Origin of the sequence: Metapseudomonas phytobenefica (assembly GCF_043392685.1) — a bacterium.
Classification (GTDB): Bacteria; Pseudomonadota; Gammaproteobacteria; order Pseudomonadales; family Pseudomonadaceae; genus Metapseudomonas.
This window is the reverse complement of the sequence record NZ_JBHZGM010000018.1, coordinates 55,900-105,927: the sequence shown is the minus strand read 5'-3', so window position 1 is coordinate 105,927 and position 50,028 is coordinate 55,900. Positions and strand designations below refer to the sequence as shown.

The following is a 50,028-nucleotide window of genomic DNA, read 5'->3' as shown; positions in this document are numbered from 1 at the left end:
ATGTCGCTGGCCTGCCCCGGTGACAGCATGAAGCGAAGAGGTATCCCATTGGCATCGCAGATCAGGTGAATCTTGGTGGTCAGGCCGCCTCGACTACGTCCCAATGCATGGTCTACCGGTTCTTCTGCCCCCCCTTTTTCCCGGCGCCAGAAGAGGCTCGGGTTGCGCGCACCGCAGTGGAGTCGATCATCCACGACTCCAGGTCAATCAGGCCTTCCTGATTCAGCCGGACGTGCAATCGCTCAAGTACTCGGTCAAACGTGCCGTCGTCTCGCCAGTCACGGAACCGTTGATACACCGTCGACCACGGGCCGAAACGCTCCGGCAGATCACGCCAGGCGGCTCCGGAGCAGAGGATCCAGAAGATGCCGTTCAGCACCAACCGATCATCACTTCGAGGTCGGCCCAGCTTCTGTTCCGGGGAAACCAGATCCTTGATCAACTCCCAGCCCGCATCCGGGAGTTCGTAGCGCCTTGCCATGTGGGCCTCCAGCCAATCATGGCGGCAATTCTACCTGCACCGACTTTTCGTACAGAACCTAGGTAGGGAGCTGCCTTCCAGTAAACCATTGGGTCTCGCTCGCCTACTGCGCGGAACACTGCATCTGCCGCCAGATACTGGCGGACATCCTCAGGCTGCACATTTAGAGTATTGCTGGGTTCAATCAGCATGCCGTCATGCTCTTCCGTAGCGGCCACTCGTTCAGTGCGAGCCATCACTTCTCGCAAGCAGAGCTCGAGTTCCTGCTTGGCTGGCAGAACCTGATCCATTTCTCCTCCAGCGGCACGGCGTAACCCGCGACCATATTCAGTAATCGCGGATTTCAGACGGCCAACGCGCTTTTCGTCATGCCCCAGCAGAAACGCAGTAGTCGCAATGAAATCCTTGTAGTGGTCCTCCTGCTCGATCTCCGCGTCGGTGGTGAACAGCTTGTACGGAGTGGCGGAGAGCAGCAGCACCCTCGCTGGGTCTCCTGCCGATGATTTGGCGCTGAAAAGTGCCTGTGCGATCTCTGCCGCAGGATCAGATTCGGCTTGCGCGGGGTCCAGAAGTGTTTTGAATCGCTGGAACTCATCTACCACTATCAAATCTGGCTCCAGGGCTTCGACGCAAACCTCAGCCAGCAGTTGGCGTAGCTCCCCGATCAAACGTCGGCGTAAGTGACCGGCATCCGTCGGATAGCACTCCCGGTAACGCGCGAAGTATCCGGTCACGGCTTGAGAGACTTCGTGTTGCAGACCCCCACTATCCTCGAATCGCTCACGGAAACGCGCAGCAATGCCCTTCTCCAGCGGCATTGGCCAGTCATTAAGCTGCTGACGCCAGCGATCACGGTCCCTGACCGCCCCCTGGAGAAAGTTCATCAGGCCAACTCTCGGCATAACTACGCCATCGAGGAGGTGAAACAACAACCGGCGCTCATTCTGCATGCCGGTCGATCGCCCCATGTTAAAAGAGGTGCCCGGGGTAAAACTGACGAAGTTCAGCTTGCTGTCAGCCAATCCCCGCTGGCCCTCACGGGGAGCAAGCTCGGTGGCAAGCATTGTCAAGCGAGATGCAAGGGAAAAACTAACCTGGTTGTTACCGGTGATCCGTAGCTTAGGTAGATTGGAGCGGGCAATACTCTGATTGCTGCAGATATAGATCACATCAATCCGATCGACATCTTGCCAGAGTCGGTCTATCGCCCTAGCAATCACACCTCGGGCGACCAGCGTCTTGCCAAGTCCTACCTCATCAGCAACCAAGAAGCGGCCAGTACTGTCATCAACATCAAACATGCGAAAGAAAGCATGTTCCACTGTGCGCCTCTGGAACGTCTTCAGAGGTGCTAGAACGCTATCGACATCCGGTCGTTTCATTGAGCTTCCTTGTCAGCCAGCACAGAATCAACTGCTTGCCAGACGGCATAAAGCTCATCCGGCACGATCTTTCGTCCCTCTTCCGATTGACGCAAATCAGCAATCAACCGCCGTACCGGGATCAACCGCTGCGGATCACGCGAGGCCGCACGTAGCATATCTTCCAGTAATGGTTCCCCACGGAGCCCCTGACCTCCGGCAAAATTCCAAGGCTGCCCGGATCTTTCTCCAATGAGCCCAGCAATCTCCTCCAAGCCACCAAGCAGAGCCCGCAGGAACTGCAGAAATCGCTCCGGGCTATCGATCAGCGTGCGCAGCACATGATGGATCCGTTCCTCCGGCATCCCTTCCACAGGCAGCTTGATGGCAAGACGAAGCTCCTCGTCATGACCATCTACTGCAATGCTGAAAGCTACAAATGCTGTCAGCCTGGCAATTGGCAGATTCCAGCTCACACCGTCCTGCCACGTCTTGGCCTGATGCCCTTCAACCGATAAGGGCCAGGTGGTTAGGGTAACGCCTTGAGGCAAGACAATCCCCCCATGCACTGCCATTTGCCAATCGCCTTCTGCCGGTCGACAACTGACATACAACTCCGCCCCCAGCAACGCCTCACGAGACAGTTTGAGCTTGTTTGCCGCATCTCTGGCGCTTTCTTCGTCGGGTGTGAACTCAGCAAAATCGTAGTCTTCACACAGCCTCCGAAAGCCCGACTCCAGAAAAAGGTTGATGCCGACGCCTTTGCCTCCCGGACGTCCTTTAGGACCGGAAGCGGACACCATCACCTCGACGTTATTCCCGGTAAAGGCTGCATCAGTCAGATTGGCAGAGCCGATAAACCAGGTGGCACGGTGCCCCTGCTCAAAGACCATCAGCTTGGCATGTAGTCCTGAAGGACGTGCCTGAGAACCATCCTCGGCCTCCCCATCTGCTGTTGAACTCAGCACTTCTACGCGACTCCATGCCCCCAACAGATCTACGTCAAGTTGCGAGAGCTGATCAGCACGACTGACCAACAAAGATTCACCTGACGCCAGGCTGGCAACTTTATGCAGCGCCTTGTCTGATACAAAGGGGGCAATAGCCAGTACCCGAGTTACCTGTTCAACTGGGCACCAATGGCCTCTTTGCTTGCCAAGACCCAAGACATGGAACTCAAGATCGCTATCGAAGCCCTCCGGCGCCGGAAAAACCGTTCGTTGTATTTCATGCGCCAGTTGCTCAATACCGGCAGTAACGGCGTCATCCAGCGCTTCATTGCCTAGTCCTGGTAATCGACGCAACATGTCAGCCAGCGGCTTAATGGCGGAAACCGTTCTTTTGCCGGGCAAAGCCTCCGACGTCAGAGCAATATCCCAAGACCTGTCAAAGGTTAGATTGCGAGAAGCCACCGATACTCGGATCAGCGGTGATTGATCTTCGGACAGGAAACGAGCGACCCAGACCTTGGGGTGGAAGGCTCCACCGTTCGGCGCTTTTACCGGATGGACGCTGGACTCCAACGCCCCATATAGAGTCCGGCCATTAGCAGGTACGGCAATGCCGGCCTCATCGACAAAAACCTGTATGCGTTCGCCAGCCTCACGAATCGCCTCCAGCAACACCAGCGGATCCTGTAGAAGCTGCTCAACTCCGGCATCTGTCTGAGCTAATACCGCTAGCGGCAAGGCCAGCAGCACCTCCAAATCCAGGCTGTAGGTAGTCAATACGGTTCGATCTAGCCGGTAACCTGGTGGCGGTTTGAGCAAATCCATGGCCACGGCACGGGAATCAGGAGACAACATCAGCGTGACAACCCCTCATGTAGATCCATCAGCAGCCGACGCACTTGGCTCCAGCGAAATTCCATTCGCCCAACGCCTACACGACCACTCCAGTCTGCCAACCGGCCAGCATTAGCGAGTCGCGCCCGCGTGGGTCCTTTGAGCTGTCGCTCTCGCGTCTCAATCAGGGACCGTAACTCGCGATCATCAAGCGCTCGCTCAGCATCGCCATGACTGACACGCTGCAACCAGCGTTCGACAAAACGGCGCTGAAGCTCTGGGCTTCGCACCTGCTGACCCGCCACGAAAGCCCACAATCCCTCCGGCTGGAATGTCTGCAGGTCTGTCCTGGCCCTCTCCATCCACTCGGAAAATTCCCGGCGGTAAGAGTCCGCGGTTACTAGATCACCTTCCGACTGATTGGCCTTGCCTCGCTTCTCCGCCAACATCAGGTTGTAAAGGAGCGGCGCCCCTTCAATGACCAATGAAAACTGCCGAGCCAATTCGAGTGTGGTAACGATCTGAGTGGGCGCGTCCGATCCCAGGCGAATCTGCCAAAGCTCTTTGGACTGACTGGCAAGATCATGATCAGCCAACCAACCCAGCAATGAGCCATTACAGTTGGCACGAATCTGCGCCTGTACGAACTCAGCCTCCTCTCGACTCAGAGAAAACCCTGCCGCCTCAGAGAGTCCCGCGAACAAAGATGGCAATCTCGGGTGCCAGGTATAGCGGCCAGATAAAAGCACACCAGGATCGTCAGCCGAAGCCTCTGGTCGACGAGCCTCGCGGCGTAGATCATCAAAATGGGCGTGATACCAGCTGAGACTTTGTCGAGGCACGAAAATACCCCAACGAGACAGTGCAGCCCAATACACGCTGCTTGGCAGACGAGCAAGAGACTCCCGTGCCTGGATACCGATCACACCATCATTGCCTTGGTCTGCAAGATAGGAGATCAACTCCACCTCTTTAGCGCGCGCAGCTCTGGCGATATCCCCTCCCGCCCCCATTTGCTCGAGACGTGTGTAAATCCACGGGATAAGCAGCACATAGCGCAAGCGCGTATGCAGTACTGAAGTCCCTGGGAACAGTGCGTCAGACAAGGCATCGCGGAGGCTGCCCAGGCCGAGCTCGTCGACAGTACCCTGCTCCTTAAATAGATCAAGAATTTGGCGGACCTTATCGCGGTCGGCTGAGGTCAGGTCCAGCCAGGTTAAAGATGCGGTCAAATTTCTCGCTTCCCTTCAAAAATAGGTTCCTGGTCTGTCCCGGACTGAGTGGACACTGACTTAAGGTGGATGCCCGTGCTCCACTATTACCTAAAGTGCTCGCGAAAGCTGGCCCTGAAATCCAGCGGCGTCAGATAGAGCTGGTCCAACAGATCTCCACGCAGGATAAAGAGTTTCGGGTCACTACTGAGCTGGAACACCCGATAGAGGTAAAACTGGTCGTCTGTCTCTCTGGAGAATTCCAACTCGTTGTGGCTGACGATGAACGAAGTCGCGATACCTCCATTTGTGGCTTTCACCTCGATGTAACGATGTAGCACCTCATTCTCGAACGAGAGGATGTCGTAGCCGGCGCCATCTCCTCGAGTTTCCGAGACCCAGTCCAACTGCTGGAATAGCTCAGGATGGCCCATTTCCGTCAACCGGTGCTGCTCGTAGCCAATTACCCAATGCTCTCCTGACCGTCCTAACTTGCGGTTCGCTTCGTCCCGAGCGGCGTAGTCGAGCTTGCGCGGCAGGCGCTGTCGAACAGGCGCCGGCACAACAAGCTTCTTTCGCTCTTCCTTGGCAGGAGAATCAACCAATACAGCCGAATAAGATTTCTCCGCCGGGGTTTTCACCTCCTCCAACGCATCGACGATCTTGCCCACTGCTACCGAATGTTGGATGACGTACTCCTGCACAGCCTTGCGCAATAGCAACTGGCTGTTGCCGCGTGGCTTGTAGCCTTGGATGAAAGGCAACCCCAGACCAGCGAGGACGGAGCTGATGTTCTGATGCTTCAGCTCAACAGATGCCTTGCTGCGCCCATTGAGTTGCCTGCGCAGCACCTCATTGTGCTCAGACTTGTTGTAGGCCAAACCATCAGCTTCTAATCGCAGCATTTCGAAATAGTCTGCGACCGTCGACTGGACCTCGTCTTCTGACCAGCCCTCCCCGATGCGGTGAAGTTCGAAGCCCATTGACTGAAGAAGAGGCACCACGGTCGCTTCGCCGCCGGAGAAATCCTCCGCCCCCAGGACACCTTGATTAGGGAATTGCTTGCCGAAGGCAACACCTACGATCGCCTTGGAATCGCAGAGCTCCCCCGTCCGAGGGTTGCGTACCAAGTAATCCCTGGATTTGCCGAAGCCGTAGCGCTTGAGAAACGCCACCCGCCCCAGTTGCGAAAACTCGTCCATTGCGGCCTGTACGGCGGCCGGGCTTTTCAGGAGGGAAAGCTGGGGCACTGGCTATGCGTCCTTGCAGTAAAATTTCCGAGCAACTGTCAGCTTTGTCCTACACAAAATCAAGACTTGTAAGAGCCTGACCAACGTCCGAAGCGAGCGGTTACGCCTAGATGGAACGTCCTATATCAATGACTTCACACTCGACAGTGGCCTTCTGGCATGTAAACCGCTTCTTACGATTGGTGAGAAAGTCCTACAGGCTTTTTCACTTCGTCTGAAGGACGTATGGTGTCGAGCTGAAGCCATACAGGCACAACGCTGGCCCCTTACCTCCGCTGCCTGATCAGGACATCACAGGACATCCACGTGACGAACGCATCCACTACGCCCTCCCCTCTGGTCGACGTATCCCAGCTCGCCAAAAAGCTTGAGCAATTCGCCAATGATCGAAATTGGGCTCAGTTCCACTCTCCCAAGAATCTGGCGATGGCCCTGGGTGGAGAGGTGGGTGAACTCACCGAGATCTTCCAGTGGATGACTGAGGACGCCTCTAAGGAAGCAGCCCGAAATCCGGAAACGGCCCAGGCTGTGAAGGACGAATTGGCCGACGTGCTGATGTACGTCGTGCGGCTGGCCTCGGTGCTGGGCGTCGACCTTAGCGCCGCAGTGCAACAGAAATTGAAGCTGAACGGCGAGAAATACCCGGTCGAGAAGGCCTGGAACACGAGCAAGAAGTACAACCAGATCTGAGTTAAGGCGCCTGCCAAGGAAGACTGAAGTTGATCGTTTACGAAGCCACCAAGAAGCAGTTCCTCCACGATCACGATAATGACGACATCGAGGATGTGATCCTTCAAAGCTTCAAGACCGCAACCGGAAAAAAGGTCGCAGAGTCGGAGGTCAATTCCTGGAAAGGATCTCTTGGCTACATGGCCAAGGTGCTACGGGATGAAGAAGTCCCCAACGACGCCGGCTTGGCAATCGAGCTGCATATCCCACAAACCTCGAAGCGTATCGACGTTACCCTTACCGGGCACGATGCGTCGGGCGCAAAGAACGCCGTGCTCGTCGAACTGAAGCAGTGGCACAAGATCACGGCTACCAGCAAAGACGCCATCGTGAAAACTGCGTTGGGCAAAGGGCTGCGCGAGGTAGTGCACCCCTCGTACCAAGCTTGGTCCTATGCGTCGCTGCTGGAGGGATTCAATGAGGCCGTCTACGAAGACAGCATCTCCGTGCGCCCCTGCGCTTACCTGCACAACTATGTGCGGGACGGTGTGATCGACTCGCCCCACTACCAGGCCTATTTGGAGAAGGCTCCTCTATTCCTAAAAGGCAAAGAGGAACTGGAGCGCCTGCGCGCCTTCATCAAGAAGCACATCAAATGTGGTGATTCCAAGAAGGTGCTCTACGAGCTGGCGAATGGGAAAATTCGCCCCTCTAAAGCACTCGCCGACTCATTGAAGGGACTCCTCGCTGCTCAGCCAGAGTTCGTGCTGATCGATGACCAAAAAGAGGTCTACGAATCGGCGATAGCGGCTGCCAAGTCGGCATCCGAAGCGCAACCCAGGGTTCTGATCATCGAAGGGGGACCCGGCACGGGAAAAACGGTGCTCGCCATTAATCTTCTCGTGCATCTCACGTCACTCGGCCTGGTAGGCAAGTACGTTTCCAAGAACGCAGCACCGCGCAAGGTGTACGAATCAAAGCTGGTTGGCTCAATCACGCGAAGCAAGTTCTCGTATATGTTCACAGGCTCGGGGGCCTTCATTGATACCGAACCGAACACCTTCGACATGTTGATCGTTGACGAAGCCCATCGTCTCAACGAAAAGAGCGGGCTTTACGGCAACCTGGGTGAAAACCAGATCAAGGAGCTTATTGAGTCGTCCAAGTGCGCGATCTTTTTCATCGATGAGGATCAGCGCGTCACGCTCAGCGACATCGGCAGCAAGCAATCCATCAGGAAATTCGCAGAGGCCAAGGGGGCCACAGTTGAGGAGTACAGCCTTGCTTCGCAGTTCCGCTGCAGTGGCTCCGACGGTTACCTAGCCTGGCTGGACGACGTCCTCGATATCCGCCCCACCGCCAACAAGCAGCTCAACGGCGACGAGTACGAATTCAAGGTGTTCGACACCCCTGAAGCACTCCATGCCGCGGTGGAAGCGAAGAACAAGTCAAACAAGGCCCGTGTCGTCGCCGGCTATTGTTGGCCCTGGCGCAGTAAGAAGGACTCGACTGCACACGACATCATCATTGGCGAGAACTACCGGCGCCAATGGAATCTCGACCAGGATGGCAGCCTCTGGATCATCGCCGAAAACTCGATTGAGCAGGTGGGCTGCATTCATACCTGCCAGGGCCTGGAGGTCGATTACATCGGCGTCATCATTGGTCCCGATCTGATCGTCAGGAACGGGCAAGTCATCACAGCCCCGGATCAACGAGACAAACATGACAAATCGATTCGCGGCTACAAGAAGCTGATGAAGGAATACCCTGACCTGGCCAAGCAGGAGACGGACCAGATCATCAAGAACACCTACCGGACCCTTATGACTCGCGGCATGAAGGGCTGCTACGTGTACTGCACAGATCAGGAGACTGCAGCTTATTTGCGGGAGCGGTTGTAGTAAGACCGATCCTGACTGTAGACCCACTCAACTATCCACCTAAGGTAGTGTTCGCGCATTCCGGGACAGACCAAAGTGCTTTCGAGCCCATTGACGGTAAGCGTTCTGCGAAGGCACCTACCTGATCCCTGTATTAAGGGCGATGGTGTCCACCTATTTAAGTGGACACCATTTTTAGCCCTTGCAAGCGGATCCTCATGCGCCAGCGAAACTCTTACCCCAAGCCGTTCAAGGCCCAGGTCGTCCAGGAGTGCCTCCAGCCAGGCGCCTCGGTGGCCAGTGTCGCCTTGAGTCACGGCATCAACGCCAACGTCGTCCGCAAATGGCTACCGCTTTACTGCGATCAGCCGACGACGACATTGCCTGCCTTCATTCCGCTACACACTGAGGCGAAGCGCCAGCCCGAGGCAGCGGTGATCATCGAGCTACCGCTTGGGCAGCAAGCGCTCACGGTAAAGTGGCCTGCCTCCGATCCTGAAGGCTGCGCCCGGTTTATACGCGGGCTTACGCAGTGATCCGCATCGACGCTATCTGGCTCGCTACCGAGCCGATGGACATGCGCGCCGGCACTGACACCGCGTTGGCCCGTGTGGTGGCGGTATTCGGTGCGGCGAAGCCGCACTGTGCTTATCTGTTCGCCAACCGACGGGCCAACCGGATGAAGGTGCTGGTGCACGACGGTGTCGGGATCTGGCTCGCTGCCCGGCGATTGCACCAGGGGCGCTTCATCTGGCCGGGTCTTCGACATGGCGCCGAAGTGGAGCTGGACGCCGAGCAACTTCAGGCGTTGGTGCTGGGTTTACCCTGGCAACGTGTGGGTTCGGGCGGCTCGATCACAGTGCTGTAGCACCTGCCATTAGCCTATCGATTCGTCGCCGCGGATTGCCCGCTCTGAGACAATCGCCGGCATGACTTCCTCGCCCAGCCTCGACCAGATGACCCCCGACCAACTGCGCGCATTGGCCGCGCAGTTGATGTCGCAAGTCGATACGCTGGGCAAGAAGATCCAGCGCATCGAAACGGTCAACGAACAGCTGACCCACGAGATCGCTCTGCTCAAACGGCACAAGTTCGCCAAGCGCAGCGAACAGCTGAGCCCTGCCCAAGGCAGCTTGCTGGAAGACCTGATCGACACCGACATCGCCGCCATCGAGGCCGAGCTGAAGGCGGTGAACCCGCCGACCGCCCCGGCTGAGCCGCGTCAGCAGCCCAAGCGTGCGCCGCTGCCAGCGCAATTCCCGCGTACCGTGATCCGCCACGAGCCAGAAAACACCCAATGCGCTTGCGGCTGCCAGCTGCAACGCGTGGGTGAAGATGTCAGCGAAAAGCTCGACTACACACCGGGCGTGTTCACCGTCGAACAGCACGTGCGTGGGAAATGGGTCTGCCGCCAGTGCGAAACGCTGATCCAGGCACCGGTGCCGGCCCAGGTGATCGACAAGGGCATCCCCACTGCTGGCCTGTTGGCCCACGTGATGGTGGCCAAGTTCGCCGATCACCTGCCGCTGTACCGGCAGGAGAAGATCTTTGGCCGTGCCGGCCTGGCCATCGCCCGCTCGACGCTGGCGCAGTGGGTCGGGCAAACCGGCGTACAGCTCCAGCCCTTGGTCGATGCCCTGCGCGAAGCAGTGCTTGCCCAGCGCGTGATCCACGCCGACGAAACCCCGGTACAGATGCTCGCGCCCGGCGAGAAGAAAACCCGTCGGGCCTACGTCTGGGCCTACAGCGCCACGCCCTTCGCCGACCTGAGCGCCGTGGTCTACGACTTCAGCCCCAGCCGTGCCGGCGAGCATGCGCGCAACTTCCTCGGCCAATGGAACGGTAAGCTGGTCTGTGACGACTTCGCCGGCTATAAGGCCAGCTTCGAGCAAGGCATTACCGAAATCGGCTGCATGGCCCACGCCCGGCGCAAGTTCTTCGACCTGCACGCGGCGAACAAAAGCCAACTGGCCGAGCAGGCGCTGCACTCAATCGCCGGTCTGTACGAAATCGAACGGCAAGCACGCGACTTGAGCGATAAAGAGCGCTGGCGAATACGCCAGGAGAAAGCCGCTCCCATCCTCGAAACACTGCATACCTGGATGCTGGCCCAACGCGACTTGGTGCCTGAAGGCTCAGCAACTGCCAAGGCGCTGGACTACAGCTTGAAACGCTGGGCAGCGCTGACGCGCTACCTTGATGACGGCGCCGTGCCCATTGACAACAACTGGGTCGAGAACCAGATCCGACCGTGGGCACTTGGGCGCTCGAACTGGCTGTTTGCCGGGTCACTGCGCAGCGGCAAACGGGCGGCGGCGATCATGAGCTTGATCCAATCAGCACGCCTCAACGGGCATGATCCGTATGCCTATCTCAAAGATGTGCTTACGCGGCTGCCGACGCAGCGGGCGAGTGAGATCGGGCAATTGCTGCCGCATCGGTGGGTGCCGGTCTAACTCACGCAAGGTGAGTTGGGCAGACGCTTACCATTGACGGGGATTTTCTAATGCTGGTCATGCGTCCAGCATGACCAGCTTGGGCGGACAAAGCATTAGCGGCAAGATCGTCGTAACCCCGATAGGGCACTGACGCGCACTTTACGGCCTCAGAAAAGTGTATGAAGGATCGAACGTCACCTGCAGCGACTTGTTAGACGACAGTACTCGGAGGTTTAAAATTCATAATAATCAATACTCTCGGGGTACTTGCGGTGTAGATCAATAGCGATTTTGCCAATGTACGAATTAGGGTCTGAGACATGGATCACGAGCGTATCTATTGCTCTTGTGAGGGGGATCATCACCCACTTTTTCGCGTAATCAAGGGCCGCCTCATGCTCGTCGTAGAACATGTCTTTTTTTTCCTCTTCGCTGACTTTAGCGTTCTCCTGCTTGTAAGCAAAGAACTCATCTAAGGCGAAATTAACCACGACCCAACCCTCAAGGCCACGACATGATTCGTACTGAACAACCCGAAACTGCTCGACACTAGTTGGATACTCGTCTCGCTGCTCCGGATCAACGGCATCCCAACACTCAAGACCCCATTCAGAATACTGTTTTCCGACCTTCGAACGCCTTTTTCCATCGGCGGAATTTTCCACCCACCCAGGAGGCACACAAAATAGCATGTCAATCGGTTTGTTCCCATCATCTCTAGCGGTTGCCGCCAGCTTAGAATGAAACTTTTTGGACAATGGGTCGCCAACAACCACTATAACTCTACCGCCGTGTGATTCAGGCAGAGGCTCGAGATTCCAATTCGCGTACTCAATTTCCTTAGCGAAATGACCTACCGTTTGGCAAAGACTGGATTTAAGCCGCAGGCTTTTCCTTAATGGAACAATTTGGCTTTCGCACGCCCCAACATTTGCCCGCCAATCAATCTTTTCCACACCTCGTACGAACTGATCAACCCCGTCAGCAATGATTACTTTCTCCGGCCCATACAGCTGATAGATCAGGTCTCGTTCAGTAGCAGGCCAATCTTGCGATTCGTCGATGAGTAACAGATCCCACGTTAAGGACCCACTTTGAGCTGATCTCGACTTCTCGACTTCTTCTTGTGTCACAGTGCCGGTTGACAAATATTCAAGCGCATTTTTTTTGTACACTTCGTATGCCTCAAGGAAATCGCGCTCCTGCTTTGAGATAACACCCAAAGCAACCAGCCATTCGTGCATGAAGCTATGAATGGTCTTGATAGAAATACTTCCCTCTCCGACCGAATCCTTAGCCCCTAGCAAGGCAAGTAGTCTACGCAAATCTGCAACCAAAGCCTTGTTGTAGGTAAGCAAGACAACGCGCAATCCAAATTCGTCATATGCTTGATATGCCACACGAATAAGGCGTACCGTCTTTCCTGTACCCCCGCGCCCTCGAAATATTAGAAGCTGCTTTCCCAGCTTCTCGGCGTATTGCTGCTGCGTTCGATCCAGGACAGATTTAGTGATCGCCTCAAGCCGCTTTCTGTCGATTTTGGATGGAACCAATGTTTTTGAAAACACTTCCAAAGTGTTGGCCATGTAACTTCGAGCGGAAAAGCAACACACCTCGTTAGCGCCCGGCCGACTCGATAGTAAGGCCACCTTTTCCAACAAAACTTCCCAAGTCGCATCCGACCCAAGTATGTTGTTCTGTGTTTTTGGGATAAGCGAACCTTGAACTCGCTCAAGCCAAATCAAATTTGTGATCCAAGGAGAGCTTCTGCTCAGGCTATTCTTCTCAATGTACTTTCTGATGGAGTACTTCTGCCCATCGCTTTGCGCAGTGACATCATGATCACTATCGCGGTACTTAACAAAACACCGATTTCCCTCAAAGCGAACCAAGTGGGGCGAATGCCCTTTTACTTCGAACGAAACACAAAACGAATGGATTAGCGTTTTGTTTTGGGGCGATCGAATTTCCTCCTTGCGGTAGTTGGCAAATAACACGAGCAAGTCGATGTCTTGGATCTTCTGCCCAAAGCATTTAGCCGAAGGAAAAATCTCAAGAATTATCTGATTATCCTCTTCCAGCCCGGCAATACTCGCTGCAGCGAGGCCTGCTAGTTTCTCAGCTGCCTGATACTCCGGCGAGTTGTCGTTTTGCCCATGTATTCTGATCATTCTTCTATGCCGCCCCACTACAATAAGTAGGCGACACAAGTGATGTAATTTTTATGCCACTTGTGTCGCATAACGTCCCTGATCCACCTGTACCCCTTGATCCAATTGAGTCGATCACTCAAAAGACGATATGGGGCTGAGGGGAAAAGCGACAACAGTAGGCTGGAGGTTACGAAGTCGTTTGCGACGTGTCTATGGCCGGTGCTGGCGTGAGCGTCATTGCCCGCGAGTGACCGCTTTTAGCGGATTTTGTTGAAAGGCACCCTTCGGGATTTCTGCCCACAAAAATGCGTTGCTTACGCTGAAATCTGAGCCATTTCTGGGGCAGAGCTGCCTTGGATTTCACGTAGCAACGCAATAATCAGCCGGTTTGGGGGCGATGGACGGGTGACCCCGGCCAACACCGACTTTTTCAACAGAATCGGCGGATAGCTGCCTTCGACAAGCGGCACCTTCCGCCCCAGGCTGTGTAGAAACGTCATCCTCACCTAGATATGTTGGAGCATCATCGCCGGGGACGCTGTATGAAGCGATCCATCGATGAGGTAAGCCGGGCACTAGTCAGCCTGCTTCCAAAATCCGCGTTGCCTTGGTCGGATGAATGCCCCCGTTTAACTGACGCCACCGAGCGAGCACCGCCAGGTAGCGTGATTAGTCGCCGGCCCAGTTCCCAAAGCGATGGAGTCGACTGACGACGGCGAGGCATTCGCACTCAATTGAGCACCCGGAAATTGGGGCAACTAATGGCCAGACTCACCGTTCAGGTGACGTGTCCCCGGGACACATATACCGAGGACACTTCCGTCGCAGACTAACGGAACAAGCCCCGGACTCGCTGATGCGCGTCCGGCAGATTGGATCTGAGCAGGTACTCGTTCAATGCCAAATAGCCGTGGACATTCCGAGCGTTCTTGACTGCGTGAACGAACTCCGGCCTACCGATGAGCCCCGGGTAGGAACCCAAGGCCATTCGACGTCCACCATGTTCTACAAGCATGGGGGCTTCGGACATGCCGCCGGACAAGCACCGGAAATCGTCCAACTCAAGACTGGCGCACAACTGGGACAACGTGGCCTCCTGTGCATTCGGAGGGGAGCAACGCGGCTCCTCGCCGAATATTCCGTAACGTAGAAGCGCCGCGCCGAGCTTCCTGTCCAGTCGGTCCTGGATGTGCTGGTTGTGGAAGTGGTCTAGGCATTCAGTGCATGAAGTGTCGCACGTGCAACTCTCCAGCAGCGCAAGAGTAGCCTCCAAGATCTCTGGGAGGTTTCTCGCCGCCACCTCGGCGTAACCTGCGCCACCCGAGAGGGTGTCGTATAGGAATATGTCCAACATCCGAGCCTCGTTTTGGAGGGCAGGGACAACGCGGAAACCGGAGCCAAACTCAGCTGGGTCGAGATCCAATTGCCTATGGCGGCTCGCAGCGAGCCGGACAGCTTCTGCGATCGTGTGAAGCGCGTCCTCCAGCATTCGCAGGGTTACTATGTCACTGGTGTCGGTCACTAGCGGAGCGGCGACTCTCAGCCTTACCAGCAATAGATCAGTTGTGAAGTCATGGCCGAGAAGAACACGTCGGAACTCACCGGAGCATAGCTGCGGGGTCCCCTGCGGGCCGAGGTAGCGGTAAGGGCGCTCGTGCGGCCCACCAGTCGGTGAGAATTGGTCAAAGACGGAGGCCGCTCCGCATTCGACACATACCGAGAACCCGTTGGCCTGACCGCCCTCTTTTCCCCGGTTGACGGTTACTAGCCTTCGGTCGGTCGCGTGAGTAAAACTAGCATTCGGCCCACACGGCCTAAAGGTGAATACTTCCGGATCAACAGGCTGCGGGAACTGCGCCATCGTTGCGAACGTGATCTCTTGCTCGCGGTCGTCCTCGGGAAGTTCTCTGGCGCATTCGGGACCGAAGACCTCTGGCTGAATCATCGTCTCTTCCTTCAGCGCCCCGCCACAAACAGGACAGGTACTGTCATTTCCCTGGGCCGTATGGGGATCACGCACAAAGGAGCATGCTTCACAATGGACGAGCTTTTTCGCAGCTGCGAAAAGCGGTCTGGCCCGGCTCACTTCCCCGGCGGGAAGATCAGCGAACACGCCTCCGGAACGGTAAGTCTTCTTATCGATAACGATCAGCCGCCCGGGGGCATACTCGCTTAACGCCTGAGAAATCGACTGCTGCGGCCGCTGAACCGTGCGAACCTCCCAAATGCCCTTGAGATTCTTCTCGCGCTTCTCCACCAAGAAACTGCAGAGGCTTGTGGGAAACGCGTAGCTCGGTAGGAGGCCGTGGAAGAAAAGGAATTCCAGCAGTTCTTCCTGTTCTAGCTTCGGTCCTGCGTTTTCGTTTTCCTCAACTTCCTTGTTCTCTCCGTCGTCCTCCGAAGCGGCAGGTGGTGGGACATCTGCGCTGAGTCGACGCAGGGTCGACAGAAACTCTTCCGCCACCTCCGCGAGCCACTCTTCGAGCGCTCGGCCGCCGGTATCTAGGGACGGGGGAAGCCATGCTGCGACGGATGCCCTCAGGTCACCTTCGGCAGCGAGAATACGGTGTGACACCCAGTCTCCAAAACCTTCTAGGTTTAGACCAGTGTCCTGTGCCCCATGGAAAAACTGTCGTGTCGGGCCGAGCGCCTTTTCAAGCATTGACGTTTTTTCACCAAGACCGTGGCCTCCCTGTTCCATGAGTTCGTGGAAGAAGGTCTGGACCAAATAAGCATGCACGTGCCGTCGGGCGATCTTGGGGTTATCTACCTTGACCTCGGGTGTACGCGGCGGTCCAGCCACGATGTGCTCGGGGTTCAGGAAGTAATGGCTGTCGTGAGGCCCGGTCTGGGAATACGTCACGACAGTCGAGACCGAAGCACCGCGACGGCCCGCACGACCGGCACGTTGCTGGTAATTCTCGCGTTGGGGCGGAACGTTCCTCAGTGCTACCGCGACTAGAGAGCCGATGTCGACGCCAACTTCCATGGTGGTGGTGCAACTGAGCACATCGATCGGCCTGTCGGAGTCCTCGATAAGGACGTCTTGAAACCTCAGCTCATAAAGCTCGGTGGTAGCGTGGACGCTGCTGCGGTCCCGATTCGAGAGTTGGGCTGTGTGCTCTTCGACGCTCAGGTTCGAGAGCCGGGCACCGGAGGCGAGGGCATCTTGCACCGGCAGGCGCCAGAAGCCCTTGCGGGCGGCCACGTAATTACTTACCAGGGGATCGACTAGCCTGACCCCTTCGCCTCCGCAGGCAAGGCAGATCGTCCCACCTAAGGCGAGAGGCATGAGGGCTGTGCAGTCCGGACACTGAGCCCAGACGTGGGAAAGGTCGACTCGTAGGCGGAGTGTGTTCGGCGTAAGGAACCAGACTTTGTCTTTCTCGGACGCCAACTGGCTGCGGAACGCTGCCTCGATAGCCTCTACGGCGGGCTTCCCCCAACCGGGGCGACGGGCAAGGGCCTCCGCGAAAGCCCGGTCGAACTGCCCTTTGCTTCCCCAGTCCGGCTTGAAGTAGCCGGCCGCCTTGCAGCGGAGTACCGGGTCCAGCGACGGGTCGAATGCAAACTCCCTGAGCAGGGCATCTATCCAGGCGACTGCGAGTGCTCGGACGTCCTCGTCCCCGAGCGCGATCCCCACCGCCTTGATATCGTCTTTCATCTTTCTGAGTTTTGCCCGCGCGGGCTCGACGAAACCGACGGTTGTTCCCGAAAGCGAATAGTAGTTGCTGCAAAAGAGCTTCAGCAGCGCGATCCGGTATCGTGCGGGTGGCGTTTCCGACGGTTCGAAATCATCGTCGAGAGCCTGCCTCAGGTCCCCCTCGCAGTCGCGCTCGAATTCGGCGCGAGCGGCGGCGATCTTTTTCGCATCTTGCCCGTCGAAAATGAGGAGGTCGTGCTCAGATAGGACGGATAAGAAGGCGAGATAGAGGCTAAGGTTAGGTCGCGGCTCTTGGGGAATGGCCTCCAGTCGCGCGCACGCGAGCGCAACTGCCTGCCGGAACACGTCGAGCTCGATGTCCCGGGGGATGTCGCGAGCCAACCGGGCAGCCTTCTGGCGGCCATCGGAGAAGATGAGTACCTTCCGACCTCCATTGGGGTGCTTTGCATCGATAGCGCGACTTGCCGGCTGGCGAGCCATCTGCGTGCGGACCAACGCGGTGAATGGGGCCTCGCCCTTCGTCACGTGGTCCATCACCTTGGAGGGCTCGTCCTTAGAACTCCGGGTCCTGCGCATGCATACAGGGCATTCGTCGAAGGCAATCTCCACCTGGCCTGCGGCGACCTTGTCGGGTACTTGTACCTTGCGGTAGCTCGAGGCATCTGGGGGGCACGTCGAGGAGAGTTTTCCGGTTGGGACGTGAAGCCACATGTCTTTGTGGCGGCTGCGCGGGTGAACGTTCTCCTCGACCAAGATCTCAATCGGAGTAAGCTCGATGGTGCCGCCTTCGGACAATGGGCCACTCGGCTGATGCCATACAAAGTCCATGTCGGAACTCACGTAGCCGCGGATGAAAGCGGCACCGCAATCGCGGTGAGTGAGCAATTCGTAGACCCTTCCCTTCGACGCGCAATGGCACCGGTCCAAGGGCTTCGTGTGAAGGCGACCCAGGATGGTGGGACCGGCGTGACCGCCGAGTCTTTGCGTGCATTCGGGGTCCACGCAAGCGTGAAGCCCAGGCAGCCCTCTATGGAAAAGATGCAAGCGCGTCGGTATCAATACGCGGCCATCTGAGCGCCGTCGGGCATAGCTACCCAAAGCAAGCAAGGCGTCGGCTGCCCGTGCTGCTGTGTTAGCTGGAGATTCGCAGAAGAGCACCTCGCTGAGGGCGTCGAGCCTAACCGCCTTGCCCGACACCGTCGCGATCAGTGCCTCAAGGGGACCGAAGTCGGTCATATTCTCGTAGAGCCAGTCACGGAATGATGCATGGTCGCCTGCGGTTGGTGCTTGCCAGTTCAGGCGTGCGGCGAGGTCCACCGTGGCCGCCTGCGCGGCGTCGAGGTCGTTGGCTGCATTCTGAAAGGCCCCAAGATCAAACTCCGCCAACGCCTCGGCCTCTTCACGCGTGGCGGGACGTGGGAGAGAACGCGGTTCTGGGGTTCCTTGAATCACTCTGACGCGTCGGGAGGAACCATCTGGCAAGCCTGTTAGATCCCGGGCGAAGCGCTCGCCGTCCTCGACTGCAGTCGGGCCCGAGCCAAGGCTCGCGCTGGTTAGAATGCAACGCATGCGTTCACGGGATATCTCCAGGCGGGCGCAGAGGCGTCGGATGAGAAGAGCGACCTCCGCGCCACCAGCTCCTCTGTACATATGCGCCTCGTCGAGAACGAGGACGAATTCGTTCCGGGGATCAGCTTTGAGCCAATCCCTAGTCTGCTCAAAGATGCCGCGCTCGATGGGGCGCATGAGCATGTATTCAAGCATGGAGTAGTTGGTGATGAGCAGTTCCGGGCAGCGCTGCTGCATCTCGTCCCGGGTCATGAGCTCACGGTCACCGGGCTGCGTAATAAGCCGATGGCCCCAGTTGTTGGCAATGTATTGCTTGCCAGCCTTCTTACCTGACACGTAGGTTTTGGTCTGAGCCGACTCGCGCCCATAGAAGGCGTCGAGATCTTTACTGGGCCAGCGGCCGATGCGTTCCAGCTCCATCCGGACGGCCGATTTCTCTGCAACCTTGCGATAGAACTCTTCGAAAAGAGGCTTGATGAAGCGTTCATCCCGCACGGAAGATCGGCGTCCTGGATAAGGAGTGCGTCCCGTATAACTACCGAAACGTACGGGCCTCGGTCGTCCCTTTGAGAGGACCTTTGCTGCCTCGGGGTTGCCGAGCAATCGCCGGATACGTGCAAGCTGATCGTTGACCAAGGCGTTCATCGGATACAACAGCATCGCCCTGCAGCCTGGAAGCTCCGCAGACTCGGGCCTTTCTTCCCCCTCGATCGCCAACTTACCTATGACAGGCATAAGGAAGCTTTCGGTCTTACCAGAACCGGTACCGGTAGCCACCACCAGGTCGGCCGCTTCATCGCCGAGGAAAGACACGAGCGCTTCCGACTGGTGCTCATAGGGGTGGGGGTAAAGGCCGACGCCCATCCCCGCCAGTTGAGTCAGTGCATCGACGGCAGCCTTAGGAATCGGCAGGCTGTCGTAGAGATCACCCACCTTATAGACTGGAGTGGCTTCCACATAAGGGACTTGGGCGATGGTGGCATCCCTCCGAAGAAGCGCATGGCGCTCTTTGATAAGCCCCTCATCGCGGATGTGATATTGAGCCTCAATGTATTGCCTAAGACTCTCCGCCAGACTCCTCGCTGCCTCATGGACGCCTGTCGCTTCAACAGTTTTCGACATTACGGTCATTAGTTTCCTCTCCCTGCGCCAAAGCGCTCGTCCAGTACGATCCGAAGCCCCTCGAATGCCTTGCGCAAAATAGGTAGAGTCTCTGCGGGGAACATGTGATGCGTTACTCCAGGGTGTTCACTATCGGGCGCAGGGACCTGCCAGCCAAGCAGGAGTACCCGTGCCTCCCGCTCCGGCAAGCGGCGCCCTAGACTGAGTTTCACCAAGCCCTGAGACGCTGAAGCGACGACTCTGATAGGACGCCCTACCTTTGCATCCAGATAAAAGCGAAGACGCCTGGCGTCCTGGGAATCAATGCCGCTAAGTCTCCGCAGACGACTCCTGGCAAATTCGCCAATGAAATAGGAAAACATCGGCCCGGCTACTCCCGAACTGCGCACTCTGCAAAGCAAAATCGGTCCCTCGCCTGCCGGCAGATCCGCAAGCCTGACCCATTCACGGGGCAAGTAGGCGGAGACCTCGCCCATGTCGTCGGGAGCGTCCGTCAGTCGAGTCGTAGCTTCGGCCAGCAGCCGCTCTGACCATGCTTCAAGCCCTTCGGCGGGGGCTCCGATCCATTCATCTGCCTCCCACGCATCTGTCCAGCCTTCGCAAGCGGCTGTCTCCACGAGCCGGACCCTACCCTCAGCCCTAGCCGATGCCCTCACCGCCTGCGGGAGCACCTCTCTTGGCCCTCCACCTAGCAGCACAGCTAGCCCGTCTCCTGCCCGTACAGCGTGCGCCGGCGCCGCAAGCCACCTGCCACCTTCGAGTCTGACCATGTCGCCCAGTTCGGCAAGGCTATTGAGCACTCCCATCACTCCAGGGCGAGTATCCTCCCCGTCGGCAGCGAGGTCTGGCCATAACGAAACCAGCTTACGCCGCACCATACCGGTGAGGCGAACCGAGGCAGCAGCCTCCCACGCTCCCTGTCCGCCTACAGGGACAGTGCAGAGATGTGATACCGCCCGCAGGCATTCCGACACTGCAGATATCCGAAGGCATTCCCCGGCCGACCTGCAGCGTATCCCCGCCGCGACGACCCTACGTGCTTCCTCCAAGGAAGCCGCCTGCCACTCCATCGTCACTCCCTCAAACTGTCACGTCTGCTCGCCGTTCGGCCAACTCACGTTCAGCGATTTGAATGATCTCCTTAACAGGACCGCCAGTGGCCCTAGCCCATGGAGCGGCCCATGAGACCAGCAGCGAATGGAGATCATCCTCCGCTTTTCCGCCTGGCATCGCCCTAAGAGTCGTGTAAGCGCGGCTAGACACGCGCCGCCATAAGCTGCCGCCTTCAAAGTCTGCTTCCTTCAGGAGCTCGCCCAACTGGCTCGTCACTGGAGTCGTCTCGCTAGTTTCAAGGCCATCGACCTGCGGCCAGGCTTCTTTCGCGAGTCGGCCATACCTCAACTGCGGTAGCTTGGCGGAAATTCCGCGCATCGGAAGAGTGTCCGTATCAAACACGGGCCCCAACTCAGCAAGAGTGCTTCCATCAGGGAACGCGGCCGGCCCCTGCGCCCAAGAAGCAATTAGGGCAAAGCTTCCGTAACTAGACCCGGTGAACTGCCGTCGCACGACAATATCCCGAACCGCAGCACCGTAGACCTCAAAAGCCGAGAGGTTCGCCCCCTTCAGAAGCAGGCAGCTTGACGATTCTGCGACGATCTCGACACAGTCGGACGCAGCCTCATCGGATATAAGTCCGACCGGCACTCGCCATTCATGGAAAATCGGCCCGCCGATAGCTGCGGCCACAGAATCAGCTACCAAGTCAGCGAGCGAACCCGAGAACTGCACCATTTGGCCTGCGACGAGAGCAGCTACTGTCTGGCGGGCAGTGGCGGTTGCCGCTCCTCTCGCAATGCCGGTCGCCTGAAGATTCGAAGCGACTAGGTCACAGGCGTTTTGGATAGAAAGTATGTCGACGAACGCTCCCTCCGGCTTGTTCTCAAGCAACCTAACCCGTTGCCTTGTTCCCGATTCCACACCACTTCCCACCAAGATGCTTTCAAGGGCAGCGACTCGTCCCAAAAGTACGCCAACGGACTCAGTTGTCCCTGCCCGATCGGCTTCGCCTGCTGAAAGACCTTCGACAGCCACCTTCAGCGCTGCTGCATCAGTTGCGACCTCATCCCACCTGTCTCCACGCACCTCAAGCGCCCGCACGCATTTCTCAAGGGCATCGGTCCTGATGTCGACGGCGGTGGCGGCGTCAGCGCTCTTCTTACCGGCAGCGCTTAGCGAATCGATAACTTTTTCAGTCGTTTCGGAGCGTGCGAACACCGCATCCAGTGCAATCCGCAACGCGGACACTGCATCGGAGTTCTGACTAACGTTCTTGGCGACGTCCTCCATACCTCTGGCAAGGGAAACCGAGACCACTTCAAGCTGTCCAATCCGTTTGGCCTCATCCGCAGCAGCAGCCCCAGCAACTGCAAAGCGTTGCTCCATCTCTTCAAAATAGGCCGGTAGGCTGTCGATCATCTGATCGCGTGCCAGAGTTGAGGCCGAGCGGAAGCAAGCAAGTGCCATCGCGACATCCGGATGGTTTGGAAAACAGCTGAAAATGAATAATCGCTCTACGTCCTCCCTAGCAGCGCCCGGGAAACGTTCAGCGAGTTCCCTCAAGAAGGAGGGGCCGGAGTCGGGGGTATGCTCGGAGTAGTCGCCTTGTGGAACAGATTCACCCAGCCGGCCCCTAACCCAGGCCTCCCAAAGCTGGGTGAAAATGCTCCAGTCAAATGCCTCTTTGGGGCTTGTTTGCGGGTGGATCAGATGTCCTATTAGGCGCTTCTGTCTCTCTTTGAACTCGGGCAGCGTGCCTGGCCTGAATCCCTGGACGCTAGGCAAGCGGTCATAGATTGTCCTGCGCAAGCCGTGGGGAATCTCCTCAATGAATTCGACTACCGCGGCTTGCCCCAATGCAGAGATTCGCTGTTTTGCCTCCTGGCTGTATTGGTAACTCATGGTGAGGCACCTTCTCCCAAACGTTTAATTTCGAAGCCGCAGGCAAGGACCTCCTTTACCAGCGAACGATAATGCGGGATGAGCGACGCTTCGGGCCTCACAGTAGCCAAGGCCCCAACTAGCGTGTTGTCGTCCGCATGTACTGCTGTTGGCGAAGCAATTCGCAGTTGAAGCATGAAACTAAGCAGCCTTGATCGCAGGGCCGGGGTGAGTTCCCTACTACCGCGGCCCACTGAGGTACGTGTCCAAGTGCCGGCGACGCGCAGTCGTCCAAAGCCACCGAATTCAATCTCCACGTGACATGCAGGATCGGCCAAGGCCGAAGTCATTTTCGTCAGAACATCGGCTGATGGGAGACGCGTATGACGGCTGTGAGGGGGGGAATCACTCCCAGAGGAAATTGCAGTCACAAGGCGCCCGGTCGGTCCATCTATGCGGAGAATTCCCACCGCGCCAGGAGGCATCGACAGGTAGTCCGGCCCCCTCCCATGCGCCCGGGCCTCAGCGGCCACATCTGTACACCTGCGTTGATGCAGAGGAACAACATGGCAAACTCCCGTTGGTGTGGTGAACGCCAGTTCGACAGACGGATGCCTCGGAGAGCGCTCTTGGTTAAGAGTGAAGGAGACGAACTCTTCAATCCCTGGGGTGTTCGCATCTGACACTTTGACGGTCTGCGTGCCGTCAGGCCGAAGGGCAAAAAATGCTGGCGAACGTTCCAAGCCTTGGGCGGAATGCTTTGAGGACCCACTTTGAACTTGCATTGTCGGACCTTGGTCCGACTGTTCCAATGGCATCATCTTCGCAGCTAGCAAGAGCATGCCTGTCCTGACACTCTCAATCACGTTGACGCTTGCTTTCCTAGTGAAGAATGGCCAAACAGCAATGATTGCGGGTACGGGCGGTGCTATTGGCAGCCCGGTGAATGCACGCAACCAATCGGTGCATTCTGGGGATAGCTCATCGGGAATTGTAACTAGGGCTAGATTCCATCCTTGCCGTCCAGGAAACCTATCGATCACCAACTCATCGGGAAAATCTGGCTCAGCAGGCTCCCGCCACAGCAGGGCAAAGGTTTCAGAAACTCTTAGTTCCTGTGTTCGGGGGAATCCTTTTGGCTCGCTTCGGCCCGATGCGGTGAAGGCGGCAGCACCTACGGCAGGTAACCCCTGACATTCCCTATCCAAACTAAGGAAAAACGAAGAGTCGGGCTTTCCGCTAATTTCAACTATGCAGTAGGGGGTCGTAGAAAGTTCGGCGGTCACACGGCGGCGATTCTGCATACCACGCATATTCAACGTCTGGATTCTTCCACCCACGTCAAGTGAGAGCGTGGCCGGACATTCGCGACATGGGGGAAGCACCAGTTCGAGCGACCAACCAGCGCGATCGTCCCCGATCCGAGGAATCACCAAACGGAGCTCCATCCTCCGCTTTTCCATCGTCGCAGAGGCTTGTCCATGGACATACTGCCCATGGAGGCCCGGAACGAAGATCTCGCACTCAGGCGATCCCATACCAGGCCAGTGGGCGAAGTGTGGCCTCCTTCTCACACCGGAGCGGTGAAGAACCCTCGCCTTGCAGACTGGGCATACATAAAACCAGGAGAACGATACTTTCGCCGCCGATTCCAATCTGCCAGTAATCTCATTGAAGGCGTACTCCATCCCCCATCTCCCTGTGCCCCGTGCCCTTAAAGTCGGCCGGCCTTCCTATGAATCTCTGCTTTCTCGAGCTGTGCACGTAGATTTCGAGCTTGATTCCCATACATGTCAACAAGGTCGCTGGAAGTCCAATCACGATACTCGGGTCTACGCCTTGAGCGAGGTATCATCCACCGACTCACCGCTTGCTCGGCAATTTCCTTTGCAGACAGGAGCGAAGTAAGGTCGGGTTGGCCTTTTCCCGTCTGCAGAATTTCGGTCGCATTACTGGCGAGCTGGCAGATAAAAACTTCGCGCTGGATACCGTGCCGCATAAGATTTTGTTTGAAACCGAGTGCAGATAATGCGGCCTTCATCGTTCGCAAACGCCAGTTTGGCCCCTGACCGAAAGCATGCTGGTCCGCATAGGTATGATCGTTATCGCGTAAGTAGTCACGGAGCTCCGCAAACAACTGATCTGGAATGTGAAAATGCCCCCAGCCGTTCGTGTATCCGATGGGTTCTAAATATTTTATTCCGTCAAGCCTCAGTCGATTATAAACCGATGACCTTCCCATTGATGATGATGTTGTTATTGCAAGAAGTCGTGCTTTTTTCACTTCCCCGGATATGACGCCTGTCGTACCTCCGTAAGCCCTAGAAAAATCGTCATAAATATCACGACTGCGCAACAAGCACGCTATAAGCTTGCCACCGAGAAGCGTATTGTACGGAGGGATCGCTCCCAATACATAAGCGTCCATCAAGTTTACGAGGCGCGCACTCCTGTCATGAATGTCCCAATCAATGAATCTGTCCCTTACAGCGAGATTAAAGACAGGGTCACCAATGGCAATGAGCCCCATTAGCTTCCCATTATTTTCATCCCAGACAAGGTATCGGAGACGCCTACCGAATCCGTTTGAGACGGGAACAGACCACGATAGCGAAGCAAGTCTGAAGAGCTCTCCTTGCTGCGTTTCCGATGAAACACGCTCAAGGACCGGCGAGATTTTCTCTGGATCAATATCTTTGCCGGATGCAAAGAATTGCATCAGTTTTCGGCCAGTTAGTGAGACAAATTTTTCATTGGCCGAGAGCCTCTCTTCTCGTTGCGCACTGTGGAGCGAGCGGATCGCTTCCTTGGTGTTTCCTGGAGCTTGTAATGTTCCCTCTTCAGATTTAGTGAAGCCAAGGGAGTGCAGATGTTCCCGCAATTTGCTCTTTAGATTATCCTCGCGCGGGTCAACACTAATAACTGCTGTATCGCCATTTGGCATTTTTCGTCTTGCATCCCACTCAAAATTTTTCCAATTTGAACTTTGCTCGGAGCATGCGCCATTAGAGCCTCCAGATGACGGTCGCTGCAAGGGCGACGGTGGCGATCAGGTTGAAGACGGACCAATTCCTCCGACGAACTCTACGGTCGAGCTCGGGCGGAACGCCCACGCCTCCAGGAGCCGTAGCCTCGTCTTTGCCCGCTGGTATGGCGTAGCCGTCGACTCCATCACCTATATCGAGCGCATCCTTGCGGGCTAGGAGGGCGCCGTCACGACCAACGGAGAAGGACCCGAGGGTTCTGCTGGGGCACAAGAACGGCAGCATCACCAGTCACTACTCGGCTGCATAGCTAGGAAAACTGTGAATCGCCCCTAGTTTTGTGGACACCTCCAAGCCTCTTGGTTGGGCACGCACAAACGCTTCTGGGCTCGAATCACTCCACTGATCAGCTTGACCACAGCAAGTGACGAACAATCCAACTACGCCACAGTAGGTTGCCATCATGAAACCCGCAGGCTAGAGTGCGCCCGTCGTGGTAAATCCCACGGCCGGGCGTGACAACCCGAACTCAACCAAGGGCGTGGTAGCGAGTAGTTGCGCGACTGGTACACAAGTACCGTGTTGCTGCAACTTTATGGCTGACCGCGCGGGGCGGGCATTTGCCCGGCCGGTTGCCTTGGTTACCGGATTGTCACCCCCGCGCGGTCCGCCACCCATCACCGCGTGACAACGGCGGGTGTCGGCTCCTTAATCCAACCAAGGAGCATAAGGAAAATGCGCTACCTCCTTTTTACCCGAGAGCTCCGCCTTGGGATTTTGGTCTTGTTCACCTCTGTTCCGGAGGTGCGCCATGGCTGAGTTCGAAACCTGCGTTGTTCCCTTCCCACGGCGGCCAAGTCCGCTGCATGAATCCGAGCGCTCTCCCCTCCCCGTCGAGGCTGCTGCCGAATTGCGTGCAACTATGCTCGGTAATCTGCTTGATCAAATGGCCGGGCCGGATGGATTCCAGCCGGAAAACCTGCGTTTAAGGGTCGCGGCCTACTCGGCCCAAGATCTGCTTGACGAGATGGTTGTGCTGTTCCGTCGTGCACTGTCCGAAGCACGAGGAGGTGCCAAGTGAGCAAGGGCATCATGACTTGGCTTCCACCTCACGATGGCCATCCAGGTATGGAAATCATTTGGGCTGCGGATTGTCGGCAGGCATTCAATCAAGGTGTGGGGCTGGCCCAGACCTGGCTCGACAACGCCCGAAGCGGCTGGCTTTGGGCGATCATGATTGCCGAGCGTGATCTTCTCCCCTGTGCAATGGAAAGGCGTGCTTTCGAGGTCGGTTTCCTGAGCCGAATTCAGCAGCGGTTGAGTTCGCTGCAGTGCAATGAGCAACGAACCAGGGATCTGGCTTTGACGCTGTAGGCAAGAAGCTCGAGTCGGTTAAGCCGGCTCGAGCTTTCTGCTTAGCAATGGGCTTTCTTGAGAGACGCGCACTTCATCTCCGGCCCCTTGGGCCTGCGCGCTTCGCTTGCCATCCGTGCCACATGAAAGTTCGGAGGGCGGTCTTGCTGTTTCCCTTCACCCTATCACGGCGTTCTCGCCGTCAAGGGCTGCGCGTGCAGAGCACGCTTGCGGCCAGGCCGGCTTTCGCCCCCTGACTGCTGCGCTGCGCCGTGCTGCTCCGGGTTCGGGCAATTCCGCCCGAGTAACCGGAGAACGACTATGTCGCAACCTGTCCATGCTAGCGCCGCTACCCTGCTCGTGCGTGACGACCAAGGATGCTATCTGCCGGCATCTGCCGATCAGATCCTAGAAGCCGCGCGCCAGGCCATCGATTGCAAGCTGCAGCGTGGTGCCAGCTTCACGTCGCCGGATGTGGTCAAGGACTACCTTCGCGCCAAGTTGGCGGGCTACGAGCGCGAGGTGTTCGCGGTGTTGTTCCTGGACGCCAAGCATCGACTGATCCAGTACGTCGAGTTGTTCCAGGGCACCATCGACAGCACAGCGGTGTATCCACGTGAGGTCGTCAAGGAAGCTCTGCGTCTGAATGCAGCCGCGGCGATCATCGCTCACAACCACCCCAGCGGTAATCCGGAGCCCAGCGAAGCAGACAAGTCGATTACCCGGCGCATCAAGGAAGCACTGGCCCTGGTGGACGTGCGCACGTTGGATCACATCATCATCGCTGGAACCCGGTCAGCGTCCTTCGCGGAGCATGGGCTCATTTGAGCCAAGGGGGCCTGGCCCCCTTTTTTGCAAGATGCGAATCAGTTGATGGCTTCGGGCACGGCTTCTTCGAGTGCGGCCAGGCTCACGCTCCAGTGGCCACCGTCTTCTTGTACGAGCTGCAGCAAGTCGTAGGTCTTGATCATGTCGAGCAGGCCTGAGTGACCGAATGCGCTGGGTGAAAATGCAGGATCAGTTCGTTTCAGGTATTGCCCCAGAGCACTCAGGGTGACCTTGCCCTCGCTGGTTCTGGCGGCGAGCAGGGACACTGCATCTACAACGAACCTTGGTCTGCGCTTGACGGCAGGCTTGGCGGACTCAGGCTTGGCAGGTTCGATCTTCAGGTTGGCGTCCGGCTTGGCGGAAGGTTTCTCGCTCTGTTCAGCAACTTCCTCGGCGTGTTCGTCTCGGCTCCACTCGAAGAACTGGTCGCTGGCATTGCGCAGCGCGGCGGGCGTCTTGGACTCTCCGACGATGCAGACCGTGGCACCCCGTTCACGAAGCTTGCGGCAGAGGTAGGCAAAGTCCGAGTCGCTAGTGACCAGGCAGAATGTGTCGACTCGATGATCGAAGAGCGCTTCCAGCGCATCCAGCGCCAATGCGATATCGGACGTATTCTTGCCCGCTGCATACTGGTACTGAAGACATGGCGTGAAGGCCAAGCGCACCAATGCCTCCTGCCATTTGTTGGCCAGCGTTCCGTGGTTGCCATAGCCCCTACGAAGCACCACACGCCCGAATTGCGCAACGACACGCAGCGCGTGTTCCAGAATCTCGGGAGAGACGTTGTCGCAATCAACCAGGACCGCGACTCGTGTTTCTCCAGCGGGAGTGAATACGCCCATCCCTGCTCCTCTTGCTGTCTATCCGTTTCTAGGATTTGTGATTGTTGAGAAGTACCCAGGCCATTCCTGGCCATCCTCATCTCAACTGAGTATGCCCAATGGCGGGAGTAGTAGGTACAACCAGACATCTCTTGAGCAGCAAGCTTGCCATTGAGCCGAATGGCAAGCTGCATCGGATCGATGTGGCCATACACCACAAGGTGGTGACGCATTTCCTCTCCCAGAGCAGGGGTTCTTGCCCCCTCAAAATCAAGAAAAATAGACGGTTTCCACTCGGCCGCTGCGCGGGGTGGAGCCTCCGCGATTTTTCCTGATTTTTTCACGACCGCCTTAGTCGCCCTAGTCGGCAGGGGTTCATGCGCAGCGCTAGCGCAGAACTCTGAAGACGAAGGAGCGAAAGCCATGAGCGAACAAATCAGGATCTACGTTGCCGACCTGGCCGCCTACAACGCCGGTCATCTGCACGGTGTCTGGATCGATGCGACTCTGGACATGGACGACATCCAGACGAAGGTCAATGCGATGCTGGCAGCCTCGCCGGTGGAGGGCGCGGAGGAGTACGCCATCCACGACTTCGAGGGCTTCGACGGCTACCGCCTCAGCGAATACGAAGGGTTGCAAGCCGCCCACGAGATCGCTTGTTTCATTGAGGAGTATCTCGACTTTGGCGGCGTCCTGCTCTCCCATTTCAACGATCTGGAGCAGGCGCGCAAGGCCGCCGAGGAGGACTACTGCGGCTGCCATGCCTCGCTGGCCGACTACGCTCAGCAACTGACCGAGGAAACCACCAGCATTCCGCAGCACCTGGCCCCCTACATCGACTACCGGGCCATGGCCCGCGATATGGAGTACAGCGGCGACCTGTTCACCCTGGAAACCGGCTTCGAGCAGGTGCACGTGTTCTGGAATCGCTAGACCAGCGGAAGGCACCGGGGCGACCCGGTGCCTTGTTTTTTTGCGCCCCTGTCCTGTCGGCCACCCGCGCGCCCCACCCCGGCAGGCTGATGCCCGGGCGCGCGCACCCAGCGACCAGCCTGGAGCAACGCGTTATGCCACCTGCTGATTGAGACCGTTGTGGTCTTACGTTTTTGCTCAAATCCGTAGATCCGTACCCACGGTTTTACGGATCTGTGGGGAAACGGATTTACGCTTTTACGGATTTACGGAAATCCGCCAATGCGGTTTTCAGGTTTTGCAGAATGCCGTAGATCCGCAGATCCGTAATGCTGCGCGCTCGAATCCTTGCCTGCCTGTTTATCGCCGAGCGTCGCCCGCCTGGATGGATGGGCGTGCCTGGTCAGCGCCAAGACCGTTCGGGTATCAATTCGCGCGTCTCTCGCCTTCACATTCGCCCGGACCCAACCCGGCATGATCGAGCGCGACCGCTGCCGCACGGTGCACCTCCCACATCAACGGAGGACACAGCATGTCGTACTCACCCGATCTCACTCATCACCGGCGCCGCATCGACCTGGACTCCCCGCTGCACCGCAAAGCCGGGCCAACGACACACGCAATGAGGCCCACAACTGGGCCTGCTGAGGCGCAATCCTCACAAGTCTCCCCTCCCCCTCGCTACCTCACCAACAACGAGGCAGCGGCCTTCCTGCGGCTTTCTCCACGCACGCTGGAGAAGCAGCGGGTGATCGGCGGCGGGCCGCGCTTTCACAAGTTCGGTCGCCGGGTGATGTATGCCCTGACCGATCTCGAAGCCTGGGCCAGTGAGCGCAGTTTCGAGACCACCTTCGATCCCGAGTACCTCGACCGCCACCCGGGAGCTGCGCGTGATGACCAGTGAAGCCCTTGCCCATGAATCGTGGCGTGCTCGATCAACCGGCACAGAGCGAGCAACTGGATCTGTTCCGCGCCCTGCCGGGCGACTTGGCGCCGCGCGATGCCCAGGACCTGATGGCGCATCCGTTTTTCTCGCTGGCCAAGTCGCGGCGTACCGTCCCGATCGATTTCCGCTCCGGCGGCGTGACGGTGCGTGTGGAGGGCACGCTAGAGCACGGCATTGCCACGATCTGGGATGCCGACATCCTGATCTGGGCGGCCAGCCAGATCGTCGAGGCACGCGATGCGGGCATTCCGACCTCGCGGCTGATGCGCGCGACGCCCTACCAGATCCTGCGCTTCATCGGCCGCGGGACGTCGCTGCGCGACTACCAGCGCCTCAAGGCGGCCCTGGATCGGTTGCAATCGACCAGCGTCGCCACCTCGCTCCGCGAGACCACCGGCCGGCGCCTGCATCGCTTTTCCTGGATCAACGAGTGGAAGGAGTTGGCCGCTCCCGATTGTCGGCCGCTGGGCATCGAGCTGATCCTGCCGGACTGGTTCTACAGCGGGGTGCTCGACCAGGCCCTGGTGCTGACCATCGACCCGGCCTACTTCCGCCTCACCGGCGGCATCGAACGCTGGCTGTACCGCCTGGTGCGCAAGCACGGCGGCAAACAGGAGGACGGCTGGCAGTTCGACTTTCGCCACCTGTACCGCAAGTCGGGGAGTACCGCGCGCTATTCGGACTTCGCCAAGGACCTGCGCACCCTGGTCACTCGCCAATCGCTACCGGGGTACCACCTGGACATCGTCCGGATGCCGCCTTCGATCGAGTTGCTCGCCTTTCGGCCCGTGCCGTAGACGGCACGGGGATAACCTGCGGAAAAGCTGTGAATTCACTCGTGCTATCAGGCGCAACCGGGCTCGTGCTATCAGGCGCACGACTATCGTGCTATCAGGCGCACAAACTGCTCTGCAAGCCACGGCTGGCGGGGCCTCCAGCCTCCCTTAACTTTACTAACTTAAGAGCTCTAACTTGTTATTGGGCCAGCGCTCATCTGTGGACAGGCGTTGATCAGGGCTTCTTGGCTGGGGAGATCCGGCCATGATCATCGCCCTGCTCAACCAAAAAGGCGGGGTCGGCAAGACCACCCTGGCCACCCACATCGCCGGCGAACTGGCCCTGCGCGGGCTGAACGTGATCCTGCTCGATGCCGACCCACAAGGCTCCGCCCTGGACTGGACTCAGCGACGCAGCCAGCAGGGTTTGCCCAGGCTATTCAGCGCGGTTGGCCTGGCACGCGAGACGCTGCACCAGGAAGCCCCGGAGCTGGCCCGACGCGCCGACCATGTGATCATCGACGGCCCTCCCCGCATCGCCGCCCTCGCCCGCTCGGCGCTGCTGGCGGCCGATCGTGTGTTGATCCCGGTGCAGCCCAGTCCCTATGACCTCTGGGCGAGCGCCGAGATGGTCAACCTGATCCGCGAGGCGCAGGTGTTCCGCCCTACCCTGCGAGCGGCATTCGCCATCAACCGACGCATCAGTACCACGGTAATTGGCCGGGAAGCCCGCGGCGCCCTGGCCGACCAGCCACTGCCCGCCCTGCAGGCCGAGGTGCGCCAGCGCATCGTCTTCGCCGAGAGCGTGGCAGCCGGTCGCCTGGCACGCGAACTGGCGCCGGACAGCGCCGCCGCACGCGAGGTCAGCAGCCTGGTGGATGAGTTGTTGAGGTGGTCGCCATGAGCAGCAAGCGCATCGGTATCGGTGCACGCCCGCTGGCCGATCCACTGGCCGAGGCCTGGATACGCCAAGGAGCAGCCATCGACCACGGCAAGGTCGAGCGCTATACGGCACGGCTGACGCTGGACGTGACGCCGGCGCTGCGCACGCGCATCAAGCGGGCGGCCTTCGACCGCGGCGTGACCATGGCGGAGATGCTGCGCGAGGTGCTGGAGCAGCAGTTTCCGGAGGTCACGCCATGACAGCGGGTACTCGCGGTGCGTGGCGGCCACTGGCACTGGCTGCTGGCAGCCTGATCCTCCTGGGATGGGCAGCGTGCGCGACGACGCCGCCACTGCTCGTCTACAACGCGTCCGACAGCGTGCCCATCGGTTGGTACCGCATCGAGCCTGCCCGCTCGATTTCAGTTGGCAACCTGGTGCTGCTCCACCTGCCGCCCGGGGTCATGAGCCTGGCGGCACGACGGGGCTACCTGCCGGCGAACGTGCCGCTACTGAAAACCGTGGCGGCCAGGGCACCGCAGCAGGTGTGCGTGCAGGGCAATCAGGTGCGCATCGATGGCGTCCTTGTAGCCAGGCGCTTGAGGTGGGATCGACAGGGGCGCGCGCTACCCGCCTGGCACGGGTGTCAGCGCCTGGCGGGCGATGAGCTGTTCCTGCTCAGCACCAACCCGGAGTCGTTCGACAGCCGCTACTTCGGGCCCGTCCCGGCCAGCACGGTGATCGGTCGGGCGCAGCCGTTGTGGATGGAGTCGCGTCGATGAGCGGGTCGTTCCCATGTCGACCCGACCGCAGATGGTGTGTGCTCGGGGTGCGCAGTCGAGCGCCGCCATTGTGCGGTTGCTCATGCCCTCGCCTGCCCGTTCAGGCCTGCGCTGAGGCCCGGTCTGTCCTACCTGATCACTGACTCCAGGAGCACCAAGGCCGGGAAAAAGCGGAGGGCAAGATAAAAGGGGGCGGCACTTCGCTGGCCCGGAAAGCAGTCTGCACGGGGGTTGGCGGCGACACCGCGCCGGTGTCGCCAGGTGCCGAAATCGTGTTTTCCCTGCAGAAGCACCGGCTAGAAAGCGTGCCTGATACGCCGTACTGCGATCAACCTGGAGGAGTCCGAACATGAGCAAGGGAGGCCATCCCGACGACGAATCGCGCTTTCGCCCGCAGCCGGGCAAGCAGCAGCAACGCGGCCAAGCCTTCGTCAACCAGGTGCTGCGCCAGTCCAACAAGGCGGGCATCGGCAAGCCGCGCAAAGCTGGCCAGCAGCCCGGCGCACGGCTCGGTCGCGGCCATGTCGCCGCACGTTTCAGCAGGCAGCAGCAATCAGCCAACGCCCGTCGGGTCACCATCAAGACGCGCCTGGTGAACCTGCGTCAGGCCGGCAAGCGCTCGACCCACAGCCACTTGCGCTACATCGAGCGCGACGGCGTGAGTCGTGAGGGGGAGCCGGGCAAGGCCTACGGCCCGCTGAGCGACCAGGCCGACGTGGAAGCCTTCGAGGCGCGCGGCCGGGAAGACCGACACCAGTTCCGCTTCATCGTCTCGCCCGAGGATGCCGAGCAACTGGATGACCTGCGGACCTACACCCGCCACCTGATGAGCCGGATGGAGGCCGACCTGGGCACGCGTCTCGACTGGGTGGCAGTCGATCACTGGAACACCGATAACCCACACACGCACATCGTCCTGCGGGGCAAGGACGACACCGGCAAGGACCTGGTCATTGCCCGCGACTACATCGCCGAGGGCATGCGTAATCGCGCTGCGGAACTGGCCACCGAGTGGCTCGGCCCACGCACCGAACTGGAGATCCAGCGCAGCCTGCAGCGCGAGGTGCAACAGGAACGCTGGACCAGCCTGGACCGCACCCTCCTGCGCGAACGCGAGGCAGGCGTGCTGCACGTGAAAACCCTTGCCCACCATCCACGTCGACAGCTGCTGATCGGTCGCCTGCAACACCTTCAGCGGCAGGGCCTGGCTCGCGAAAGTCAGCCCGGGCAATGGGTCATGCGCGACGACACCGAGGCAACGTTGCGCGCCTTGGGTGAGCGCGGCGATATCCTGCGCACCCTGCAACGCGCCATGGGTGGTATGCAGCGGGACCTGGCGGTCTTTGAGCCAGGTGGCGGCAGCCCAGCTGTGGTCGGCCGGGTAGTGGCCAAGGGGCTGGCTGATGAACTGCGCGACCGCGGCTACCTGGTGGTGGATGGACTCGACGGCAAGGCCCATTACCTGGCGCTGCCGGCCGGCTCGGAGCTGGCCGACTACCCCATCGGCGCCGTTGTGGAGGCGCGCACGATGAGCGAGCCTCGTGCGGTGGATCGCTCGCTTGTTGCGCTGGCCGTAGACGGCGTATATCGCACCGACCATCACCTCATCCTGGCCACGTCCCGGAGCGGCCAGCAGGAGCCTCCCGAGGCTCAGGTCGAACGCCATGTACGCCGCCTGGAAGCCCTGCGTCGCGCCGGTATCGTGGAGCGGTTGGAGGACGGCGTCTGGCGGGTCCCCGCCGACTTGCCGGAACGGGGCCGGCAGCATGACACCCAGCGCCGTGGCGATCTGGTCATCGAGTTGCGCACACCGCTCTCGGTGGAACGGCAGGTCCGTGCCATCGGTGCAACCTGGCTGGATCAGCAGTTGATTGGGGGCAATCAGGGGCTGGCAGATACTGGTTTCGGCCGGCAGGTCCGCGAAGCGCTCAGACAACGTGCTGATGTCCTGGTGGAACAGGGCCTGGCCGAACGCCAGGGGCAGCGCGTCGTGCTCGCTCGCAACCTGCTGGGCACCCTGCGTGAGCGCGAGCTATCGGTTACAGCCCAGGAGATCGCAGCACAGACATGCCTGCAGTACCGTCCAACCGCTGACGGTGAGCGTGTCAGCGGGATCTATCGGCGTGCCGTGCAACTGGCCAGCGGGCGCTTCGCGATGCTCGATGATGGCGTGGGCTTCAGCCTGGTGCCCTGGAAGCCGGTAATCGAGCCCCGGCTTGGGCAGCACCTCTCTGCCGTGGTCCGGGGCAACAGCGTGTCCTGGCAATTGGGGCGTCATCGTGGTCCGGCGATTGACTGAGCGACCGCCACGCTAAGCCAGCGTCGGCTCCTGCTGCAGCCATTGCTCGAAGGAGCGGCTCTCCGGCTGGCCCTCCTTGGCTGCGTAGTAGACTAGGCGCAGGTGGCGATCCTCGTCGATGGTCAGCGTGGTGTGTTCGAACACCATCGGGCCGATCGGCTCGATATGCAGGTGACGAATGCCCTGGCAGGGACCATGGATGTCCTGCTGGCGCCATCCGGCCTTGAAGTCGGGCGAGGCCTTCTCCAGGTCCTTCACCAAGGCGGCAATCTCCGGGTCCTGGGTAGCCCGTACGAAGTCGCGCCGAAAGCTGGAGAGGATCTGCAACGCCTGCTCCTCCCAGGGGTTGAACAACACGCGCATGGCGGGGCTGGTGAACAGCATCCACAACAGGTTGCGGCGATCCGCCGGCAGTGCGGAGAAACCGAAGACCCGGTCCGCGGCGGCATTCCAGGCCAGCACATCCCAACGCAGGTTGAGCACATAGGCCGGGCGCATCGGGATGTCCGCCATCAAACGATGGATCAGCGGCGGGACCACGCACCAGGTGCGTCCGGGCTCCGGCGGCAGGCGCTGATGGGCCAGCAGGAACAGGTGACGGCGCTCGGTGGCATCCAGCTTGAGCGTCCGCGAGAGGTTATCGAGAAAGGTCGCGGACACGCTGATGTCCCGCCCTTGTTCCAGCCAGGTGTACCAGGACAACCCCACCCCCGCCAACGCGGCGACCTCCTCGCGACGCAGGCCCGGTGTGCGCCTTCGGCTGCCAGCGGGCAATCCCACCTCTTCCGGCGAAATGCGTTCGCGGCGACTACGCAGGAACTCGGCCAGCTCTGCCCGAGTGCGTTCGAGTGTGCGAGGTGCGCTCATCCGATTACCTCCAGTAACAGCATAAACAGTCAAATTGTAACCCCCATAAATCGCGAGAAGAATACCCCGGCCCTGCCGCAAACGCGCGTGCCAGGGCACTTGCTTGATGAGGAAGCACACATCGACGTGTCATCAATTTGCTAAGGAGACAAAGGGATGTACCAAGCACTTCTTCGCGAACAACTGGAGACATTGAAGTCCTCCAACCAGTACCGCACCTTCACCACCCTCAGCCGCATCTGCGGCCAGTACCCCCTGGCCAGACTGGAAGGCCACGACCAGGAGCCAGTGGTCGTCTGGTGCAGCAATGATTACCTCGGCATGTCGCAGCACCCGGTCGTTCGGCAACGGATGCACGAAGCGCTGGAAACCTACGGCGCCGGCTCGGGCGGTTCGCGCAATATCGGCGGCTCGCACGAAGTGTATGCCCGCCTGGAGGCCAGCCTGGCCGACTGGCACGGCAAGGAAGCGGCGTTGGTGTTCCCCACCGGCTTCGGTTCCAACGACGCGACCATCCAGTGCCTGCTGAGGCGCCTCCCCGACTGCGTGGTGATCAGCGACGAACTCAACCACGCGTCGATCGTCAACGGCATCCGCTCGACACCCAACCCGCGGCAGATCTTCCGTCACAACGACGTCGAGCACCTGGAGCGGATCCTCGCTGGCTATCCGCTGGACCACCCCAAGATCGTGGTGTTCGAGTCGGTCTACTCCATGGATGGCGACATTGCGCCCATCGCCGAGATCGTCACGGTCGCCAAGCGCTACAACGCCCTCACCTACCTCGACGAGGTCCATGCCGTGGGCATGTACGGCCCACGCGGCGCGGGCATTGCCGCCGAGCTTGGCCTGGCCGATGAGGTGGACATCATCCAGGGCACCATGGCCAAGGCCATCGGCGTGATCGGCGGCTACATCGCCTCGACCCAGGTGATCGTCGACGCAGTGCGTTCCTTTGCCACCGGCTTCATCTTCACCACCTCGCTGCCCCCAGCCGTCACCGCCGGCTGCCTGGCCAGCGTCGAGCACCTGAAAGCCAGCAGCGGCGAACGCGATCGCCTGCATGCGCAGACGGCCAAGTTACGCGAACGTCTCAGGCATTACGACGTTCCAGTCATGCCCTGTTCGCAGACGCACGTGCTGCCGGTGCTGGTGGGTGAGGTGAATCGCTGCAAGGCCGCTGCCCAACGCTTGCTGCATACCCACCGGGTGTACCTGCAGCCGATCAACTACCCGTCGGTGCCGGTGGGCACCGAACGTTTCCGGGTCAACGCCACGCCGAACCACAGCGATGCGCAGATCGAGCATCTGGCGTCGTCGCTGCGCGAGACCTTCGAGCACTTCTCGATTCCGCTGGCCTCCCAGGCATTCAGCGCGGAGGTGGCTTGAGATGGAGCACGTCTTCTTCACCGTGCGCGCGGCGACGCTGGCTGACCTGGACAGCCTGGTTGAGCTGCGCGCCTACCTGCTGGATGGCACCACCGCCCGCTATTCGAGCAAGACGCCGGAGGAAGCGGCGAGCTGGCGGACGGCCTATCGCAGTTGGCTGGGCAGCCGCCTGGACAAGAGCGACTGCGTGCAGATCCTCGCCGCCGAGCACAAGGAATCCGGCCAGGTGCTGGGTTGCGCGACGGCCATCATCGACCAGCGTGCGCCGGCACCGGGCTGTCTTAACGGCCTGTCCGGCTGGGTGCAGTCGGTGGTGGTGGAGCCGCAATGGCGTAATCGCGGTATCGCCCGCCAGCTGATGCAGCACCTGCTGCGCTGGTTCGCCAACCGCGGCGTCGACCACGTGGTCCTGCAAAGCACCGAATCCGCCGGCACCGTGTACCAGGCCCTGGGATTCACGGTCAGCGACGAGCGCCTGCTGATTCGCCAGGAGGCCTCGGCATGAAGATCCTGATCATCGGCCTGGGCTACGCCGGCAATCGTTACCGCCGCACCTTCGAACACATCGCCACCAGCACGGGTATGCCGCTGTCGTTGGCCTATGTCGGCCGCCGGCAGCGGTCCACCGAGCTGCCCTACTTCGACAGCGTCGGCCGGGCGCTGGAGCAGTTCACCCCAGACATCGTCGTCGTCAGCGTCAACGACCACAGCCATGCGACCGTGCTCAGGCAACTGGCCGGCTATCGGGGCTTCGTGATCTGCGAGAAGCCCCTGGTCACTCCGCAAGACGAACTGGCCGAGCTCTCAGCTGCGCTGAAGTACGTCAGCGGTTTCGCGCTGGACCTGGTGGAACGCTACTCGGAGGCCACCCGGCAACTGCGTGAGTGGGTCGAGCGGCATGATTGGCAACTGGTGCGCGCCAATTTCCATTGGGGCAAGGATCGCATCAACGACTACCGCCCCACCTGTGGCGTAACCAGCGAGGTGATCCATGCCCTGGATCTCGTCGGCTGGATCTATCCCCGTGCGGGCCAACTCAAGCTGCATGGCGTACTCGGTGTGCGCTCGGACTTCTCGATCTCCGGCGAAGCCGTGCTCGACACCGTGCAGCTCACCGCCAGCCTGGGTGATGCGCCGGTCACCGGCTACAGCAGCTTCGTCAACATCGTCCGCCAGCGCACGGTGGACTTCAGTTTCGTTGACCGCGACGCCCGACTGATCCATGCGCGCCTGGTGTTCGACACTCCGCGCTGGGACCACGACCAACTGAGGGTCTGGACGCGCGGGGCCAACGGTGCCGAGGAACTGCTGCACGAGTTCGCGACGACCCCCGACATACCGGGGCTGGAAACCCTGCACAAGCTGTCACGGCTGTGCCGGCAGGCGGTACGTGCAGTCGCACTCAAGGAAGCGCCACGCGAGCCATTCGCGGGCCTGGATACGGCCATGGCCCTGCAATGCCTGCTCAACGAACTCGACACCCGAGCCCAAACCCCGGCGCCAGCACACTACGTCCATGGCGAGACGCGCGTGCTGCTGGCCGAGGACAGCGACCTGGAAAGCCTCGGATAACCCAGGTTCACAAGGAGAAGACTATGTGTGGAATCGCTGGATGGCTGTCCTACAGCCAGAACATGGACGCGCAACGTGACACCCTGCAGCGCATGACCGACACCATGGCCCTGCGCGGTCCCGATGCCGGCGGGCTGTGGATCGACGGGCCGGTCGGGCTGGGCCATCGCCGGCTGTCGATCATCGACCTCGAAGGCGGTCGTCAGCCAATGACGGCCATGCATGGCGGTCTGCGTGAGGTCGCCGCCATCACCTACAGCGGCGAGGTCTACAACTTCCGCGAACTGCGTACCGAACTGCAACGGCGCGGGCACCACTTCGAAACCCGCAGTGACACCGAGGTGGTGCTGCGTGCCTATGTGGAATGGGGCGAGGGCTTCGTCGAGCGCCTCAATGGCATGTATGCCTTCGCGATCTGGGACCTGCGCTCGCGGGAGCTGTTGCTGATCCGCGACCGCATGGGCGTCAAGCCGCTGTACTACTACCCCACCTCGGACGGCGTGGTGTTCGGCTCCGAGCCCAAGGCGCTGCTGGCCAATCCGCTGGTGCCACGCAAGGTGCGCGCCGATGGCTTGCGCGAGATCCTGGAGATGGTGAAGACGCCCGGCCATGCCGTATTCGCCGGCATGCGCGAGGTGATGCCGGGCGAGATCTTGCGGATCAATCGGCAAGGCCTCTTCCGCCGCCACTACTGGAAGCTGGAGGCGCGCGAGCACACCCACTCGCTGGACGAAACCATCCGCCATACCCGCGACCTGCTGGAGGACATCGTCGACCGCCAGATCGTCGCCGAAGTGCCGCTGTGCAGCCTGCTCTCCGGTGGCCTCGACTCCTCGATCATCACCGCACTGGCCTCGAAGAAGCTGCTGGCCGCCGGCAAGGAGAATATCCGCTCCTTCTCCGTCGACTTCGTCGACCACGGCAGGGGCTTCACCGGCGATGCGGTACGCGGCACCCCGGATGCGCCCTTCGTCCGCGACCTGGTGGAGAAGATCCGCTCCAGCCACCAGGAGATCGTTCTCGACAGCCGCGAGCTGGCTGATCCGGTGTTGCGCGCGCAGATCGTCCGAGCCCTCGACCTGCCACCGGCCTTCTGGGGCGACATGTGGCCATCGCTCTATCGCCTGTTCCAGGAGGTGCGCAAGCACTCAACGGTGGCGCTGTCCGGCGAGAGCGCGGACGAGGTGTTCGGTGGCTACCGCTGGTTCCACGACCCTGAGGCGATCCAGGCCGACACCTTCCCCTGGCTGACCTCTGTCACCGGCAAGTACTTCGACGGCAAGCCCCTGTTCGACCCGGGCCTGCTGGCTCAACTGGATATGCAGGGATTCCTGCACGACAGCTACGCCCAGGCCATCGCCGAGGCGCCGGTACTGCCGGGCGAAAGTGCGGTGGACCGGCGCATGCGGCAAATGAGCTACGTCAACCTGACGCGCTTCGTGCAGACCCTGCTGGATCGCAAGGACCGCATGAGCATGGCCGTGGGTCTCGAGGTACGGGTGCCCTTCTGCGACCACCGCCTGGTGGAGTACGCCTTCAACATCCCCTGGGCAATGAAGGCTTTCGACGGTCGGGAGAAAAGCATCCTGCGCGCGGCGACCCGCGACCTGCTGCCGGCGTCGATCAGCGAACGGGTCAAGAGCCCCTACCCGTCCACCCAGGATCCGGCCTACGAGCACGCACTGCGTGACGCCCTGGCCGCCATCCAGGCCGATCGCAACGCACCGGTGATGCCGCTGCTCGACAACGACCGCATCCAGCAAACCCTGGCCAGGCCGCTTGGCAGCGTCTCGCCCATGTACGAGCGCATGGGCATGGAGCTGGTGGTCGGCCTCAACACCTGGCTGGGCGAATACGACGTCAGCCTCGAACTCTAGTCCCCAACCGGATGCGGCCCCGGTTCGGGGCTGCATCCCTCGGTTCATCCACCCACGCAACTCCAATGGAGCGCAAGCGAGCCTGAGCATGCACACACCCAACCAATCCCCCATCTACTTGATAGCGCTGGGGGCCTTCGCCCTCGGCATGGCCTCCTATGTCACCGCCGGCCTGATCCCGATGATCGAGGCCTCCTTCGTGGTGTCCGTCGCGGTGGCCGCCCAGTTGGTCACCGCCTTCACCCTGGCCTATGGGCTGGGGTCGCCGATCTTCGTCGCCCTGACCCCGGCCCATCGCCAGCGCGCCGGCCTGCTGCTGGCCCTGGGCCTGTTCGTCATCGCCAACGCGGCCAGTGCGCTGGCCGAGAGCTTTACCACGCTGATGGTTTGGCGCGCGATCGCCGGCATTGGCGCTGGCGTCTACCTGGCCATGGGCATTGGTGCCTCGGCCGCCGTATCGGCGCCGGAGCGCCGCGGCAAGGCCATCGCCATCATCATGGGCGGCATGGCCAGCGGCGTGGTGCTGGGCGTGCCGCTCAGCCTGCTGATCGCCGAGCAGATGGGCTGGCAAGCGGCCCTGTGGCTGGTCGCGGTGCTCGGTCTGGTGGCGTTCTTCGGCCTGCTGCTCAAGCTCCCGGCATTGCCGGCGGCCACCGCCACCACCTTGGGACAGAAGCTGGCGATCCTCGGCGACGGTCATGTGCTGGTGATCCTGCTGGTGTCCCTGCTCGCCGCCATCGCCAGTCTCGGCATGTACACCTTCATCGCCCCGCTGCTGGCTGACCCGGCCTATGGCGCGGTGCGTTCGGTGACGCCCTATCTCTGGGTCTGGGGCATCGGTGGTGTGCTGGGTAGCTTCCTGATTGGCCCGGTAGTGGATCGCATCAAGGGCCCGGTGCTGACCTTCGCCATCATGCTGATCCTCGCCGTTTCGCTGTTTGCGCTGCCGCTGTCGGCCGCGTTCAGCACCTGGCTGGTGATGCTGCCCATCGCTGTCTGGGGCGCCGTTGGCTGGGCCCTGCAAGTGCCACAGAACAACGAGCTGATCCTGGCGCGCCAGGCCCAGGGCGACGGCAACCTCGCCATCGCCCTGAACGAGTCGGCGCTCTACCTGGGCAGTGCCATCGGTGCTGCAGCTGGTGGTTTCGTGCTGCTGTTGCAGATGCCCACCTGGACCCTGGCCGCCTGTGCCGGCGGTGTCGCTGCGCTGGGCGCCCTGCTGCAGATCGTCAACCTGCGTCGCCAACCGCGCTGGACCTGCAAGGTTCAAGCCGAACCCTACAACTGAACCAGAAGGAGGAAGGGCTGTGGAACTGCGCCACCTTCGCTGTTTCATCGCCGTTGCAGAAGAGCTGCACTTTGCGCGCGCGGCCGCACGCCTGCACATCGAACAGTCGCCCCTCTCCAGGATCATCAAGGAACTGGAGTATCGCCTGGGCGTCCAGCTGTTCGAGCGCACGACGCGCCGCACGCGCCTGACCTGGGCGGGCAAGGTGTTGCTGGAGGAAGCCCGCCGCGTGCTGGCGGTCGTCGACCAGGCCAAGGCCAGCGTGAAGAGCGCAGCGGCTGGGTATCGCGGACGCATCCGCGTGGCCCTGTCGGACGGCATCCCGCAGGCACGCCTGGCCGCCCTGCTCGCCCAATGTCGCGAGGAAGAGCCGGAGGTCGAGATCTGCCTGTCGGACGTCACCTTCAGCGAACAGGTCCGAGGTTTGAATGACGACCTGTTCGATATTGGCCTGGCTCAGTCGGATGAGGTCGGTGATGGGCTGATGGCCGAGCCGGTCTGGTTCGATCCGCTGGTGGTGGCAGTGCCGACCCGTCATCCCCTGCTGAGCTATCGACGCGTGCCACTCGAGGAGGTCGTGCGCTACCCGCTGGTGCTCTGCGATCCGAAGGTCTGCGAAGGGTTCTGGCAGCAATTGCAGCGTGTGCTGGGCGCCGTGGATACGCGCCTGACCATCGCCGACCGTGTCCCCACCCTGGACCTAATGATGGCGCTGGTGGCGGCAGGTTACGGGCTGGGATTCTCCAGCCTGGCGCGCATCACCGAACTCAACAATCCGGACGTCGTGGCACGGCCGCTGGCCGGCTGTCCCGCGATGCTGACCACCTACCTGATACGGCGACACGGTGAACCGGCCGAGCAGTTGGCGCGGTTTATCGGGAGGGTGAGTCCGGAAACAAACCAGGCGTTGCTGCCTGATCACAGCTCACAGAAGGAGATCGCTTGATGAAGAAGATGTCGTTGTTGCTGGCCACATTGGTGTTGGGTGCATGCGAAAAGCCAATGCCGTTTGAATCGGCTGAAGTGCTTGCTGAAAAGCCTGAAAGGCTGGAGGAGCTACAACGTCAGTGCAGGGCGGACTGGGACAAGCTGGGTAACGCTCAATGCAATGCCGTGGCCGAGGCGGCGCGAATACGCTTTATGGGCAAAGGCACGCCTTACACTCCGTACCCGGTCAAGTTCTTCCACTCGGGCACCGAAGATGGACGCTAGCCAAGGCGTCGGTGCGGCCGCCACACTGATCTACAGATTCAAATATGCTAAATTTGTCTCTGCAGATAACATCAAGGGGCTCCCCATGACGGCAGCAGCAATCCAAGCCCAAGACTTTTCGAAGAGCCAATGCACCGCCGGACTGCGTGCAGCATTGAATATCCTGGACAAGTGGAAGGCCTCCTGCGAGCAGGCTTGCCGCGTGCTGCGGATCTCCCGCAGCACCTATACCCGTGCCAGCCAGAAGGATTCGGCCTGGGCAGTGAGCCTCGACGCCGACCAGATGCAGCGCATCAGCCTTGTGCTGAATATTCACGCGGTCCTGCGGTTAGTGTTCGACAACCCAGAGAACGTCTATGGCTTCCCCTCGATGGAGAACCGCAATGAGTTCTTCAATGGGCGTACGCCGCTCGAGATCATGGCGCAGGGTGACATGATCTCGCTGTACGAGACGTTCCGGCGGATTGATGCCCTGCGAGGCGCGCAATGGTAAGGCTCAGCGACCTTCCTGAGCTGGAAGGTGAGAGCCTGCAGGCCTGCCGTTTGGTCAACTCCAAGTTCCCGCCCATCGCCCTGTTCGATGATGTCGCCGACGCAGGGGACTTCGAAGCCCTCTATCAAATCCAGGCGCTGACCAATCCACGGCTGCAAAACGAGATTGGTCGCCTGGAACTGATCCCTCGCGAGCAGATTCCTTTCGGCATTCCTGGGTGCTCGTATGCGACAGCACCCTTCACCCATGTAAACCCTGCCGGCTCGCGCTTCAGCGACGGAAGCTTCGGCGTGCTTTACCTGGCCGACAGAATGGAAACGGCGATTGCCGAGGTGCGTCATCATCAGGAGCGCTACTGGTCGAATGTGCCGGATCTGAACTACGAGCGCTTTGTCTTCAGGGGGCTCACCGCCAGCTTCAGCGATGCCGGGGTGAGGGACGCTACGGCGGTGCCGCTTTCAGACCCAATCTATGCGCCTGACGATTACGCGTACTCCCATATCTTGGGCACCGAGGTTAAACGAACCGGGGGCACAGGCCTTCGCTACAACTCGGTTCGCTTCCCAGGGAGGGTCTGCTGGGCACTGATGACCCCACGATCGGTTACCTCAATCATCCAGACAGCGCATTTTGAGATGATCTGGAGCGGACAAATCATCAGCGTAAATCAGATCACGACGTTGCCAGCCGGATAGCTACGGGCGCAGAAGGTAAGTTTGCCCTCGACCATGACTGCAGACTCGCCGATGATCACGAAGTGCTATTTGCAATAGGCAGAAGTCGGCCGATTCTGTTGAAAAAGTAGCTACCACCCGATGCCGCCGGCAAAATCGCACGCTCAGCTAGCGTGGGGGCAGGCAGCATGATGGGACAGTTACCGGGAGGGCAGGCACGCCTGTTCTACTCATTCAATCTGGAAGACCACGTCCCGCCCCAACACCTCCTACGCAGCATCGACCAGTGCCTGGACCTCAGCGATCTGCGTGCCCACCTGGCAGATTTCTACAGCCCCATCGGGCGCCCCTCGATCGATCCGGAGTTGATGGTGCGCATGCTGGTGGTCGGTTACTGCTACGGCATTCGCTCCGAGCGGCGGTTGTGCGAAGAGGTGCACCTGAACCTGGCCTATCGTTGGTTCTGCCGACTGGGACTGGAAGACGAAGTGCCCAATCACTCGACCTTCTCGAAGAATCGCCACGGCCGCTTCCGTGACAGCGACCTGTTCCGCTGGTTGTTCAATGAGGTGCTGCGACGCTGCATGGCAGCCGGCCTGGTGAAGGGTGAAGGCTTCGCCGTCGACGCCAGTATCATCAAGGCGGATGCCAGCCGGCAACGCGGGGTGGCGGGAGATGAGGTCGACTGGCGCGATCCAACGCTTAGCACCCGCGCCGTGCGCGAGTACCTCGAAGCCCTCGATGAGGAAGCGCTGGCCGAAGCCCTGCCCAAGAAGATTTCGCTCACCGATCCGCAGGCCCGGTGGACCGCCGCGTCAGGCGGTCCGGCCTACTTTGCCTACTCCACGAACTACCTGATCGACACCGCGCACGGCGTGATCCTGGATGTGGAAGCCACCCCGGCGCATCGGACCGCCGAAGTCGATTCAACCAGGACAATGGTGGATCGTGTCGAAGCGCAGTTCGACCTCACGCCGGAACGCCTCATCGGCGATACCGCCTATGGCACGGCTCCTATGCTGGCCTGGATGGTCGAAGAGAAGGACATCGAGCCGCATGTGCCAGTGTGGGACAAGACCGAGCGCAAAGACGACAGCCTCTCCAGCAATGACTTTCACTGGAATCAGGAGGCCAATGAATACCGCTGCCCATCTGGCAAACCGCTACGCAGTGAATGGCGTGCTTTCACCCAGCAGCGCTCGCGGGTGACCAAGGCCAACACCATCATCTATCGCTCCAGCCAAACCGACTGTGCCACCTGCCCGCTGAAAGCGAAATGCTGCCCCAACACGCCGAATCGGAAGATCGTCCGCAGCATCCATGAAGCGGCCCGCGACGTGGCTCGACGCATCGCGAAGACACCGGAATACCTCGTCTCTCGCTGCGAACGAAAGAAGGTGGAGATGCTCTTCGCTCACCTCAAATGGATCATGAAACTCGACCGTTTGCGGCTGCGCGGCCTGACAGGTGCCACTGACGAATTCACCTTGGCGGCGACCGTGCAGAACCTGCGCCGCATGGCCAAGCTTTTGCCTCAAGGGCCACCGCTCACGGGATAGGTACGTCTGCGGCGAGCAGAAACCCTCGAATTAACCCTCAAACCTGAGCCCGTAAGCTCAGTGAAACGCCGAAAGGCAACCTGAAGTGGCTTGCAGCCACTTCGAAAGCGGGCACAGTTGGCCGGCTGGCTGCCGCAGAACCGCCTTTTTCAACAGAATCGGCCAATAGCTGCCTGTCGTGAGCGTCTACAGAGGACTAGAAAACCAGGGGCGATTCATTCCAATCGGGACCGCATCGGAGTGTTCCACGCTGATTTCGTTGTGTGCTCCGGCCATTTACCATCTGAGGTATTTGAATCTTGCGAGCAGCACATGAAAAAGCGCTTACCTCCATTGAACTGGCTCCGCGCGTTTGAAGCGTCAGCCCGCCACCTTAACTTCACCCATGCAGCTCAGGAGCTGAACCTCACCCAAGCCGCAATCAGCCAGCAGCTCAAGGCTTTGGAGTCGCAGCTAGGCACAGCCCTGTTTAGGCGTTTGCCGCGCGGTCTGGAGCTCACGGAAGCGGGAATGTCTTACTTTCCCGTCGTACGTGAGTCGGTGGAGCGTTTGGCTGCGGCAACTGATGAGATTTTTGGACAAGGACATCGACGTGTATTGGTCCTGCGAACCAGCCTGGTTTTCTTCACGCATTGGTTAGCGATGCGATTGCCGCGATTTCGTGCTCTACATCCTCACGTGAATATCCGAATCGACAGCAATATCTGGGTAGACGACTCCGCTTCGGATTCGGATCTGGAGATTCGCTACGGGCAAGGGCGCTGGCCGGGAATGAAGTCCGAGCGACTCACCTGGGATACCCTTCAGCCGGTGTGCTCTCCCAGTCTCCCAACGGCCGAAAGGCCCTTGAGTCGCCCGCTGGATCTGGCCCGCCACGAACTATTGCATGTGCTGGGTTATGAAGAAGGTTGGGGCTATTGGCTCAAGAAGAACCGCGCGGACAGCGTTGACTCCTCCCAGGGATTGCAGTTCGACACGCTGATTTCCGCGCTTGAGGTGGCGGAGTTGGGCCAAGGCGTGGCCTTGGCCCGTTCATCACTCGTGCACCACCTGTTGCAAGGTGGTCGCCTCATCGCTCCACTGGCCAGCACCGTCACCACACAGGAGGCTTTCTATCTCGTGCACACCCCACACAGCGTTATCAATCCTGATGTCGCTGCGTTTGCCGAATGGTTGACTAGTGAGGCACTGGCCTTCCGCGCAGAAGCCGACTCCGCGAATTCTTGACACTGATTGCAATAAGCTCCGCTCGACATCCATAAAAAAAATGACCCGTTAGGGCCATTTTTTTTTGCTTTTCCCTGACAGACGTTTTCCCGAAAGTAGCCCTCAGATCGCAAGCCGATGGCCCTGCTAGTCAGGTCAGGTGACCGGTTTACGCAAGACATCGACAACAACAATTAACCGTGGTCGGTCTGCCTGGCCGACGCGGCGCTAGATAGGGTTACCTCATGGGAAACGCTAAGCAACTGCCCCTGCAGGGCGTCAATGTGATCGACTTCGGCCAGTACATCGCCGGTCCCGCGGTAGCGATGATCCTCGCCGATCTCGGCGCCACCGTCATTCACATCGATCCCCCGGCAGGCCCGCTCTGGGACAGTCCGGCCAACGCCACGCTCAATCGCAACAAGCTGTGCATCCGCCTGGACCTGAAGAGTCCCGATGGGCTGCGCCAGGCTCGAGAACTGGTAGCGGAGGCCGATGTGGTGATCGAGAACTTCCGCCCGGGTGTGATGAGCGGCCTCGGCCTGGATTTCTCCGAATTGCGGCGCAGCCGCCCGGAACTGATCACACTTTCCATCCCTGGCTTCGCCAGTAACGATGAGTTGCGTCGAGAATGGCGCGCCACCGAGGCGGTGATCGCGTCGGCCTCTGGTGTGTTCACGGACATGGGGCAGAACAGGGTGCTGATGGGTATCAACCCGAGCTTCTCTCCGCTTCCACTGGCCTCCGCCTACGGCACCATGCTCGCAGTATCGGCCGTGGTATTGGCTCTGCAGGCACGTGAAAAAAATGGCGTAGGCGACGAGATCGAAGTGCCGTTGGCATCGGCAGTGATGGAGGGGCTCTCGTACAACTCCATCAAGATCGACGGCTATCCGCTGCGATACAAAACCTTGCGCGAGAAGGAAATCGAGCGGCGCAGGGCGGAGAGCCTGCCGATGAACCTCAGCTACGAGGATCTGCAGGAGTACCTGGACCCCTTCTACCGCACCTACGAATGCGCCGACGGCCGCAAGTTCTATGCGGTCTGCCCTTCCCACCGCGACCATGCCAAGCGCTGCCTGCAAGCCATGGGGCTGTACGAGGAAATGCTCGCCGCTGGCCTGCCCAAGGTGGCCGATCCATACCTGCCGATTGACCAGTGGGAAGGCGATGCTTCCCTGGGGGTCTACCCGCTGCCCGCAGATTGGGCTGCGCGTATCTCCACCCGGATGAAAGAAGTGTTCCTCACCAAGACTGCTGCCGAGTGGGAAGTGATCTTCGGCGAGGGACGTTTCCCCGGGGCTCCGCACCGTTCCACTCAGGAATGGCTGCACGACGAGCACGCCAACGCTGCCGGCCTGGTCGTCGAGGTGACGGACCGCGTGTACGGGGTAATGAAACAGCCCGGACCGGTGGCATGGTTGGAAGGCAGTGCAGAACCGATGCTCAAGCCGCTTTCCCGACGTGACGTTACTTTCGATGAGGCGTTGGCCACGCTGCAGGAGCGCCCATCTCCGACCCTGCCCGCACCGAAGCTGGACGGTCAGAGTGGTTGGCTGGATGGAGTGAAGATCCTCGACCTCACCAACGTCATCGCAGGTCCGCACTCCACCTCGTTCCTAGGCCGCTTCGGCGCAGATGTGATCAAGCTTGATCCGGCAGTGCCCAACTACGATCCGTGGAACACCGTCGTCTTCGGCCTGTCCTCCGCACGCGGCAAGGAAAGCATCCTGGTCGACCTCAACACCGTCGACGGTCGCGAGGTGTTCAACCGCCTGGTTCGCGAAGTGGACGTCATCGTGATGAACGCCCCGGATCGTCAACTGGCCCCGCTGGGACTGGACGAGGCCAGCCTGCAGGCGGTTAATCCTGGTGTGATTTTCTGTCAGCTCGATTGCTTCGGTGGCCCGCGTCGTGGACCGCGCACCGATTACCTGGGCTATGACGATCTGATTCAGGCCACCACGGGCATCATGCTGCGCTTTGGCGGTGGCATGAAGACGCCAGAAGAGCACGCCCACGTCGGCACCATTGACGTGATGTGCGGCTTCGCCGCCGCGTTGGGTGTGGCCACTGCCCTGTATCAAAAGCATCGCTCCGGCGAAGCCCACCGTGCGCGCACCTCTCTGGCGGCGTTGGGTAACCTGGTCCAGATACCGTTCTGCTACGACTACGCAGGTCGCGGTCCCTTCGATGAACCGTCTGGTCGTGACGCCGTAGGTTACAGCGAGTTGTCGCGCTTCTATCGCACGGCAGATGGCTGGATCTACCTGGATGCGGACGAGAGTGACCTGGACAAGTTCGGTGCCATTGCCGAACTGGCAGGCGTGGCTGCAGCGACTGATCGTGAGACCTTCCTTGGCCAAGCCATCAGCCGCATGTCCAGCACTACGCTGCAGGAGCGTCTGCAGGCAGCCAACATCGCTGCTGCGGTGCCGGACAACATCGACAACCTGCGACAACGCTATAGCCGTGCAGCCGATGGCCAGCCGGGTACGAACATCGGTAGCTACGCCTTCAGCGTGTATAGCGATCACCCTAGCGGCCATCGCATCACACAGCTCGACCCGTATGCGATTCGCCCGCGCGTTTCACGCATCCGTGCCCTTTCGCCGGCGGAGAAGTTTGGTGCCTCCACTCGCAAGGTGCTTGAACGCCTGGGGTACAGCGCTGAGCAGGTCCGTACGCTGCTGGAAATCGGGGCGATCAGCGAAAGCTGGAGTGGCGAGTACCTGCCCAGCTGATTGGTAGGACCCGCTATACGCAGTTCAGGCCTATCCCCC

38 protein-coding genes and 1 pseudogene are annotated in these 50,028 nt (G+C 59.9%); 27 read left to right on the top strand and 12 right to left on the bottom strand.

All coding sequences use genetic code 11. The annotated features are described in order from the left end of the window. The 5 genes and pseudogenes from ACFW0B_RS15695 to ACFW0B_RS15675 form a co-directional block, all read right to left on the bottom strand. A pseudogene (locus tag ACFW0B_RS15695) lies at window positions 1-481 on the bottom strand (IS5 family transposase); the annotation flags it as partial. Then, entirely contained in the window at window positions 439-1,863 is a 1,425-nt protein-coding gene (locus ACFW0B_RS15690; protein WP_449149664.1) for a DEAD/DEAH box helicase family protein, read from the bottom strand. The pseudogene ACFW0B_RS15695 and the gene ACFW0B_RS15690, both read right to left, overlap by 43 nt. Then, window positions 1,860-3,617 (bottom strand): phospholipase D family protein, encoded by a 1,758-nt coding sequence (locus ACFW0B_RS15685; RefSeq protein WP_449149662.1) that lies wholly within the window; start codon window positions 3,615-3,617, stop codon window positions 1,860-1,862. The genes ACFW0B_RS15690 and ACFW0B_RS15685 overlap by 4 nt, the downstream gene beginning before the upstream one ends. Before the next feature lie 29 nt (window positions 3,618-3,646). After that, window positions 3,647-4,858 (bottom strand): DUF6361 family protein, encoded by a 1,212-nt coding sequence (locus ACFW0B_RS15680; protein WP_449149660.1) that lies wholly within the window; start codon window positions 4,856-4,858, stop codon window positions 3,647-3,649. An 86-nt stretch (window positions 4,859-4,944) separates the two neighbouring features. Then, entirely contained in the window at window positions 4,945-6,087 is a 1,143-nt protein-coding gene (locus ACFW0B_RS15675; protein ID WP_449149658.1) for a protein NO VEIN domain-containing protein, read from the bottom strand. A 306-nt stretch (window positions 6,088-6,393) separates the two neighbouring features. Between ACFW0B_RS15675 and ACFW0B_RS15670 the strand changes: the two genes are divergently transcribed. The 5 genes from ACFW0B_RS15670 to tnpC all read left to right on the top strand — a co-directional run bounded on the left by ACFW0B_RS15670 (window position 6,394) and on the right by tnpC (window position 11,095). Then, window positions 6,394-6,777 carry a nucleotide pyrophosphohydrolase gene (locus ACFW0B_RS15670; protein ID WP_449149656.1) on the top strand — a complete coding sequence of 128 codons (384 nt, stop codon included), beginning with the start codon at window positions 6,394-6,396 and terminating at the stop codon, window positions 6,775-6,777. A gap of 29 nt (window positions 6,778-6,806) precedes the next feature. Then, a complete protein-coding gene (locus tag ACFW0B_RS15665; protein WP_449149654.1) occupies window positions 6,807-8,660 on the top strand; it encodes a DNA/RNA helicase domain-containing protein in 1,854 nt (617 codons plus the stop codon). A 197-nt stretch (window positions 8,661-8,857) separates the two neighbouring features. Further along, complete coding sequence (gene tnpA, locus ACFW0B_RS15660) at window positions 8,858-9,175, top strand: IS66-like element accessory protein TnpA (RefSeq protein WP_449149652.1); 318 nt, start codon at window positions 8,858-8,860, stop codon at window positions 9,173-9,175. After that, window positions 9,172-9,507 (top strand): IS66 family insertion sequence element accessory protein TnpB, encoded by a 336-nt coding sequence (gene tnpB / locus ACFW0B_RS15655; RefSeq protein WP_449149650.1) that lies wholly within the window; start codon window positions 9,172-9,174, stop codon window positions 9,505-9,507. Before tnpA ends, tnpB begins: the two co-directional genes overlap by 4 nt. Window positions 9,508-9,568: 61 nt before the next feature. Next, entirely contained in the window at window positions 9,569-11,095 is a 1,527-nt protein-coding gene (gene tnpC, locus ACFW0B_RS15650; RefSeq protein WP_449149648.1) for an IS66 family transposase, read from the top strand. A gap of 215 nt (window positions 11,096-11,310) precedes the next feature. Here the strand turns inward: tnpC and ACFW0B_RS15645 are convergent, their stop codons facing one another. The 5 genes from ACFW0B_RS15645 to ACFW0B_RS15630 form a co-directional block, all read right to left on the bottom strand. Beyond that, on the bottom strand, window positions 11,311-13,248 hold the full coding sequence (locus ACFW0B_RS15645) for a DEAD/DEAH box helicase (RefSeq protein WP_449149646.1): 1,938 nt from the start codon (window positions 13,246-13,248) through the stop codon (window positions 11,311-11,313). 811 nt (window positions 13,249-14,059) lie between these two features. Next, window positions 14,060-19,594, bottom strand: a complete 5,535-nt coding sequence (locus tag ACFW0B_RS15640; RefSeq protein ID WP_449149644.1) for a DEAD/DEAH box helicase — start codon at window positions 19,592-19,594, stop codon at window positions 14,060-14,062. Between the two features lie 1,071 nt (window positions 19,595-20,665). Then, window positions 20,666-22,543, bottom strand: a complete 1,878-nt coding sequence (locus tag ACFW0B_RS15635) for a hypothetical protein (RefSeq protein ID WP_449149642.1) — start codon at window positions 22,541-22,543, stop codon at window positions 20,666-20,668. Next, the gene (locus ACFW0B_RS26005; RefSeq protein ID WP_459251715.1) at window positions 22,540-24,210 is read right to left on the bottom strand and encodes a competence protein CoiA family protein; all 1,671 of its coding nucleotides are present in this window, start codon (window positions 24,208-24,210) and stop codon (window positions 22,540-22,542) included. Before ACFW0B_RS26005 ends, ACFW0B_RS15635 begins: the two co-directional genes overlap by 4 nt. Before the next feature lie 26 nt (window positions 24,211-24,236). Continuing rightward, window positions 24,237-25,466, bottom strand: coding sequence for a Druantia anti-phage system protein DruA (locus tag ACFW0B_RS15630; RefSeq protein ID WP_449149640.1), 1,230 nt, complete (start codon window positions 25,464-25,466; stop codon window positions 24,237-24,239). Between the two features lie 851 nt (window positions 25,467-26,317). Between ACFW0B_RS15630 and ACFW0B_RS15625 the strand changes: the two genes are divergently transcribed. The 3 genes from ACFW0B_RS15625 to radC all read left to right on the top strand — a co-directional run bounded on the left by ACFW0B_RS15625 (window position 26,318) and on the right by radC (window position 27,687). Then, a complete protein-coding gene (locus ACFW0B_RS15625) occupies window positions 26,318-26,587 on the top strand; it encodes a hypothetical protein (RefSeq protein WP_449149638.1) in 270 nt (89 codons plus the stop codon). Continuing rightward, window positions 26,584-26,880: a LasR-specific antiactivator QslA gene (locus ACFW0B_RS15620; RefSeq protein ID WP_449149636.1), complete on the top strand. Its 297-nt coding sequence runs from the start codon at window positions 26,584-26,586 to the stop codon at window positions 26,878-26,880. The genes ACFW0B_RS15625 and ACFW0B_RS15620 overlap by 4 nt, the downstream gene beginning before the upstream one ends. 300 nt (window positions 26,881-27,180) lie before the next feature. Further along, complete coding sequence (gene radC / locus ACFW0B_RS15615) at window positions 27,181-27,687, top strand: RadC family protein (protein ID WP_449149634.1); 507 nt, start codon at window positions 27,181-27,183, stop codon at window positions 27,685-27,687. A gap of 38 nt (window positions 27,688-27,725) precedes the next feature. On the opposite strand, the gene ACFW0B_RS15610 is transcribed toward radC, so the two are convergent. Continuing rightward, a complete protein-coding gene (locus tag ACFW0B_RS15610) occupies window positions 27,726-28,529 on the bottom strand; it encodes an NYN domain-containing protein (protein ID WP_449149632.1) in 804 nt (267 codons plus the stop codon). 402 nt (window positions 28,530-28,931) lie between these two features. Between ACFW0B_RS15610 and ACFW0B_RS15605 the strand changes: the two genes are divergently transcribed. From ACFW0B_RS15605 to ACFW0B_RS15575, 7 genes are all read left to right on the top strand, one after another. Further along, window positions 28,932-29,444, top strand: coding sequence for an antirestriction protein ArdA (locus ACFW0B_RS15605; RefSeq protein ID WP_449149630.1), 513 nt, complete (start codon window positions 28,932-28,934; stop codon window positions 29,442-29,444). Between the two features lie 601 nt (window positions 29,445-30,045). Then, the gene (locus ACFW0B_RS15600) at window positions 30,046-30,327 is read left to right on the top strand and encodes a helix-turn-helix transcriptional regulator (protein ID WP_459251714.1); all 282 of its coding nucleotides are present in this window, start codon (window positions 30,046-30,048) and stop codon (window positions 30,325-30,327) included. Window positions 30,328-30,338: 11 nt separating this feature from the next. Then, window positions 30,339-31,166, top strand: a complete 828-nt coding sequence (locus ACFW0B_RS15595; protein WP_449149626.1) for a replication initiator protein A — start codon at window positions 30,339-30,341, stop codon at window positions 31,164-31,166. 244 nt (window positions 31,167-31,410) lie between these two features. Next, entirely contained in the window at window positions 31,411-32,049 is a 639-nt protein-coding gene (gene parA, locus ACFW0B_RS15590) for a ParA family partition ATPase (RefSeq protein ID WP_280284108.1), read from the top strand. After that, window positions 32,046-32,288 (top strand): hypothetical protein, encoded by a 243-nt coding sequence (locus tag ACFW0B_RS15585; protein WP_268132595.1) that lies wholly within the window; start codon window positions 32,046-32,048, stop codon window positions 32,286-32,288. The genes parA and ACFW0B_RS15585 overlap by 4 nt, the downstream gene beginning before the upstream one ends. Continuing rightward, the gene (locus tag ACFW0B_RS15580) at window positions 32,285-32,809 is read left to right on the top strand and encodes a S26 family signal peptidase (protein WP_449149623.1); all 525 of its coding nucleotides are present in this window, start codon (window positions 32,285-32,287) and stop codon (window positions 32,807-32,809) included. The genes ACFW0B_RS15585 and ACFW0B_RS15580 overlap by 4 nt, the downstream gene beginning before the upstream one ends. A gap of 349 nt (window positions 32,810-33,158) precedes the next feature. Next, window positions 33,159-35,108: a DUF3363 domain-containing protein gene (locus ACFW0B_RS15575; protein WP_449149621.1), complete on the top strand. Its 1,950-nt coding sequence runs from the start codon at window positions 33,159-33,161 to the stop codon at window positions 35,106-35,108. A gap of 12 nt (window positions 35,109-35,120) precedes the next feature. On the opposite strand, the gene ACFW0B_RS15570 is transcribed toward ACFW0B_RS15575, so the two are convergent. Next, on the bottom strand, window positions 35,121-35,975 hold the full coding sequence (locus ACFW0B_RS15570) for a helix-turn-helix transcriptional regulator (RefSeq protein ID WP_036991901.1): 855 nt from the start codon (window positions 35,973-35,975) through the stop codon (window positions 35,121-35,123). A gap of 156 nt (window positions 35,976-36,131) precedes the next feature. On the opposite strand from ACFW0B_RS15570, the gene hemA reads away from it, so the two are divergent. From hemA to ACFW0B_RS15510, 12 genes are all read left to right on the top strand, one after another. Next, complete coding sequence (hemA, locus tag ACFW0B_RS15565; protein WP_449149618.1) at window positions 36,132-37,364, top strand: 5-aminolevulinate synthase; 1,233 nt, start codon at window positions 36,132-36,134, stop codon at window positions 37,362-37,364. Between the two features lies 1 nt (window position 37,365). Continuing rightward, window positions 37,366-37,869 (top strand): GNAT family N-acetyltransferase, encoded by a 504-nt coding sequence (locus ACFW0B_RS15560; protein ID WP_449149616.1) that lies wholly within the window; start codon window positions 37,366-37,368, stop codon window positions 37,867-37,869. Beyond that, window positions 37,866-38,936, top strand: coding sequence for a Gfo/Idh/MocA family oxidoreductase (locus ACFW0B_RS15555; protein ID WP_449149614.1), 1,071 nt, complete (start codon window positions 37,866-37,868; stop codon window positions 38,934-38,936). The genes ACFW0B_RS15560 and ACFW0B_RS15555 overlap by 4 nt, the downstream gene beginning before the upstream one ends. 23 nt (window positions 38,937-38,959) lie before the next feature. Continuing rightward, a complete protein-coding gene (gene asnB / locus ACFW0B_RS15550; protein ID WP_449149612.1) occupies window positions 38,960-40,813 on the top strand; it encodes an asparagine synthase (glutamine-hydrolyzing) in 1,854 nt (617 codons plus the stop codon). Between the two features lie 88 nt (window positions 40,814-40,901). After that, window positions 40,902-42,101, top strand: a complete 1,200-nt coding sequence (locus ACFW0B_RS15545; RefSeq protein WP_449149610.1) for an MFS transporter — start codon at window positions 40,902-40,904, stop codon at window positions 42,099-42,101. Between the two features lie 19 nt (window positions 42,102-42,120). Then, window positions 42,121-43,047, top strand: coding sequence for a LysR family transcriptional regulator (locus tag ACFW0B_RS15540; protein WP_449149608.1), 927 nt, complete (start codon window positions 42,121-42,123; stop codon window positions 43,045-43,047). Next, a complete protein-coding gene (locus ACFW0B_RS15535) occupies window positions 43,047-43,313 on the top strand; it encodes a hypothetical protein (protein WP_036991904.1) in 267 nt (88 codons plus the stop codon). Before ACFW0B_RS15540 ends, ACFW0B_RS15535 begins: the two co-directional genes overlap by 1 nt. A gap of 85 nt (window positions 43,314-43,398) precedes the next feature. Further along, the gene (locus tag ACFW0B_RS15530) at window positions 43,399-43,806 is read left to right on the top strand and encodes an antitoxin Xre-like helix-turn-helix domain-containing protein (RefSeq protein ID WP_036991916.1); all 408 of its coding nucleotides are present in this window, start codon (window positions 43,399-43,401) and stop codon (window positions 43,804-43,806) included. Further along, complete coding sequence (locus ACFW0B_RS15525; protein WP_449149606.1) at window positions 43,800-44,501, top strand: RES family NAD+ phosphorylase; 702 nt, start codon at window positions 43,800-43,802, stop codon at window positions 44,499-44,501. The genes ACFW0B_RS15530 and ACFW0B_RS15525 overlap by 7 nt, the downstream gene beginning before the upstream one ends. A gap of 167 nt (window positions 44,502-44,668) precedes the next feature. Continuing rightward, window positions 44,669-46,039, top strand: coding sequence for a transposase (locus ACFW0B_RS15520; protein ID WP_449149604.1), 1,371 nt, complete (start codon window positions 44,669-44,671; stop codon window positions 46,037-46,039). A 312-nt stretch (window positions 46,040-46,351) separates the two neighbouring features. Continuing rightward, window positions 46,352-47,266, top strand: coding sequence for a transcriptional regulator GcvA (gcvA, locus tag ACFW0B_RS15515; RefSeq protein ID WP_449149602.1), 915 nt, complete (start codon window positions 46,352-46,354; stop codon window positions 47,264-47,266). Window positions 47,267-47,490: 224 nt separating this feature from the next. After that, window positions 47,491-49,989: a CoA transferase gene (locus ACFW0B_RS15510; RefSeq protein WP_449149600.1), complete on the top strand. Its 2,499-nt coding sequence runs from the start codon at window positions 47,491-47,493 to the stop codon at window positions 49,987-49,989. Window positions 49,990-50,028 lie beyond the last annotated feature (39 nt).

Excerpts from the sequence above, each read along its gene's own strand:
- ACFW0B_RS15535 (WP_036991904.1), top strand. The coding sequence starts at position 43,047 with ATGAAGAAGATGTCGTTGTTGCTGGCCACATTGGTGTTGGGTGCATGC.
- ACFW0B_RS15690 (WP_449149664.1), bottom strand. The coding sequence starts at position 1,863 with ATGAAACGACCGGATGTCGATAGCGTTCTAGCACCTCTGAAGACGTTC.
- ACFW0B_RS15685 (WP_449149662.1), bottom strand. The coding sequence starts at position 3,617 with ATGGATTTGCTCAAACCGCCACCAGGTTACCGGCTAGATCGAACCGTA.
- ACFW0B_RS15580 (WP_449149623.1), top strand. The coding sequence starts at position 32,285 with ATGACAGCGGGTACTCGCGGTGCGTGGCGGCCACTGGCACTGGCTGCT.
- ACFW0B_RS15600 (WP_459251714.1), top strand. The coding sequence starts at position 30,046 with ATGAGGCCCACAACTGGGCCTGCTGAGGCGCAATCCTCACAAGTCTCC.
- ACFW0B_RS15640 (WP_449149644.1), bottom strand. The coding sequence starts at position 19,594 with ATGACCGTAATGTCGAAAACTGTTGAAGCGACAGGCGTCCATGAGGCA.
- ACFW0B_RS15570 (WP_036991901.1), bottom strand. The coding sequence starts at position 35,975 with ATGAGCGCACCTCGCACACTCGAACGCACTCGGGCAGAGCTGGCCGAG.
- ACFW0B_RS15545 (WP_449149610.1), top strand. The coding sequence starts at position 40,902 with ATGCACACACCCAACCAATCCCCCATCTACTTGATAGCGCTGGGGGCC.
- ACFW0B_RS15610 (WP_449149632.1), bottom strand. The coding sequence starts at position 28,529 with ATGGGCGTATTCACTCCCGCTGGAGAAACACGAGTCGCGGTCCTGGTT.
- ACFW0B_RS15555 (WP_449149614.1), top strand. The coding sequence starts at position 37,866 with ATGAAGATCCTGATCATCGGCCTGGGCTACGCCGGCAATCGTTACCGC.
- ACFW0B_RS15630 (WP_449149640.1), bottom strand. The coding sequence starts at position 25,466 with ATGCCAAATGGCGATACAGCAGTTATTAGTGTTGACCCGCGCGAGGAT.
- ACFW0B_RS15585 (WP_268132595.1), top strand. The coding sequence starts at position 32,046 with ATGAGCAGCAAGCGCATCGGTATCGGTGCACGCCCGCTGGCCGATCCA.
- ACFW0B_RS15605 (WP_449149630.1), top strand. The coding sequence starts at position 28,932 with ATGAGCGAACAAATCAGGATCTACGTTGCCGACCTGGCCGCCTACAAC.
- hemA (WP_449149618.1), top strand. The coding sequence starts at position 36,132 with ATGTACCAAGCACTTCTTCGCGAACAACTGGAGACATTGAAGTCCTCC.
- ACFW0B_RS15530 (WP_036991916.1), top strand. The coding sequence starts at position 43,399 with ATGACGGCAGCAGCAATCCAAGCCCAAGACTTTTCGAAGAGCCAATGC.
- ACFW0B_RS15575 (WP_449149621.1), top strand. The coding sequence starts at position 33,159 with ATGAGCAAGGGAGGCCATCCCGACGACGAATCGCGCTTTCGCCCGCAG.
- ACFW0B_RS15525 (WP_449149606.1), top strand. The coding sequence starts at position 43,800 with ATGGTAAGGCTCAGCGACCTTCCTGAGCTGGAAGGTGAGAGCCTGCAG.
- gcvA (WP_449149602.1), top strand. The coding sequence starts at position 46,352 with ATGAAAAAGCGCTTACCTCCATTGAACTGGCTCCGCGCGTTTGAAGCG.
- ACFW0B_RS15595 (WP_449149626.1), top strand. The coding sequence starts at position 30,339 with ATGAATCGTGGCGTGCTCGATCAACCGGCACAGAGCGAGCAACTGGAT.
- tnpA (WP_449149652.1), top strand. The coding sequence starts at position 8,858 with ATGCGCCAGCGAAACTCTTACCCCAAGCCGTTCAAGGCCCAGGTCGTC.
- ACFW0B_RS15520 (WP_449149604.1), top strand. The coding sequence starts at position 44,669 with ATGATGGGACAGTTACCGGGAGGGCAGGCACGCCTGTTCTACTCATTC.
- radC (WP_449149634.1), top strand. The coding sequence starts at position 27,181 with ATGTCGCAACCTGTCCATGCTAGCGCCGCTACCCTGCTCGTGCGTGAC.
- ACFW0B_RS15625 (WP_449149638.1), top strand. The coding sequence starts at position 26,318 with ATGGCTGAGTTCGAAACCTGCGTTGTTCCCTTCCCACGGCGGCCAAGT.
- ACFW0B_RS26005 (WP_459251715.1), bottom strand. The coding sequence starts at position 24,210 with ATGGAGTACGCCTTCAATGAGATTACTGGCAGATTGGAATCGGCGGCG.
- ACFW0B_RS15510 (WP_449149600.1), top strand. The coding sequence starts at position 47,491 with ATGGGAAACGCTAAGCAACTGCCCCTGCAGGGCGTCAATGTGATCGAC.
- ACFW0B_RS15560 (WP_449149616.1), top strand. The coding sequence starts at position 37,366 with ATGGAGCACGTCTTCTTCACCGTGCGCGCGGCGACGCTGGCTGACCTG.
- parA (WP_280284108.1), top strand. The coding sequence starts at position 31,411 with ATGATCATCGCCCTGCTCAACCAAAAAGGCGGGGTCGGCAAGACCACC.
- ACFW0B_RS15635 (WP_449149642.1), bottom strand. The coding sequence starts at position 22,543 with ATGAGTTACCAATACAGCCAGGAGGCAAAACAGCGAATCTCTGCATTG.
- asnB (WP_449149612.1), top strand. The coding sequence starts at position 38,960 with ATGTGTGGAATCGCTGGATGGCTGTCCTACAGCCAGAACATGGACGCG.
- ACFW0B_RS15645 (WP_449149646.1), bottom strand. The coding sequence starts at position 13,248 with ATGATCAGAATACATGGGCAAAACGACAACTCGCCGGAGTATCAGGCA.
- tnpC (WP_449149648.1), top strand. The coding sequence starts at position 9,569 with ATGACTTCCTCGCCCAGCCTCGACCAGATGACCCCCGACCAACTGCGC.